At 44.7% G+C, this 57671-nt stretch carries 52 protein-coding genes, 2 pseudogenes and 1 CRISPR repeat array (2 of these 55 running past the window's edge); of the genes and pseudogenes, 31 read left to right on the top strand and 23 right to left on the bottom strand.

The window, feature by feature from the left end; all coding sequences use genetic code 11:
* The 11 genes from DW033_RS02900 to DW033_RS02850 all read right to left on the bottom strand — a co-directional run.
* Positions 1 to 621 carry the start of a beta-N-acetylglucosaminidase domain-containing protein gene (locus DW033_RS02900; RefSeq protein ID WP_048927318.1) on the bottom strand. The gene continues 1893 nt to the left of window position 1, outside the view, so the window shows 621 of its 2514 coding nt (coding positions 1-621); its start codon is at positions 619 to 621; its stop codon lies beyond the left edge, outside the window.
* Between the two features lie 102 nt (positions 622 to 723).
* Entirely contained in the window at positions 724 to 2322 is a 1599-nt protein-coding gene (locus DW033_RS02895; RefSeq protein ID WP_122382425.1) for a DUF3857 domain-containing protein, read from the bottom strand.
* 13 nt (positions 2323 to 2335) lie between these two features.
* A complete protein-coding gene (locus tag DW033_RS02890; RefSeq protein WP_057327682.1) occupies positions 2336 to 4297 on the bottom strand; it encodes a DUF3857 domain-containing protein in 1962 nt (653 codons plus the stop codon).
* A 2-nt stretch (positions 4298 to 4299) separates the two neighbouring features.
* Complete coding sequence (locus DW033_RS02885; protein WP_048927315.1) at positions 4300 to 5298, bottom strand: AMP-binding protein; 999 nt, start codon at positions 5296 to 5298, stop codon at positions 4300 to 4302.
* Positions 5299 to 5301: 3 nt separating this feature from the next.
* The gene (locus tag DW033_RS02880; protein WP_122382424.1) at positions 5302 to 6360 is read right to left on the bottom strand and encodes an o-succinylbenzoate synthase; all 1059 of its coding nucleotides are present in this window, start codon (positions 6358 to 6360) and stop codon (positions 5302 to 5304) included.
* A gap of 43 nt (positions 6361 to 6403) precedes the next feature.
* Positions 6404 to 7228, bottom strand: coding sequence for a 1,4-dihydroxy-2-naphthoyl-CoA synthase (menB, locus tag DW033_RS02875; protein ID WP_005856861.1), 825 nt, complete (start codon positions 7226 to 7228; stop codon positions 6404 to 6406).
* 3 nt (positions 7229 to 7231) lie between these two features.
* Positions 7232 to 8920, bottom strand: coding sequence for a 2-succinyl-5-enolpyruvyl-6-hydroxy-3-cyclohexene-1-carboxylic-acid synthase (menD, locus tag DW033_RS02870; RefSeq protein WP_122382423.1), 1689 nt, complete (start codon positions 8918 to 8920; stop codon positions 7232 to 7234).
* A 14-nt stretch (positions 8921 to 8934) separates the two neighbouring features.
* Positions 8935 to 10032 carry an isochorismate synthase gene (locus tag DW033_RS02865; protein ID WP_122382422.1) on the bottom strand — a complete coding sequence of 366 codons (1098 nt, stop codon included), beginning with the start codon at positions 10030 to 10032 and terminating at the stop codon, positions 8935 to 8937.
* Positions 10029 to 11261, bottom strand: coding sequence for a Cof-type HAD-IIB family hydrolase (locus DW033_RS02860; RefSeq protein ID WP_005862246.1), 1233 nt, complete (start codon positions 11259 to 11261; stop codon positions 10029 to 10031). The genes DW033_RS02865 and DW033_RS02860 overlap by 4 nt, the downstream gene beginning before the upstream one ends.
* A gap of 260 nt (positions 11262 to 11521) precedes the next feature.
* Complete coding sequence (locus DW033_RS02855; RefSeq protein WP_005862248.1) at positions 11522 to 12328, bottom strand: Cof-type HAD-IIB family hydrolase; 807 nt, start codon at positions 12326 to 12328, stop codon at positions 11522 to 11524.
* Positions 12318 to 14240 (bottom strand): AAA domain-containing protein, encoded by a 1923-nt coding sequence (locus tag DW033_RS02850; RefSeq protein WP_048927311.1) that lies wholly within the window; start codon positions 14238 to 14240, stop codon positions 12318 to 12320. Before DW033_RS02850 ends, DW033_RS02855 begins: the two co-directional genes overlap by 11 nt.
* Positions 14241 to 14425: 185 nt before the next feature.
* Here DW033_RS02850 and DW033_RS02845 point away from each other — a divergent pair, with 185 nt between their 5' ends.
* Genes DW033_RS02845 through guaD form a run of 4 tightly spaced genes read left to right on the top strand, consistent with a single transcriptional unit; the run spans position 14426 to position 18399 of the window.
* Complete coding sequence (locus tag DW033_RS02845) at positions 14426 to 14797, top strand: Hpt domain-containing protein (RefSeq protein ID WP_005856873.1); 372 nt, start codon at positions 14426 to 14428, stop codon at positions 14795 to 14797.
* A gap of 44 nt (positions 14798 to 14841) precedes the next feature.
* Positions 14842 to 16134 carry a serine dehydratase subunit alpha family protein gene (locus DW033_RS02840; RefSeq protein WP_048927310.1) on the top strand — a complete coding sequence of 431 codons (1293 nt, stop codon included), beginning with the start codon at positions 14842 to 14844 and terminating at the stop codon, positions 16132 to 16134.
* 9 nt (positions 16135 to 16143) lie between these two features.
* The gene (locus tag DW033_RS02835; RefSeq protein WP_009017469.1) at positions 16144 to 17046 is read left to right on the top strand and encodes a cation diffusion facilitator family transporter; all 903 of its coding nucleotides are present in this window, start codon (positions 16144 to 16146) and stop codon (positions 17044 to 17046) included.
* 12 nt (positions 17047 to 17058) lie between these two features.
* The gene (gene guaD / locus DW033_RS02830; protein ID WP_083434101.1) at positions 17059 to 18399 is read left to right on the top strand and encodes a guanine deaminase; all 1341 of its coding nucleotides are present in this window, start codon (positions 17059 to 17061) and stop codon (positions 18397 to 18399) included.
* Here the strand turns inward: guaD and DW033_RS02825 are convergent.
* Both DW033_RS02825 and DW033_RS02820 read right to left on the bottom strand, forming a co-directional pair.
* A complete protein-coding gene (locus tag DW033_RS02825) occupies positions 18364 to 19332 on the bottom strand; it encodes a 4Fe-4S binding protein (protein ID WP_048927308.1) in 969 nt (322 codons plus the stop codon). The two genes, guaD and DW033_RS02825, sit on opposite strands and share 36 nt — an antisense overlap.
* A 44-nt stretch (positions 19333 to 19376) precedes the next feature.
* On the bottom strand, positions 19377 to 20645 hold the full coding sequence (locus DW033_RS02820; protein ID WP_005856883.1) for a DUF5103 domain-containing protein: 1269 nt from the start codon (positions 20643 to 20645) through the stop codon (positions 19377 to 19379).
* A 132-nt stretch (positions 20646 to 20777) separates the two neighbouring features.
* Here DW033_RS02820 and DW033_RS02815 point away from each other — a divergent pair, with 132 nt between their 5' ends.
* From DW033_RS02815 to DW033_RS02780, 7 genes are all read left to right on the top strand, one after another.
* Complete coding sequence (locus DW033_RS02815; RefSeq protein ID WP_008772142.1) at positions 20778 to 22124, top strand: Na(+)-translocating NADH-quinone reductase subunit A; 1347 nt, start codon at positions 20778 to 20780, stop codon at positions 22122 to 22124.
* A 23-nt stretch (positions 22125 to 22147) separates the two neighbouring features.
* Positions 22148 to 23350, top strand: coding sequence for an NADH:ubiquinone reductase (Na(+)-transporting) subunit B (locus tag DW033_RS02810; protein WP_048927307.1), 1203 nt, complete (start codon positions 22148 to 22150; stop codon positions 23348 to 23350).
* 13 nt (positions 23351 to 23363) lie between these two features.
* Positions 23364 to 24176 (top strand): NADH:ubiquinone reductase (Na(+)-transporting) subunit C, encoded by an 813-nt coding sequence (nqrC, locus tag DW033_RS02805; RefSeq protein WP_048927306.1) that lies wholly within the window; start codon positions 23364 to 23366, stop codon positions 24174 to 24176.
* 7 nt (positions 24177 to 24183) lie between these two features.
* Positions 24184 to 24813: an NADH:ubiquinone reductase (Na(+)-transporting) subunit D gene (locus tag DW033_RS02800; protein ID WP_005856891.1), complete on the top strand. Its 630-nt coding sequence runs from the start codon at positions 24184 to 24186 to the stop codon at positions 24811 to 24813.
* Positions 24814 to 24838: 25 nt separating this feature from the next.
* The gene (nqrE, locus tag DW033_RS02795; protein ID WP_005856893.1) at positions 24839 to 25456 is read left to right on the top strand and encodes an NADH:ubiquinone reductase (Na(+)-transporting) subunit E; all 618 of its coding nucleotides are present in this window, start codon (positions 24839 to 24841) and stop codon (positions 25454 to 25456) included.
* 40 nt (positions 25457 to 25496) lie between these two features.
* The gene (gene nqrF, locus DW033_RS02790; protein WP_010182986.1) at positions 25497 to 26771 is read left to right on the top strand and encodes an NADH:ubiquinone reductase (Na(+)-transporting) subunit F; all 1275 of its coding nucleotides are present in this window, start codon (positions 25497 to 25499) and stop codon (positions 26769 to 26771) included.
* Between the two features lie 568 nt (positions 26772 to 27339).
* The gene (locus DW033_RS02780) at positions 27340 to 27591 is read left to right on the top strand and encodes a hypothetical protein (RefSeq protein WP_005862263.1); all 252 of its coding nucleotides are present in this window, start codon (positions 27340 to 27342) and stop codon (positions 27589 to 27591) included.
* 61 nt (positions 27592 to 27652) lie between these two features.
* On the opposite strand, the gene DW033_RS02775 is transcribed toward DW033_RS02780, so the two are convergent.
* The gene (locus tag DW033_RS02775; protein WP_005856901.1) at positions 27653 to 28114 is read right to left on the bottom strand and encodes a type I restriction enzyme HsdR N-terminal domain-containing protein; all 462 of its coding nucleotides are present in this window, start codon (positions 28112 to 28114) and stop codon (positions 27653 to 27655) included.
* Between the two features lie 56 nt (positions 28115 to 28170).
* Here DW033_RS02775 and DW033_RS02770 point away from each other — a divergent pair, with 56 nt between their 5' ends.
* From DW033_RS02770 to DW033_RS02750, 5 genes are all read left to right on the top strand, one after another.
* Positions 28171 to 28947, top strand: coding sequence for an AMP nucleosidase (locus DW033_RS02770; protein ID WP_005862265.1), 777 nt, complete (start codon positions 28171 to 28173; stop codon positions 28945 to 28947).
* 19 nt (positions 28948 to 28966) lie between these two features.
* Entirely contained in the window at positions 28967 to 29989 is a 1023-nt protein-coding gene (gene holA, locus DW033_RS02765) for a DNA polymerase III subunit delta (protein ID WP_122382421.1), read from the top strand.
* Positions 29990 to 30830: 841 nt separating this feature from the next.
* Complete coding sequence (locus DW033_RS02760; protein ID WP_057326311.1) at positions 30831 to 31280, top strand: helix-turn-helix domain-containing protein; 450 nt, start codon at positions 30831 to 30833, stop codon at positions 31278 to 31280.
* A gap of 65 nt (positions 31281 to 31345) precedes the next feature.
* Positions 31346 to 32131, top strand: coding sequence for a dihydroorotate dehydrogenase electron transfer subunit (locus tag DW033_RS02755; protein WP_122382420.1), 786 nt, complete (start codon positions 31346 to 31348; stop codon positions 32129 to 32131).
* A complete protein-coding gene (locus DW033_RS02750; RefSeq protein ID WP_121773187.1) occupies positions 32119 to 33036 on the top strand; it encodes a dihydroorotate dehydrogenase in 918 nt (305 codons plus the stop codon). The genes DW033_RS02755 and DW033_RS02750 overlap by 13 nt, the downstream gene beginning before the upstream one ends.
* Before the next feature lie 101 nt (positions 33037 to 33137).
* On the opposite strand, the pseudogene DW033_RS02745 reads toward DW033_RS02750, so the two are convergent.
* A pseudogene (locus tag DW033_RS02745) lies at positions 33138 to 33898 on the bottom strand (exodeoxyribonuclease III).
* Between the two features lie 152 nt (positions 33899 to 34050).
* Between DW033_RS02745 and cas1 the strand changes: the two are divergent.
* From cas1 to DW033_RS02680, 13 genes are all read left to right on the top strand, one after another.
* The gene (gene cas1 / locus DW033_RS02740) at positions 34051 to 35031 is read left to right on the top strand and encodes a CRISPR-associated endonuclease Cas1 (RefSeq protein ID WP_122382446.1); all 981 of its coding nucleotides are present in this window, start codon (positions 34051 to 34053) and stop codon (positions 35029 to 35031) included.
* A gap of 2 nt (positions 35032 to 35033) precedes the next feature.
* Positions 35034 to 36056 (top strand): CRISPR-associated primase-polymerase type B, encoded by a 1023-nt coding sequence (locus DW033_RS02735; RefSeq protein ID WP_122382419.1) that lies wholly within the window; start codon positions 35034 to 35036, stop codon positions 36054 to 36056.
* 5 nt (positions 36057 to 36061) lie between these two features.
* Positions 36062 to 36550, top strand: a complete 489-nt coding sequence (gene cas2 / locus DW033_RS02730) for a CRISPR-associated endonuclease Cas2 (protein ID WP_121735987.1) — start codon at positions 36062 to 36064, stop codon at positions 36548 to 36550.
* A gap of 608 nt (positions 36551 to 37158) precedes the next feature.
* Positions 37159 to 38578: direct repeats of the CRISPR family, unit length 37 nt; unit sequence GTCAGAGAGGTAGTTCCATTAGAATAAGGATTAAGAC.
* A 548-nt stretch (positions 38579 to 39126) separates the two neighbouring features.
* Positions 39127 to 39786: a CRISPR-associated endonuclease Cas6 gene (locus DW033_RS02725; RefSeq protein WP_122382418.1), complete on the top strand. Its 660-nt coding sequence runs from the start codon at positions 39127 to 39129 to the stop codon at positions 39784 to 39786.
* 85 nt (positions 39787 to 39871) lie between these two features.
* The gene (gene cas10 / locus DW033_RS02720) at positions 39872 to 42421 is read left to right on the top strand and encodes a type III-A CRISPR-associated protein Cas10/Csm1 (RefSeq protein ID WP_122382417.1); all 2550 of its coding nucleotides are present in this window, start codon (positions 39872 to 39874) and stop codon (positions 42419 to 42421) included.
* Positions 42422 to 42438: 17 nt separating this feature from the next.
* Positions 42439 to 42927, top strand: a complete 489-nt coding sequence (csm2, locus tag DW033_RS02715; protein ID WP_122382416.1) for a type III-A CRISPR-associated protein Csm2 — start codon at positions 42439 to 42441, stop codon at positions 42925 to 42927.
* A gap of 33 nt (positions 42928 to 42960) precedes the next feature.
* On the top strand, positions 42961 to 43614 hold the full coding sequence (csm3, locus tag DW033_RS02710; RefSeq protein ID WP_122382415.1) for a type III-A CRISPR-associated RAMP protein Csm3: 654 nt from the start codon (positions 42961 to 42963) through the stop codon (positions 43612 to 43614).
* Positions 43615 to 43616: 2 nt separating this feature from the next.
* Positions 43617 to 44606 (top strand): type III-A CRISPR-associated RAMP protein Csm4, encoded by a 990-nt coding sequence (gene csm4, locus DW033_RS02705; protein ID WP_122382414.1) that lies wholly within the window; start codon positions 43617 to 43619, stop codon positions 44604 to 44606.
* A gap of 4 nt (positions 44607 to 44610) precedes the next feature.
* A complete protein-coding gene (csm5, locus tag DW033_RS02700; protein ID WP_158595238.1) occupies positions 44611 to 45714 on the top strand; it encodes a type III-A CRISPR-associated RAMP protein Csm5 in 1104 nt (367 codons plus the stop codon).
* Between the two features lie 11 nt (positions 45715 to 45725).
* Entirely contained in the window at positions 45726 to 46838 is a 1113-nt protein-coding gene (locus tag DW033_RS02695; RefSeq protein ID WP_122382412.1) for a Card1-like endonuclease domain-containing protein, read from the top strand.
* A gap of 1 nt (position 46839) precedes the next feature.
* Positions 46840 to 47202, top strand: a complete 363-nt coding sequence (locus tag DW033_RS02690; RefSeq protein ID WP_122382411.1) for a CRISPR-associated protein — start codon at positions 46840 to 46842, stop codon at positions 47200 to 47202.
* Positions 47192 to 48631 (top strand): ATP-dependent RecD-like DNA helicase, encoded by a 1440-nt coding sequence (locus DW033_RS02685; protein WP_122382410.1) that lies wholly within the window; start codon positions 47192 to 47194, stop codon positions 48629 to 48631. Before DW033_RS02690 ends, DW033_RS02685 begins: the two co-directional genes overlap by 11 nt.
* Before the next feature lie 13 nt (positions 48632 to 48644).
* Positions 48645 to 49349: an MgtC/SapB family protein gene (locus DW033_RS02680; RefSeq protein ID WP_005856919.1), complete on the top strand. Its 705-nt coding sequence runs from the start codon at positions 48645 to 48647 to the stop codon at positions 49347 to 49349.
* A 9-nt stretch (positions 49350 to 49358) separates the two neighbouring features.
* Here the strand turns inward: DW033_RS02680 and DW033_RS02675 are convergent, their stop codons facing one another.
* From DW033_RS02675 to serB, 3 genes and pseudogenes are all read right to left on the bottom strand, one after another.
* Positions 49359 to 49829, bottom strand: a complete 471-nt coding sequence (locus tag DW033_RS02675) for a C-GCAxxG-C-C family protein (RefSeq protein ID WP_008772149.1) — start codon at positions 49827 to 49829, stop codon at positions 49359 to 49361.
* The gene (locus DW033_RS02670; protein ID WP_005856923.1) at positions 49816 to 50121 is read right to left on the bottom strand and encodes a Dabb family protein; all 306 of its coding nucleotides are present in this window, start codon (positions 50119 to 50121) and stop codon (positions 49816 to 49818) included. Before DW033_RS02670 ends, DW033_RS02675 begins: the two co-directional genes overlap by 14 nt.
* A gap of 21 nt (positions 50122 to 50142) precedes the next feature.
* Positions 50143 to 51350: pseudogene (serB, locus tag DW033_RS02665) on the bottom strand (phosphoserine phosphatase SerB).
* A 101-nt stretch (positions 51351 to 51451) separates the two neighbouring features.
* Between serB and DW033_RS02660 the strand changes: the two are divergent.
* Positions 51452 to 52045, top strand: a complete 594-nt coding sequence (locus tag DW033_RS02660) for a hypothetical protein (RefSeq protein ID WP_005862283.1) — start codon at positions 51452 to 51454, stop codon at positions 52043 to 52045.
* A 24-nt stretch (positions 52046 to 52069) separates the two neighbouring features.
* Here the strand turns inward: DW033_RS02660 and DW033_RS02655 are convergent, their stop codons facing one another.
* The 5 genes from DW033_RS02655 to DW033_RS02635 are packed head-to-tail and all read right to left on the bottom strand — an operon-like array spanning position 52070 to position 56762.
* Complete coding sequence (locus DW033_RS02655) at positions 52070 to 54379, bottom strand: outer membrane beta-barrel protein (RefSeq protein ID WP_122382409.1); 2310 nt, start codon at positions 54377 to 54379, stop codon at positions 52070 to 52072.
* A gap of 45 nt (positions 54380 to 54424) precedes the next feature.
* Positions 54425 to 54832, bottom strand: coding sequence for a hypothetical protein (locus DW033_RS02650; RefSeq protein ID WP_122145388.1), 408 nt, complete (start codon positions 54830 to 54832; stop codon positions 54425 to 54427).
* Positions 54833 to 54840: 8 nt separating this feature from the next.
* Positions 54841 to 55209 (bottom strand): GntR family transcriptional regulator, encoded by a 369-nt coding sequence (locus tag DW033_RS02645; RefSeq protein ID WP_005856933.1) that lies wholly within the window; start codon positions 55207 to 55209, stop codon positions 54841 to 54843.
* Positions 55206 to 55922 carry a hypothetical protein gene (locus tag DW033_RS02640; protein ID WP_122143813.1) on the bottom strand — a complete coding sequence of 239 codons (717 nt, stop codon included), beginning with the start codon at positions 55920 to 55922 and terminating at the stop codon, positions 55206 to 55208. The genes DW033_RS02645 and DW033_RS02640 overlap by 4 nt, the downstream gene beginning before the upstream one ends.
* Positions 55923 to 55934: 12 nt before the next feature.
* Complete coding sequence (locus DW033_RS02635) at positions 55935 to 56762, bottom strand: ATP-binding cassette domain-containing protein (RefSeq protein ID WP_009017461.1); 828 nt, start codon at positions 56760 to 56762, stop codon at positions 55935 to 55937.
* A gap of 658 nt (positions 56763 to 57420) precedes the next feature.
* Here DW033_RS02635 and DW033_RS02630 point away from each other — a divergent pair.
* A protein-coding gene (locus DW033_RS02630) for a thioredoxin family protein (RefSeq protein WP_005856939.1) crosses the window boundary here: on the top strand, positions 57421 to 57671 show its 5' portion. Its footprint extends 250 nt past the window's final position; the window shows 251 of its 501 coding nt (coding positions 1-251); its start codon is at positions 57421 to 57423; its stop codon lies beyond the right edge, outside the window.

Here is a 57671-nt window from a genome sequence, read left to right as displayed (position 1 = left end):
CTCGGCTTCCTCGGCGGGATAAGGTTTGCGCCAGTTGGGGGAGCTGTGATAAGGATCATCTTTCGGACCATAGATATAGGTGTTCAGCTTGATCCTTCCGTAAAAGCGGATTTGCTCGATACGGTCGGCGTGGCTCCAAGGCTGTCCGTAGAATCCTTCCACGGTACCCCGGAATAATACGTCCGGATAGTCTTTGATCGAGCAGAGAGGCAGGATCTTTTTACCCTCGTCATATTTAGCTAATTGCTTGAGGGTTTGGGCGGCGTAAAACAAGGAATTATCGTCTACGATCCCGATCGTGATACCTTTTTTAGTGATCGTCAGCGTATAGGCACCCGAGCGTTGCATTTCCGGAGTTTTGTCTTTTAGTTTCTTGATCTCTAAAGGGAGAGATTTGCCGGATTTAGCGAAAGGTAGCGCTTCTTTAAGTAGTTTGACCGCGTCTGCGTCCGGATTATTTATACCCCGTAGGGTATATCCATGGGGCGGTGCGTATGTTTGGCTGGAAATAGTCACCTCTTGGGGCTCGGGGAAGATTCCTAGGGATAGCTTTTGGCTATACGTTAGACTGCAAACGCCTAGAAGGAGCATGGTGACGAGTAAATACTTTAGTGTTTTCATATGCGATATGATTTAATGTTAACGTTCGTAAATGTAGGGAATAATTAGACACGAAGCACACGGAGGGCACGGATTTGTTCCGTGTGCTCCGTGTTTTAGATCTTATAGGGAGAATAGCAATACCCGGTTATCCGGATTTGTCCATTCATGGATCAAGCTACGCACGTCGCTATATTCGGCGGGAGTGAACTGCTGCTTGTTCACCTCGATCATACGTACCACCTCGATCGTATTTCCTTTCGGCGTGATCGTGCGGGTTACTTTACCAAAAGGCTTGCTTATCACTTGCTCTTTTGTGGAGGTCTGCAACTTCATGCCCTCGGCGGGAGTAACCGTGTAGGTTACCTCTTCCTTGATCAGGGAGGGGAGTTCGAATAAGTTGGAACGCTTGCTGTTCAAGGCGCTCATGCCCCAGCTATCGATACCGCCTGTTATAGCCGGAAGGGTACAGATGGCGAATCCGTTTTGTGCTTCGTTCTTGGAGACGCTGACGGCTTTATTCTCCTTGATGATCGTAGGCTCTGCCTGTAGGGCGATCGACGTGCCGTTCAACGTGAGTACCTGATCTAACTCACCCCGGGCTGTTAATGCGGAAGGGGCAAGGCTGACCGCCGAAAGGTATTTGTCTTTCCCTGCGACAGTCGCTTTTACGGCAAGATTCTTGATCGTGCTTAATCCACAAGCGTCTATATCCAGATTCCCGGGATATACGGCGACTACTTCCGATTGAATGCCGACGGCGTTCAATAAGACGTTCAGAAGCTGGGTCTTCTCGGCTAATGTACCGTAAGCGCTGCGAAGGGCCGTATCGACATTGCGGATGGAATAACCCGTACAAGCGAGGGGGATGGCGCAATATCCCATGTTGTTGACTACATGGTTCCGGATGGCGTTCACCTTCTCTTCGTCGCTAGTAGCCTTTTCCGTGATATAAGAGCCGAACGTTTTGCTCTCGTAGTTTCCGGAAGTGTTAAAACGCTTATTTAGCGTAGATAATGCCTCCTTGTTGGAACTATAGCTTGAAGCGATTAGGCGGGGAATCCCGTCTTGGTTTTGAGGAAGGAAAGCTTCCCGGGAAGAGGCCGGCAGGTTACGTAAAGTCCAGCTTACCTCTTTAGCGCCGTTTCGGGTGGCTTGGGATGCTTTTGCGTCGCTACCCAATAATTGCCAAGCGAGCGGACTGTTTTCCGGTACGGAGATAGAGACCTTGCATTCCTTCACGGGAGAAGTCTCTTGTAGTCGCTCGTTGATATCCAGAGCCGGATAGTAGCCCGGTTTTGTGATAATAGAGTAATCCAAGTAAATCGTGGCCCCAAGTTCTAGGCCAGTGTGTACCACGACCATTTCCTTAAGTTGGTTATAGGCCGGAGCGTCGGCGGCGAAACGGGGCAGGACCTCCACGAAGGCGTTATCGGGTGTCTTTACGATCGTACCGTCTTTCTGCCTCGTATAGGATGAGTGAATCTTCAGTGTTTGGAAATCGGGATTGTAGACGATAAAACTCTCGCCATACGTGCTATTCATCGCAGTGTGCGTGAAGAGCGTCAATTCCATGGAGGATCGATATTCTTGGCTACCGTCGGCATGCAAGGTCCAAGCTTTCGATACCTTCCCGTACTCAGCCTCCGATGCGGCGAATGAAGTAACCGTCATCGCTAACAAGCTTAGGAGAAGAATCAGTTTATAGGTTATCTTAATCATTGTCTTTCTGTTTTTATTTCTTGATAATCAAATAGTCACCATAACTCTTATAAGCGTTCACGGCGGAACGGAAACCTTTCCAGTCGGCTGCGTCGTAGACACGCTTCTTCAACGCTAGCTTCTGGCGCAAGACGATGTTCTGGTCGCCTTCCTGCGAAAGGGAACCTTCGAAATCGGCCGCATTGCTTTGCAGGGCGTCATTCTTCGGGGCGTTCAAGAGGGTATAGCCCTTGGGGAGGCGGATGGTCTCATCTTGTTCTACCAAACGGGAGCAAGCGTCCTTGAATCCATACGTACGGTTTTCCGGTTTCGTATCGATACGCAAGAAACTCTTCACTTGATTGTAGAGGTTATTCATGACTAGCGGCTTGATAAGCATCTGGTCTCCGGCGATGATCGCGTAATCGGGGATCTCATAAGAGAACGTGATCTTGATAGGGGTCGCTTGATAGTTCTTCGGGTCCTTACCGTAATCTACACGAAGCAGTTTGGCGTTGGGGGATACGGCCAGCAATTGCTTCTCCATCGTGTTCTGCCAGTCGGATTGCCATCCGGTGGTGAAGATGCGGCGGATATTGCTGTCGGATTGTCCCTCGGCGGTGATCGTGAATTGTCCGCGGAGCGTGCCTTTCTCGTCTAGGCGATTGTCAGCGTGGATGCGGACGTAGTGGTTCTCCGGGGCGGAGACAGGGGTTAAGCGGAGGTCGGAGCCTTCGGGCACACCCGGGAGGTAGTTCTGCTGTTGCTCGGCGCTACTCCATAATTCCCGGCAGAAAGGAACCCAAGTCGGATCGAGAGGCATATACGTACCGCTCGCCAGTTTTACCACCGCCACGCAATGGTTGAAATGGTCGGCGGGGATACTTTCTACACGGCTTCCCGCCATTGTCATCGCCGGGTAAGCCTCGAAGCCGGCCATGCGGAGGAAGGCGATCAACGTACCGGCGATATCCTTGCAGACACCGCAACGATCGGTATAATTCATTTTCAGGTTGTGAAGCGTGAAACCCTCGCCTTTACCCATCGAGATTCCGGAGTAACGGATGTTATCGGCCACCCAGTGGGTCAGCACGGCTATCTTCTCCATTTCCGTTTTCTTGCCTTTGATCAGCTCGTCTACCTTTTTCTGGGCTTCCGGGATCGCAGTAAAGCTTCCGTAATCCTCGTTAACCTTATTGAACCAAAGGGATTTATCCTCCCAGCGGGGAGTGCTGGACATCATGAGCTTCGGGGCAGCGTCGAATAGGTCTACCATGTTCGGTTCCTTGGCGAAAGGAAGGATATCGTCGGAGGCGAAGGTATATACTTTCCGTCCGTCCTCGTATCGCATCGAAGAGGTACATTCGCCTTGGTAGAACTGGAATTGCAACTCTTTCTCCATCGGCATGGATACCCGGTACACCTTGCGCACGGTAGGCTCGGTAGCCCAGAAGGGGACGATATCGTAAAACTGTCCTCGCATAGGAGGGATGAAACGCTCGTCGTCGTCACCCGCCGTCAGCAAGGCGTAGGTGAAACCTTTCTTGGCGATCTCGTACTCCACGATATCTCCCGGTTGCAAGCGGCCCACTTCCAGCATGATCTGCCGGGCGCCCCAGTAGATGGCACGTGCGGGGGCGGCGTAGTCGCAAGCTTGGGTTACGTCGAGATTGATCACGTCGCCGTTCGCACGGTAGATCGTGGCGTAACGAAACTCGGCGTGCGCCGTCAGCGGGTCGTAATCGTATTTGATGATACGGTTGGCGACGGCTCCTTTGGAAGTCTGTACCTTAAAAGCCTTGCATACGGCGAAAGCCCCCGAGCCGGTAGGTTGTACCGTTACGGCGGTGCTATCCAGCAAGGTGACGCAGTCGTATCCTGCATAGGCTTGCGATTTCTCCAAGGTAGGATCTTGCGGGTATCGGCAAGAATCCTGCCCGTACATAGGCGATAAGGCCAATAGGGAGACCGCGGTGATTGTTAGAATTCTTTTCATGTTTATAGTGTTTTTGTAATGATATTTCTCGCCAGCTCCCGGCAGGCGGCACGGTCGATCTTGCCGCTTCCGGTTTGGGGGATCTCGCTTACCTTTATGATGTGCCTCGGACGGAGGTACTTGGGCAGGCTGGCGAGAACCTCTGTTAGCATCTCACCTCGTAGGTTTGAGGCAAGCAGTAGCACGACCGCCTCTCCCAACCGAGGGTCGGGGGCGGCGGTGATGGCATAGGGGCGGTCGAGGTAGGGTCGTAGCCGCTCTTCCACCTCCTCGATCTGGATCTTGATACCTCCGCTATTGATGATATTATCTTTCCTTCCGATAATGGCGAAACTCCCGTCCGGCAGCAGGCGGGCGACATCGTTCGTCACCAGCCGCTCGTCGCAAACCAATGGGGCGTCTATCACCAAGGTATTGTCCGGTGACAAGGATAACGTCACCGAGGGGAAGGGATGGTAATAGGGCGAGGCTTCCGGCCCGTTCAGCCGGCGCAGGGCGATGTGGGACAGCGTCTCCGTCATTCCGTAGGTGGAATAAACCGTGTTTGGCATCTGCCGTATCTCCTGTTCCAAGGCCGCGTCGATCGCCCCGCCGCCGATAATCAGGATATCCGTTTGCTCCAGCCGCTTACGTTCCTCGGGTACTCGCAACGTATTGTAAACCTGCAAGGGGATCATGGCAACAAAGCGCAGGGGCGTATCCCCCCAATCCGCCAACGGGTGTCCGGAGGGTTCGCACACCTCCAGATCCAGTCCGGCGTATAGGGAGCGGACCACCATCATTTTTCCGGCTATATAGCGTAGGGGCATACATAACAAGGCCTTGTCGCCCTTCTTAAGCCCCAGATAATCGCAGGTAAGCCGGGCGCTGTTCAGCATCCGGTCCTTGCGTACTCGCATCCGCTTGGGCGTACCGGTGGAGCCAGAGGTCTGGACTTCCAGAAAAGGGGAGGGATCGTGCCATTCAGCTAAGAATGCCTGTAAATCTTCTTGTATCGGCATAGGTCAAAGGTCGTTGGTGAACCAGATGGTGTCTCCTTTTCGTTGGATCAACTTATGTTTATCGTCCTTGAAAATCTCGCCGGTTCCCAGACCTTGCGGTAGCGGGTTACCTAGCGTGGCGCACCATTGGGCGATAGCGTTCAGTCCGATTTGCGATTCCAGAGCGGAGGTGACCCACCATTTAGGTTGTTCAGGGGTACTCCCTAAGATAGTTTCCGCTAAGTGAACCCATTCCGTGCATCCGGCGATACCTCCGTGGAGGGAAGGCTTTAATATAATGTATTGGGGATGGATCGTTTCCAACAACCGCCGTTTCTCGTCCGGGGCGTTACAGCCGATCAGTTCCTCGTCGAGAGCGATGGGAAGGGGTGACTCTGCCGCAAGGCGTGCCATCTCTTCCAACTGCCCGGCACGGATAGGCTGCTCGATGGAATGCAAGTCCATCTCGGCGAGCCGCTTCAGTTTGTCCATCGCCTCCGAGGGGAGGAAAGCGCCGTTGGCATCTACCCGAAGCTCTATTTCCTTGGCAGAGAAATGCGCACGGATGTGTTTCAATAAAGAGAGTTCCCGGTCGAAATCGATAGCGCCGATCTTCAGCTTGACGCAGCGAAAGCCCTCCTTCATCTTTTCCTCTACCTGTTCCAGCATGTACTTATAATCGCCCATCCAGATCAGTCCGTTAATGGGGATACCCGCCTGCCCTCGCGAGAAGGGCGTGTCGTAATGCCGCCAACTACCCTGTTCATAATGACGCATGGCCATTTCCAATCCGAAAAGGATGGATGGGTAATGGCGCAAAGATTCGGTGTCAACATGCCCCTTCTGTTCCAGATCGAGGCAAGCCTTGGATAACGTGATCTCGTAATCCACTCCATAATCGCAACTGAGATCCGGCAGGGGGGCACATTCACCGATGCCAAAAGCCGAGGGTTCGTCTTCCTTGCGGATTCGGACCTCCCACAATTTCCGGGTCGTGTAAACACCCCGTGAGGTTCCTGCCGGTCGCTTGAAAGTCAAGCACCGGGGAACCACCTCAATCCTATATAACCTCTCCTTTACCATTCATTATTCATTCTTAACTATTCATTATTCATTCTCAATCCCCCTACGGGAATTTCGGGTAATCCTCGAAGCGTGGACGGCGTTTCTCCAAGAATGCCTTGCCGCCTTCCTGCGCCTCGTCCGTCATATAGTAAAGCATGGTAGCATCTCCGGCCAACTCTTGTATACCGGCCTGTCCGTCCAACTCGGCGTTCAAGCCCGCCTTGATCATGCGCAAGGCCAACGGGCTAAGCAACATCATCTCCTCGGCCCATTGAACGTACTCGTCCTCTAATTTATCCAAGGGGACTACCTTATTTACCAGACCCATATCCAAAGCCTCCTGCGCATTGTACTTGCGGCATAGGAACCAGATCTCACGGGCCTTTTTCTGTCCGACCACACGGGCGAGGTAAGAAGAGCCGAACCCGGCGTCGAAGCTACCCACACGAGGACCAGTCTGTCCGAAGATAGCGTTCTCGGAAGCGATCGTAAGGTCGCAAACCACGTGCAATACGTGTCCGCCGCCGATAGCGAAACCATTCACGGCCGCGATGACGGGTTTCGGGAGAGAGCGGATCTGCTTTTGTACGTCCAATACGTTCAAGCGAGGTACGCCGTCTTTACCCACGTAGCCGCCACGTCCTTTCACGTTCATATCGCCTCCCGCGCAAAAGGCCGTATCTCCGGCTCCTGTCAGAACGACTACGTTAATGTCCGGGCGTTCCCGGCAGATGTAAAAGGCGTCGCTCATCTCCGTGGTCGTAGTCGGGGTAAAAGCGTTGCGATACCGTTCCCGGTTGATCGTAATGCGGGCGATGCCGTTGTAGAAATCAAATAAGATCTCCTCATATTCCTTGATGGTTGTCCATTCTCTTTTCGTTTCCATATATTATATGTTTTGTGCTTGGGATGAATTTTTTAGTTGATGATAATATTCCTTGAGCAATCGTACGTCTTCTGCTTTGTCCGTGAAAACCTCCATGAATAGGGGATGTTCGCTCGGTTGCTCCGTTTGGGTAAAGGCGCTCATCGCCGCTGCCAACTCCTCGGCATTATGGACAGCGGAGTAGGAGAATCCCCTTTCCGTGGCCCATCCCTCCGCTGAGGTCTGGTGGGAGGCGGTAACGTAACGGTGCGTACGCTCGTTCATCTTGAATCCCGGCAAGGCTTGGAAGATCTCGCCACCTCCGTTGTTCAAGAGCAGGATGCGAAGGTTATTGTGCAAGTTACCGTTCCACAACGCGTTCATATCATAGAAGAAACTAAGATCGCCTATAACGATAAAGTTTAGTTTTTGCGAGGCCGAGGCGTATCCGATGGCCGTAGACAAGGAGCCTTCGATCCCGCTCGTACCTCGGTTACAACAAACCTCAACCGTCTCGGGTACGGTGTACAATTGCGCGTAACGTACGGTGGAGCTATTCCCCAAATGCAAGGCCGATTCAGCCGGAAGCGAGCATATCAAACCACCGATCGCCGCCATCTCGGAGTAAGCGAACTCCGGCTCCGGCAGGTTCCGGGATTTGTATTCCCAAGCCTTCGGATATTCAATCTGCCTATTCTCCAGCATATAAGCGATTTTCTCCAGAAACTCGAAAGGGTCCATCTCGATCACCGTGGTCAGGCTACCGAATAAATCCGCTACCTCTCCATCCAATGAGACATGCCAATGCTCCTTAGGCGGGTGTTTCCGCAAAAACTCTTTCAGCCGCTTGGAGACAATATGGCCACCGTAGGTGATTACGAGCTCGGGAACTAGCTTCTCTTTTTCCTCCTCCGGGGTAGCATACAGGATAGCGTCGAAATTCTTGATCGGTAATCCCGGTACGATACGGTTGCCGATGTGCTCGGAGAGCCAAGTGAAATGCTTGTATAGTAACTTGCATATTTTCTTCTCGAAGAGATAGATCAAGCTCATTTGTCCCGCTATCATCATCCGCTTGCTATATTTGTTCAAGCGCTCGATCAGGTCATCATATTTCCGGTCGTACACGTTCAAGCCTTGATAACGGGTGATTACCCGTACCTTCGGCAATTCGGGTGTCGTGAACTGAAATAAAGGCTCGGAGATCGGAACGTTGATATGCACCGGTCCTTTGCCGTGATGGTTCAGTTCCAACAACGCCTCGTTGATCAATCGATTGCAATACCATTCATCTTGATCCGTATGTATTTCCGGTAGCTGCACCGACTTCTTTACCAGCGAGCCGAACACCCCGGGTTGCGGCAAGGTCTGTCCGTCCATTTGCCCGATCCATGCGGCGGGGCGGTCGGCGGATATCACGACAAGTGGAACTTTCTGATAGAAAGCCTCCGCTACCGCCGGATGTATATTCAGCAAGGCCGTGCCCGAGGTACAGCAAACAGCCGCCGGCTTACCTCCGTGCAACGCTAGCCCTACGGCAAAGAATCCCGCGCTTCGTTCATCCGTCACGGAATGGCAATTGAAGAACGAATGGTTTGCCAATGTGTGCACAATCGGAGAGTTCCGGCTTCCCGGACATAGCACGATATTACTTACGCCGTGCTCTATCAGCAAGGCTACCAATTGAAGGATGTTCTTTTTATCGCTATACATTATATGATATAAAATTATAAATTACCCACTATTCTCCGCATCGTATCTAATTTATCCTCTGTCTCCTGCCACTCATCTTCTAGCTGCGAGGCCGCCAACAGACCGCCTCCGGCATACAGCGTAAAGGTTTGGGGGAGGATATTCATGCAACGGAGGTTTACGTACAGATCTGTTTTGCCTTTGGGATCCAGCCAACCGATGAAACCGGAGTAATAGCTACGATCGTACCCCTCATTCTCGATGATGAAATGATAAGCCTCCTCCTTGGGAAGACCGCAAACTGCTGGAGTAGGGTGTAATAGTTGAAGGACATCACCCAGCTTCTCGGGATTCGGCAAGGAGAAGAAGAAATCACTTTTCAAATGAGAAACCTCTCCGGCCCGGGCTGAATAAGGCCCCTTCTCCTCGGGAGTAATACCCAAGGTGGACAGCTGGCGGCGTATATAGGAGGCGACTAATTGCTGTTCTCTCCAATTCTTATGGTCCCAGCTTTTCGGTAATTTCCCGTCTCGTAAGGATTGGGTTCCGGCCAAAGCTACCGTTTGCCAGTCGCCTTTCTCGCCGGATAACAAGATTTCCGGTGTCCCACCCATCCAAGTTCCGGTTTCCGAGGTATGGCAAAGGTAGACATAGGAGCGGATATATCGTTCTTCCGCGGCGAAGAATGCCTTGCCGGGTGAGAAAGAGGGATCTTTCCAGATCGTTTTGCTACGGGATAGGACTAGTTTATCTTGGCTTCCTTTTAGCAAAGGGTTGGTAAACAGGGAGAAATGGTAAGCGTATCGTTCCTTCTCCTCGGATTCGGACGGGATTTCGATTTCATTCGAAGGGAATTCGTTTTTCTCTCGAGAGAAATCCCAATCGGATTCGGAGGGGATTTCAAAGCAATCCGGTTGGATTAAAACGATAGGTCGTTCCGCTGTCACCTGAAACGGAGCGATTACAAAACCGCTCCGTTCATTTAAGTCTTTTATGTCGTATAATAGGCAAGGAGAGCCGGCACTTTGCATCCTGAAATGGAGCCTATCCTCACCGGGAATACGCCAAATAGCGAAACTCCGGCCTTGCTTGATCAACGTGTCTATTATTTCGTAAGAATCTCTTGGAATCATTTCTTCTTTAGTATACTATTGATTACCCGTACAGAGGAAACCAGTTTGTCGGTAGAGGTGAATATGTCTACGTTCCACACATGGGATGAACGGCCTTTGTGGATAATCGTCCCGACGGCACGTACCGTGTCTCCCTCGTGGGCGGACGACATATGGCTGCCGCTAACTTGCATGCCGACTACCATCTCGTCCGGTTTCGCCAGAATCATGGAACCTAGTCCGGCCACGGTCTCTGCCAGAGCCAGTGTAGCGCCTCCGTGCAAGATACCGAAAGGCTGGCGGGTCCGTTCGTCTACAGGCATGGTCGCTTCCACACGATCCTCCGACGCATAGGTATATTGAATGCCTAGATTACCCATTAAAGCATGTTTGGCCCGTGCGTTTAGTTGATCTAACGGAACCTCTGTGGGTTTGATCGTGGCAAGGATCGCTTTCTCGATCGCTACCGCCACACCTTCCATATTATTGGGTAAGGTCGTGAAATCGGCACAAGCCTTTACGGAATCGCGTGCGTTACCCATCGCCACGCCGGTACCGGCTAATTGAAGCATGGATACGTCGGCCACGCCATCACCGATAGCGACAACCTCTTCGGTCGTGATATTCAGCATCTCCATCAATACCGCCAACGTATTTCCCTTATTGATGAAATGAGGAGCTACCTCCAAGAAATAGTCCTCGGAGCGGAAAGCTTCCAATACCCCGTCCAGACGTTTCTTCCAATGATTTTCGAGACCCACTAGATTGTTCTCGTCATCGCTGGTAAGAATACACTTACAGGGTGCGAAATCCACCGCTTCCGGGAAATTCTCCACACCGATGATGCGCATCTTATTGAGTTCGGCCTCCTCTTGGACATGTTTGTTTTCCGGGCTATCGGTTAGGATATAGTCCTTGTGATATGTGAAGATCGCGAAACCGTTTTCCTTCGCCTTCCGGTTTAAATAAGGAATCATGGCCGGATCGATTCGTTTCTCGAACATCAATTCTCCGGTCTGGGCATTGATGATCTGACCTCCGTTATAAGATAATATGAAACCACCGTAATGATTCAATTCAAGAGCCTCCGCCAAGGGTTGAACCCCGTTGGTGGGTCGGCCGGATGCCAATACAACATGAACTCCCATCTGCTGAGCCTTTAACAAGGCGGCATGGGTCCGGGGAGTTATCTCTTTCTTGTCGTTAAGCAACGTCCCATCTACGTCTAAGACTAATAATTTGTACTTCATGGCGTCTTATTTTTATGGTTTAGAATACAAATATACATAAAATAGTTGATAGTTAGAAGACATTTCCATGAAAGGAATTTACGTATATCGGCGCAAGCTCACGCCTATACTGGCGTAGCCCTACGGCACTACTGGTATAGGCGTATGCCGGTATAGGCATTGGCCTGTGTCGATACTGGTGTAAATGTCTCTGAAAAAACACGTACGTGTTCTCGCGAAAACATGTACATGTTTTTCGGAAAATACGTACGTGTTTTTTTTCAAAGCAATTCTTGGATGAAACGAGCCACTCCATCCTCATCGTTCGTGTATTGGGTGATGCGGTCGGCATTGGCCTTGACAGGGGGCTGGGCGTTGGCCATAGCGACTCCCAATCCGGCGAAACGGATCATGGATACATCGTTGAAACCGTCGCCGATAGCGATCACTTCCTCCTGTTTTATCCGGGTTCGCTCTAGTAAGCGGGATAACGAGGCGGCTTTGTCGATGCCTTTGGGGACAAGCTCCAGATAGAATGCCTCGGAACGATATACGTTGATACGTTTCCCTAATTCTTGGCGGAGCTTCTCTTCCAACGGTACCAACATCTCCGGTTCGCCTACCACCAAGCATTTATCGGCTGGCTGATGCAAATCCCGCAGAAAATCGTCGGTAGCCTTGATCTTCATTTTGGTTAAGAAAGATTCGTATTGTACGTATTTATTTTCCGGATGCTCGCTTAAGATATATTTACCGTTGTAGGAAAGGATAGCCAGTCCCGCTTCTTTGGAGCGGTTGTATAAAACAGGTACGATATCGGGTGGCAAAGCCTGTTCGAAAAGTACTTTGTCTGTCATCAAGTCGATCACCTTACCGCCGTTGAAGGAAAGGATAAAACCACCATATTGCTTTATGTTCAGTTCTTCGGCTAAAGGCACGATACCGTAGGTGGGCCGGCCGGAGGCTAAGACCAGATGCAATCCTTTTTCCTGCGCTTGCAGAAGGGTTTCCCTCGTAAATGGGGTGATCTCTTTTTTACTGTTTGTCAGTGTACCGTCTAAATCCAGTACCAATAATTTATAGTTCATGCTCTTGTTTCGTGTTGATCGTGATTATTTTACCTCTTTGGGAGATATAATTATAGAGTTCTTTATAAAATGCGTGCCGGGTAAGGGTGGAACCGTCTCCCAAGATCATCAGTTTCATACGGGCACGGGTGATCGCTACGTTCATGCGCCGCAAGTCGTTCAAGAAGCCTATCTTTCCATCCTCGTTGGCCCTTACCAAACTGATCAAGATGACATCGCGTTCTTGCCCTTGGAAACCGTCAACGGTGTGTACGGTGATCAGTCTGCGTAAAGGCTTGAAGAAAGCGTCTTGTTTGATCAATTTACGGATGTATTGTACCTGCGCCTTATAAGGGGAGATCAATCCGAAGTCGATATTCTCTTCCAGCACTCTCTCCTTGGATATTTTCTGTATATAGGAGCGTAATTGTTCCACGAGCAATTCCGCCTCTTGCCTGTTGACACGGCTCATGGTCTCCTCTCTCGCATTTTCCGTGAAATCGCACTCGGACGTATCGAACCATACGATGGGAGTGTCCAGTCGCAAGATTCCCCGCCCACTTACCTCGGGAGCGGATTCGAGTTCGTTATGATAGAACCATTGGGAGGAGAAGCGCATGATATCCTCGTGCATACGATATTGGATCTTCAGGAGAGAGACCGTTTCCGGTTTCGTGTGGGCTATCTTTTGCATCAAGGTACGTCCTAAGCCTTCTCGTTCCGCTTCTATACATTTAATAGTAGGGGGCAATTGGTGATGATCGCCCGCTAGTATGACCCGGTCTGCCTTGCCGATCGCTATCCAGCAAGCGGCTTCCAAGGCTTGGGCGGCCTCATCGATAAACAAGGTCGTGAAGTGCCGGTTCATCATGACCCGGTTTGCGGAGCCAACCAAGGTGCAAGCGACAACACGAGCCTCGTCGAACAGCTCTGTATCGATCTTGACTTCCAGTTCGGTCGCCCGGAATTTCAAACGGGAGAGGCGGTTTCGGATCGTATCCCGTTCCTCCCGGCTTTTCTTTCGCATATTGGATTGTATATCCCGTACCGCTTTCCGGATGCTCCATAACTCGGGATAATCCGGATGCGACTCGAAACGGCGTTCATATGTGAAAGAGAGCATCTTGTCATTGATACGAGTGGGGTTCCCGATGCGCAGGACGTTAATGCCTCTATCTACCAGTTTCTCCGAGATGCAGTCTACGGCGGTATTGCTTTGAGCGCAAACGATCACTTGATTCTCCCGGTGAAGGGTCTCGTAAATGGCTTCCACCAAGGTGGTTGTTTTCCCGGTTCCGGGAGGGCCGTGTACGATAGATACTTGTTTCGCTCCCAATACCTTATTTACGGCTTCTTCCTGAGAACGGTTCAACCAAGGGAAGCGGATCGGGAATAATTCCCGCTGTCCCGGTTTTTCCTGCCCCAGCAATACATCCCTAAGATGAGAGAGTTGGTTGTTTTTTGCCCGCATCACGTCCGAGAGAGCGGAAAACATCGTTTTATAGCTGGTCTCGTCGAAGTAGAGTTGCACGCCGAGATCATTGCTTTTTCCTTGTATATCCATCAAGGCGGAAGGAGTGGGGAGAACTACCACCATCCGGTCCTCTTGCACGTAGCTGATCGTGGCGGAGAAATCCAGATACTTAAATTTACCACTGATATCTGCCGTAAAGAAGCAAATCGGGCGCCCGTACTCAAAATTATGCTCGATCTCCCGGTCTTCTGTCCTTTCGATCTCGATCACCAATTGGTTTAAGGAGTTATAATAACTGCGTCCCGGAGTGACCGGATACCAACAGAGGCCCTGCGCCACTCGTTTTCGCAAACCCGTACGCTCGGATTGCTGTCGGTATGTTTCCTTCTCATATTCATATTCTTTCTGCAGGAGATCATATTGATGTTGCAAATCTACAAGCGGCGATGAAATTCCCATTCCTTTTTCAATTCTATTAATCGGATAAATACAGCCCGGGCGTTCTAGGTCCCGAAGTAGGCGACAAAAGTACTAAAATTATCGTTCCGTACCCAAGTTGCGGTAAGTAAAGAAAAAGAATACCGCTAACGTTGGTAGTGTCTATAAAATTCCTAATTTTGTACGAAAACTAATATCATAAAAAAATGAATGAGAACGATGCTTTTTATAACGCATTAATAGATGTAGCTGCTTGGGATAAAGAGAATACCTTAGATCGTTTTATGAATAGTGATAGCCTCTTCAAAAAGTTTCTATATAAATTTATTACTACAGACGGTTCGTATGTGAAATTACGGAGCTCTTTAGTAGAGCGGGATTTGGAGAATGCCAAGCTATATTCGCATACCTTGAAAGGGATAGCCGCTAATTTAGGTCTGGTAAATCTATTCGATGTATCGAATAATATACTATCGCTGTTGAGAGAAGGGAATCTGGAAGAAGCGTTGCGTTATGAAGATGCATTGGGAAAACAATACGATGCCTTGCGAGATATCGTTGTTGAGTTTTGTTCTTAATCTATTGTATATTAACTATCTAATTCTAAATAAAGACTATCAGTATGGATACTATCATAAAAACTCAAATTATAGATTTGATTCACAGGGAGGTAATCCCTGCTATCGGATGTACGGAACCTATTGCCGTGGCTTTGGCGGCCGCAAAAGCGGCGGAAGTGCTGGGGCGTAAGCCAGAGAAGATAGAGGTTTATCTGAGCGCCAATATCCTGAAGAATGCCATGGGAGTAGGAATCCCGGGGACTGGCATGGTGGGGTTGCCTATCGCTATCGCTTTGGGATCGATCATCGGTAAGTCCGCTTATGGGCTAGAGGTGCTGAAAGACTTGACTCCGGAGGGATTGAAAGAAGGTAAGGAAATGGTCTGCAAGAAATGTATCAGTATAGACCTAAAAGAGAATGTAGATAAACTTTATATCGAAATTATAAGTTCTGCAGGGAACGATCGTTCAAGGGTGATCATTTGCCATGAGCATACCCATATAATATATGTAGAGAAAAACGGGGAGGTATTGACTGATTTACGTACGGCAAACGCTTCTGGCGAGGAAGTATGTGAGAATAAGGATTTACGTCTTTCCTTCTCTATGGTCTATGAGTTTGCCATGGAAATGCCATTGGATGAGATTCGTTTTATTTTAGAAACGGCCGAGTTGAATAAGAAAGCTGCCCAAGCTTCCATGAAAGGCAATTACGGACATACCGTAAGCAAGACAGTCTCGGGTGCTTTCGGCCGTAAGTTCATGGGAGATTCCGCTTATACGCATATGTTGATCATGACTTCCGCCGCTTGCGACGCTCGCATGGACGGCGCTATGATCCCGGTGATGAGTAATTCGGGAAGCGGTAATCAAGGAATCGCCGCTACGCTTCCGGTTCTTTCTTTCGCCGAGGATATCCAATGCTCGGAAGAGCAACTGATCCGTGCGTTGATGTTAAGCCATTTGATGGTGATCTATATCAAGCAAAGTCTGGGACGCTTGTCCGCCCTTTGCGGTTGTGTGGTTGCCGCTACGGGAGCGAGTTGCGCTATCACCTATTTGATGGGAGGAAATAAGGCGCGGATTTCTTATGCGATCAAGAATATGATCGGTAATATTACCGGAATGATCTGTGACGGTGCCAAGCCGAGTTGCGCGATGAAAGTATCTAGTGGCGTATCTACGGCGATGCTTTCCGCTTTGATGGCCATGGAGGATAAGGTGGTGACTTCCGTGGAAGGTATCATCGATGAGGATGTGGATAAATCGATCGCGAACTTGACCGCTATCGGTTCTAAAGGAATGGAGGCGACGGATCGTCTGGTGCTGGACATCATGACCGGTAAATCTTGTTAATGGGATTCTATGGAGGAGGCACCAAAGGCGAGGAAAAAAGAGATTATGCGAGTGACACTTTTAGGGTCATTCGCTAATTTTGTTTTATTGGTATTCAAGTTCGTGGCGGGTATCTGGGGGCATAGTAGCGCTATGATCGCCGATGCGGTGCATTCGTTATCTGATTTCGTAACGGATATAATCGTACTTCTTTTTGTCAATATATCTTCCAAGCCGAAGGACGAGAGCCATGATTACGGGCATGGTAAATACGAGACTTTGGCGACTTCAATTGTCGGTATCGTCTTGCTTTGTGTAGGTTTTGGCCTTTTCTGGGAGGGAGCGAACAAGATTTATGACTTTTATTTCAAGGGGATTCCGTTGGAAAGTCCGGGAATGATCGCTTTAGTTGCTGCTCTTATCTCTATCGTGATCAAGGAATTACTGTATCATATTACGGTTTGGGTAGGAAGGAAGCAGAATAGTCAAGTCGTTATCGCTAACGCTTGGCATCATCGCTCGGATGCCTTTTCCTCGATCGGTACGGCTTTAGGTATCGGAGGGGCGATTTTGTTGGGGGATAATTGGCGTGTGCTGGACCCGTTGGCGGCTGTGATTGTCAGTTTATTTATCGTAAAAGTAGCCTTACAACTAGTGATCCCGGCGATTAATGACTTATTGGAGAAATCTTTGCCGAAGGAGGTGGAGGATGAGATCTTGGCGATCATTAGTGAGGTTCCCGAGGTAAAGAGCCCGCATAATCTACGTACCCGCCGCATCGGTAATAATTTTGCTATCGAGGCGCATATACGGGTGGACGGACAGATAACCGTGACTCGTGCCCATGACTTGACGAAAGAGATCGAACAGAATCTGCGTGATAAGTTCGGTCAGGCTACGCACATCGCTTTGCACGTGGAACCAATTAAATAAACGAATTGTTATTTGACCATGATGAAGAACTTATATAGGGGAGAAGTGTTCTATTTGATCGCTTCCCCGCTGGATCATGTGGAGGCTTACCGCTATTTTGAGGATGGGGAACTGGCTGTTGTTGATGGAAAGATTGTAGAGGCGGGGCCGTTCGAGGCGATGCGTTCCCGTTACCCGGATTTCCCGGTGACAGACTATTCCGGTAAATTGATTACACCCGGCTTTATTGATTCCCATATCCATTTCTCCCAGTCGGAGATACAGGGAATGTATGGCAAGCAACTTCTGGATTGGCTGGACGAATATACGTTTCCCGCCGAGGAAGCTTTCTCTTCCATGGAATATGCACAAGATATCGCTCGCTTTTTCGTGAAGGAACTGGTGAAGAACGGAACTACGACTTGTGCCGCTTATGCCACGGTTCATCCTGCTTCCGTAACCGCATTATTTTCCGTGGCTACGGAGTATAATATGTGTATCTTGGCTGGAAAGGTGATGATGAACCGGAACGCTCCGGATTATCTGATGGATACCACGCATCAGGGTGAGTTGGACTGCCGTAGCTTAATCGAGGATTGGGACGGGAAAGGACGGAATCACTATGTGATCACGCCCCGTTTCGCCATAACCAGTACGCCGGATCAATTAAAGTCTGCCGGTCGTTTACATGCCGAATATCCCAGTACCTATATACAGACACATCTTTCGGAGAATCTGGGAGAGATTGAATCTGTCTTATCGCTCTGTCCCGGTCATGCGGATTATCTGGAGGTCTATGAGCGTGCCGGATTGTTGACCGATCGTTCGATATTCGGGCATTGTGTCCATCTAACCGATCGGGAATATAAGCGGTTGGGAGAAACGGGAGGCATTATCGCCCATTGCCCGACCTCGAACCTTTTCCTTGGAAGCGGATTATTCGATATGAGGGAAGCGAACCGTTACGGCGTACGTACTACCTTGGCGACAGATGTCGGTGCGGGTACATCTTTCTCTATGTGGCGTACGATGGGAGAGGCTTATAAGGTACAACAGTTGAACGGTTATCCGATGACAGCTTTGGAGGCTATCTATAAATGTACGCTAGGCTCTGCACGGGCCTTATCGTTGGACGACCGAATCGGAAGTTTCCTCCCTGGCCGTGAAGCGGATTTCATAGTCGTGGATTATGCCGCTACCTCTGTCCAGAAATTGCGTATGGAGTATCTTCGTTCGAGAGATAAATGGACGATCGAGAATAAGCTGTTTGGCCTGCAAACCCTCGGCGATGACCGGAATACGGTATGTACTTATATAATGGGCAAGCAAGTATACGGCTCAGATTCGTGCGATCATCAAGAAACAAGTATGTAATACGACCGTTACGACGATCCATAGGCGCTCGGCAGTAGTCGGGCGCAATCCCGGGAAATAATATTCTATAGCCCCGTGCTTGCAAGCGGAGAGGCAATCTCCGCAATAGGTACAGGTATAGCCGATCTTTCCCTTCTCGATCTCTTCTTTATGTAGGGCATCATAACGGCAAGCGTTTGTGCAAGCCATGCAATGGCAACAATCCGTGGTCAGTCGTACCCGGAAAGGAGAGAGGTATTTGAGGAAAGACACTAAAGTCCCGATCGGACAATAACTACTGCAATGCACCATCTTCCGTCTCTTTCTGGAAAACAATAGCATGACAAGTAGGCCGATAACTCCGACCGCTATTCCAAAAGCGGTGGCTATCCTGCCGCTCGCTCCGAATATTCGGAGTAGGATGGCCCCCAACATAACCAGAAATAATATGCTGTATCGCATTTGCTTGTGATAGGGGAACCTTTTTCGTTCCAATTTTCCCCGGGCACTCCATGCGTCGAATGCCCCGAAGTAACAAAGCTGGCTACACCAAGCGGGACCGGATAGTAATAAGGTGCTGATAAAAAGTATGGGCATGAATAATCCCTCGAAGCGATAAAGCGGTCCGGCCAAGATTACCGCAGGGATCGGTAAATGCAGTTTCCCGGTCATAAGGAAAATAGGATCGGCAAAAATCCCTAGAGCAAGTTGCCCGAAAAAAACGATCGAGAATAACAACCACGCTCGTTTTCTCCATTTGGGACGTTCTTGCCGATCTTGCATCTTATAGCAGAGCCAACCACCGTATAGCATGGCAAGTATCACTTGTATCCATCCTCCATACGGAAATAACCTTTCGCCTATCAACAGTGGATTTTTAGGCATGACTTGAACGATCGAGAGAAGTCCCCCGACTAATAATACGGTACTGATAACAATACGTCTCGTTTTCATGCTCAATTATTTTATGCGTAAAAGTATGCCTTTTACGCGAATAATTATAGCACGGGCATTGTATTTCTGATACTAGTTACACCGATTAAACGATCATACCGTGCTCCCATTGGACAATAGTAGACGTAAATGCTATATTCGTTCTCCGTCTGGAAGAAATTACCCTCGATAGGGCCGGTCTGTCCTACGGTCTGTCCGTTAGGGACAAAGAGGTACTGATAGTTGTAACTGCCTTGTTTCAGTAAGACGGATTTCTCGTATTGATGCGTCTCCGGATTATAGCCCATCTTACTTTTCTCGTCCAATACATTATTATATAATTCACCGTTCAAATACACGTTTCCATCGGGAATTAAGTCCATGGCGAGGGTAAAGTGAACGATGTAATAGTCCGCTTCCGTATCCGGGTCGTTACAATTACTGCAACGGATGAAAAAACGGCCGTCTTGGTCTTGATCGTATTGATACGATAATTGGTCACGCCGATAGTCCGTCATCAACTCTACATGGTAATATGGATTATGGAACGAGATACTTTCTACGTGCATGCCATTGTATTTGTTGCTCAAAAATTCCATACGGCGATATTCGTTTCCTGCGGGAAAGATCAAGTTCTGATTGTTCGTATAAGAGATCTGGTTTTCTAAAATAGTCATAGGCTGAAGACCTGTTACGGCATTATCCCTGCGGTTATTCTGATAAACCCAGATTTTCAAGTCGGTCTGAGGATAGGTGATGGGGAAATTCTTGTTATTGATCGCAAAGCTGACTTGTTGGTGTGACTGATTGGTATCGATATCCGTATTTCCGCTCACCGTAGCGGCGACACTAACCATCGGCTCGAAAATAGAAAAGCAAGCGGTAAATACGATCTGGGAGGGATCATCCTCGTTATATACTTGCAAGGCATAATTCCCCGAGACCTTCGGTTGAACGTCATCGTTTGGGAAAAGTAATCGGTAGTTGGTGTATTGCACCGTAGTACCCATCGCATTGGCGAAATCCTCGATCGTGCTCCCTTGGAAACCATTCATATACTCAATCGGGGAAAGATTCGATTGCGTCCAATCGGCGTTGCAATGAACCAGATTATAGGCGTATCGCCCGAAGCCCGGATTAAAAGCATCGAAATTAACTTCGATACGGTTTTCACCGCCCAGTTCAATGAATGGATCGGAGAACATCTCGCCGGCAACCTTCACTTGGAGGGTCTTTATTTGCTTATCGCTAACGTTGGTGAAGTAAGTCACTTGAGCGTTCAACGGTACTAAAACCGTGATAAGCAGCAGAAATAGGATTTTAAAAACTTTCATTTTCTTATTACTTTCTTTAACGACGCAAAATTATGGAATTATTTCTCTATTTATTTGCCTTTCCCTGCTCTAAAGCATGAAAAAATGTTTACTTTTGCAGGAAAATTACATATAAACAATTTTAGTTGTATCATGGCAAATGTGATTAAGATTAAAAAGGGTTTAGACATTAATCTGAAGGGCAAAGCTTCGGATGTACTGTTAAACGGCGGCAAGAGCGAGTCTTACGCGATCGTCCCCGATTATTATAACGGTATTCTCCCCAAAGTTGTTGCGAAAGTAGGAGAAAAAGTCAAAGCCGGTTCTGTACTGATGATTGACAAGAACCGCCCCGAGATCAAGTTTGTTTCGCCGGTCAGTGGCGAGGTAACTGCCGTAAACCGAGGAGAGAAGCGTAAGGTGCTAAGCATCGTTGTGAAGCCGGATGCGCAGATCGAGTATGAGGAGTTCGGTAAGAAGAACGTAGCATCCCTACAGGGAGCAGAGGTGAAAGAGGTACTTCTGAACGCTGGTATGTGGCCGTTTATCAAGCAACGCCCATACGATATCGTTGCCGCTCCATTGGATACTCCGCGTGATATCTTCGTTTCGGCTTTTTACTCCGCTCCTTTGGCTCCAAACTTCGATTTTATCGTAAAAGGTCAGGAGGCTGATTTCCAGACTGGATTAAACGCCCTAGCTAAATTAACGAATGGAAAAGTGTATGTGGGTGTAAGAAGTGGTTCTGTCGTGAGCGGAATGAAAGGTGTGGAGATCGTGGAAGTAGAAGGTCCGCATCCCGCAGCGAACGTTGGCGTGCAGATCAATCATATCAAGCCCGTTAACAAGGGTGAGGTAGTTTGGACGGTTAATCCGGCAGACGTGATCGTTATCGGACGCTTGTTTAACAAGGGTGTCGCCGATTTCAGCCGTATGGTTGCTATTACCGGTTCCGAGACTACCGAGAGAGGCTACGTTAAAACGATTTCAGGTTGTACGATTAAGAGCTTGGTTAACGGTAAAGTGTTAGGACAGGAACATATCCGTATTATCAGCGGTAATGTTTTGACAGGTACCAAGGTGAATATGGATGGTTACCTAGGCGCTTATGATAACCAGATCACCGTGATTCCGGAAGGTGATGAGACGCATGAGTTCTTAGGTTTCGCTATGCCTCGTTTCAACCAGTTCAGCGCTAGCCATAGTTACTTTAGCTGGTTAGGTACTAGCAAGGAATATGTGATCGACGCCCGTATCAAAGGTGGTAAACGTGCCATGATCATGTCTAATGAATACGATAAGGTGTTTCCGATGGACATCTATCCGGAGTATTTGTTGAAAGCGATCATTGCGTTCGATATCGACAAGATGGAGAACTTAGGTATCTATGAGGTGGCTCCCGAGGACTTCGCTCTTTGCGAGTTCGTGGACACTTCCAAGATCGAGTTGCAAAAGATCGTTCGCGACGGATTGAACCTGTTGTATAAGGAAATGAATTAATAACATAAAAAACTTATAATACATTGAAAGCGTTAAGGAATTATCTCGACAAGATTAAGCCTAACTTTGAGGAAGGCGGAAAGCTGGCGATGTTCCGTTCTGTTTTTGACGGTTTCGAAACATTCTTATTTGTTCCGAACGAGACCTCTAAAACGGGCGTACATATTCATGACTGTATTGATTCAAAGCGTGCCATGACCGTGGTTATCATCGCTTTGTTGCCTGCTTTGCTTTTTGGTATGTATAATGTCGGTTATCAGCACAATTTAGCTGTGGGGGCTGAGCCGGGATTTTTGATGACTTTTATTTTTGGATTTTTGGCGGTATTGCCTAAGATCATTGTTTCGTATGTGGTAGGTTTGGGTATAGAGTTCGCTGTCGCCCAAGTGAAGAAGGAAGAGATTCAAGAAGGATTCTTGGTTTCCGGTATCTTGATTCCGATGATCGTTCCGGTCGATACTCCGTTATGGATGATCGCTGTAGCTACTGCTTTCGCTGTTATTTTCGCGAAAGAGGTATTTGGTGGTACGGGATATAATATATTTAATGTAGCATTGGTTACACGTGCGTTCTTATTCTTCGCTTACCCGGCAGCAATGTCTGGTGATCAAGTGTTCGTTCGTACGGCTGATACGTTTGGTATCGGGGCTGGCCAAGTAGTTGACGGTTTTTCCGGAGCTACTCCGCTAGGACAAGTCGCTATCGCTGGTAAGGAGATGATCGGTTCTTTCCAAGCTGTTGACGTATTAGGCAACCCGATCTCTACTTGGGACGCGTTTATTGGTTTGATCCCGGGCTCTATCGGTGAGACTTCCGTATTGGCTATTTTGATCGGTGCGGTTATCTTGTTGGTTACGGGTATCGCAAGTTGGAAGACAATGGTTTCCGTGTTCGTGGGTGGTGCTTTCATGTCATTGATCTTTAATATGATCGGTACTACGGTCGCTATGTGCGTATCTCCGCTGGATCACTTGTTCTTAGGTGGTTTCGCTTTTGGTGCCGTGTTCATGGCTACAGACCCTGTGACTTCCGCTCGTACGGAGACAGGTAAATATATCTATGGTTTCCTTGTAGGTGCTATGGCCATTATTATTCGTGCGTTGAACCCGGGTTATCCAGAGGGTATGATGCTCGCTATCCTGTTGATGAACGTGTTCGCTCCCCTGATCGACTATTATGTTGTGGAAGCTAATATCTCTCGCAGATTGAAACGTGTAATAAAATAAAGTAAGAAGGAATATGGCTAAATATAAATGTAAGGTATGTGGCTATGTCCACGAGGGAAATAAGGCTCCTGACACTTGCCCGGTATGTTCCGCTCCTGCTTCCGAATTTGAGGAAATCAAGGAGGAGGGCGCCGCTAAGAAAGGCATAAACCGGGATAGCAATGTTTATACGGTTGTTTATGCGGCTGTGATGGTTGTGCTAGTGGCTGTCGTATTGGCGTTTACTTCACAATCATTGAGAAGTTTTCAGAAACAGAACGAGGATAACGATAAGAGACAACAAATTCTGCGTTCTATTAACGTAAATGTTTCTTCTTCTGAGGCTGAGACCAAGTACAACGAGTTGATCAAGGAAGCTTTCTTGGTAAACGAGAATGGTGAGAAGGTTGAAGGCGACGCTTTCGCTACGGATGTAGTTAAGGCTGCCGCTGAGCATCAATATCCGGTTTTCGTCGCGAATGTAGATGGTCAACCGAAATATATCATGGCTTTGCATGGAGCAGGTCTTTGGGGTCCGTTATGGGGTTATATCTCTGTAGATAGTGATAAGAATACTATTTATGGTGCTGACTTCAGCCACCAAGGTGAAACTCCGGGTCTGGGAGCTGAGATCTCTAAACCGGCGTTCAGCAATGAGTTCAAAGGTAAGAAGATCTTCATGAGTGGAGAATTCAAGTCTGTCGCTGTTGTTAAGCCGGGTAAGAGCGTAGCGGGACAGGATTATGTAGACGGTATCTCAGGTGGTACAATTACCAGTAAAGGTGTGGATGAAATGTTATTCAACAGCTTGAGCGGTTATGTTAAATTTTTGACCTCACAAAATTAAGTAGAAGATGGGATTATTATCTGAAAAGAATAAAGAAGTTCTGTTAGGCCCGTTGAGCGCTAACAACCCGGTTGTCGTTCAGATGTTGGGTATTTGCTCTGCGTTGGCTGTAACATCAAAACTTGAGCCGGCCATCGTGATGGGTATCTCGGTGACGGCTGTCGTAGCTTTCGCTAACGTGATCATTTCATTGATGCGTAATACGATTCCGAACCGTATCCGTATTATCGTGCAATTGGTGGTAGTTGCCGCTTTGGTGACAATCGTTAGTGAGGTGTTGAAAGCTTTTGCTTATGACGTAAACAAACAGCTTTCCGTATTTGTCGGTTTGATCATTACGAACTGTATCTTGATGGGACGTCTGGAAGCGTTCGCCTTGGGTAACGGCCCATGGGAATCGTTCTTGGATGGCATTGGTAACGGTCTGGGATATGCGATTATTCTTATTATCGTAGGTTTCTTCCGTGAATTGCTGGGATCTGGTACCTTATTGGGTTTCCAAGTGATTCCGCAGGCATTCTATGATCTGGGTTACGTGAACAATGGTTTGATGATCTTGCCTCCGATGGCGTTGATCGTGATCGCTGTTATTATTTGGGTTCATCGTGCTAAGAACAAGGAACTTCAAGAAAATTAATGTTAACGATTAAACGAATAATAGAATGGAACAATTATTAAGCACATTCGTCCGCTCGATCTTCGTTGACAACATGATCTTCGCATACTATTTGGGTATGTGCTCTTTCGTGGCTGTCTCAAAGAACGTGAAGACCGCTTTAGGATTAGGTATAGCAGTGACATTCGTACTTTTCTGTACGTTGCCGATTAACTATATGCTTGAGAATTATGTATTGAAAGAAGGTGCGTTAAGTTGGTTAGGCCCGGAATATGCGGAGGTGAACCTTAGCTTCTTGGCGTTTATTATCTTTATCGCCGTTATCGCTTCTTTCGTGCAGTTGGTCGAGATGGTAGTCGAGAAATTCTCTCCGTCTTTGTATGCTTCCCTTGGTATCTTTTTGCCGCTGATCGCTGTAAACTGCGCTATCTTGGGTGGTTCTCTGTTTATGCAACAAAAAGCGTTCCCTAATGTAGGTGTCGCCACTGTTTATGGTTTAGGATCTGGTATCGGTTGGTTGCTGGCTATCGTAGGTATGGCGGCTATCCGTGAGAAATTGTCATATTCAAATGTCCCCAATGCTTTGAAAGGTTTGGGTATTACTTTCATCATCACGGGTTTGATGGGTATGGCATTCATGTGTTTCTCTGGTCTGAAGATTTAAGTATTAACGCATTAAACAAAATATAAAGATGACTTTATTAATGTCGGGCGGACTTACGATTGGTGTCAGCGCAATAGTATTCTTATTGATCACGCTGATCTTGGTCGGTTTGCTTTTGTTCGCCAAAGCAAAATTGGTGCCTTCAGGGAATGTAAGCTTGAAGGTTAACGGAGAGAAAGATATAGAGACCCCGATTGGTGGAACTTTGCTAGGTGCGCTACAGAGCGGTGGCATCTTCTTGTCTTCCGCTTGTGGTGGTGGTGGTAAATGCGGTCAGTGCCGTGCTCAAGTTATTGATGGCGGTGGCGAGATCCTACCTACTGAGAAAGGTTTCTTCTCTCGTAAACAAGTGAAAGATCATTGGCGTTTGGCTTGTCAATGCAAGGTGAAAGAGGATATGGTCGTTCAGGTACCAGACGAGGTATTTGGCGTTAAGGAATGGGAATGCGAGGTTATCAGTAATAAGAACGTCGCTACATTTATCAAGGAGTTTATCGTTGCGTTGCCTAAAGGTGAGCACATGGACTTTATTCCGGGTTCTTACGCTCAGATCAAGATCCCTACATACTCAATGGATTATAACAAGGATATCGATAAGAGCTTGATCGGCCCCGAGTATCTGCCGGCTTGGGAGAAATTCGGTTTATTCGGTTTGAAGTGTAAGAACGACTCACCGTCTATCCGTGCCTATTCTATGGCTAACTATCCTGCTGAGGGTGACCGTATCATGTTGACCGTGCGTATCGCTACGCCGCCGTTCAAACCGAAACCACAAGTTGGTTTCATGGATGTGATGCCGGGTATCGCTTCTTCTTATATCTTTACGTTGAAACCGGGTGATAAGGTGACTATGAGTGGTCCTTATGGTGATTTCCACCCAATTTTCGATTCTAAGAGAGAGATGATGTGGATTGGTGGTGGTGCTGGTATGGCTCCGTTGCGTGCCCAAATCATGCACATGACGAAGACGTTGAAGACTACGGATCGTAAGATGTCTTACTTCTATGGCGCACGTGCCTTGAACGAAGTGTTCTATTTGGAAGATTTCTTGGAAATAGAGAAAGAATTCCCAAACTTTACGTTCCACTTGGCGCTTGACCGTCCTGATCCTGCCGCTGATGCTGCGGGTGTTAAATATACGGCTGGATTCGTTCATCAAGTAATCCATGATACTTACTTGAAGGATCACGAGGCTCCGGAAGATATCGAATACTACATGTGTGGTCCGGGCCCGATGTCAAAGGCCGTGGAAAATATGCTGGATAACTTGGGTGTACCTCGTGAGATGTTGCACTTCGATGATTTCGGTGGATAAAATAGGATTTCTATATCTACAGATAGAAGGCGGGGGTTAAGATCCTCGCCTTTTTTATTTTGGCCCTGAAACTCCTCTTTACGAAGATATACTTCAAATGCTATAGGATATATACTGCATGTGTCATAGGATATATACTTCATTAACGAAATAAGTCGTACTTCTATGTCGGCACATTAAAAATGTAATTATTTTGAAATAATATGCAGCGTTTATCGTTTTATAAGCATCTAAGCTTATATAGTCATAAAAACAAGTTAGACATGAAGCCATTGATTTTATCTTTTTTTGCGGTTTTATTAGGATACTCATTCTTTTTCGATAAAGATGATGAAATAAAATTGCGTAATGTTGACCAGATATCGTTGGAATCAAATTCTACGATGCCTGAGAGGGGTGATTCTGTCACTTTGTATGCGAAAAGGCTCCCTAATACTCCGGAATATATTTTACGAATCGCAAAACCGGAGGATTATCTCTTTACGAAGTAAAATTTTCGTGTTAAAATATTTGTTTATTTGACGAATATTGCTATGTTTGTGCCCATGTAACTTTTAATGCGTGGGATATGGATTTGAAATCTACTCAATATATAGAAAAAACAGGAAGTGTCGCAAAGGCATTCCTGTTTCTTTTTCTTCTCTTTCTATCAAGCATATATAATCTGTTTAAGTTTGCCAGCCTTGAAAATGAGGAGGTAGAAGTATCAGATATGGTGCTACCTTCTAAGACTTCCGGTGATGTCGAGTATATAGAACAAGATGACTTATCTGCAAACTGTAAATTCCTAATCGATAGAACTACTCACTGGTTGGGCTGAGTAAGCCCTTATCTGATCCGTGCGAGTGCATAGAAGGATAAGGGGGACTTATTTTAGATAATTAAACGATTTTCTCCAATAGATTGTATTCCGGTATATCTTCGAGGAAAGCATACGTCTGTTTCTCATAGTCAATTTTGCAACAAAAATGACGGATGCCGTTGCTTACGGTTAAGTATTTTACGTGTAAGACCATGTTATAACGTACGATTTGATCGAATACAGCGCTTGTTATCTCGATATGTGGAGCTTTATATTCAATAATCATTAGAGGTGCTAGAAACCGATTGTATGCAACGGTATCGCATCGTTTGGATGTTCCGTTTAGTTTTACCGCTACTTCATTCGCTAAAAGTTCTTGAGGATAGTTTTTTTCCGTGACCAAATAGTTCACGAAATGTTGTCGTACCCATTCCTCTGGCGTTAATGCGACAAATTTTCGGCGTACAGGATCCCAAATAGAAGGCTTTCCTGCTTTCTCCGTAACTTTGACTGAGAATTTTGGTAGATTTAATGGGAGCATTTGCTATATTTGCTATTTATATTCTAAACTAAAATGCACCTCAAAGGTAGTTATTTATGAGAACAAAACAAGAAATCGTAGAAAATTGGCTGCCTCGTTATACCGAGCGAAAGCTAGAAGACTTCACTAAGCACATATTACTCACTAACTTTACTAAATATGTCGAGATATTTGCGGATCATTTTAATGTCCCGATTTTGGGATTGAAAAGTTCGATGCCCAATGCCTCGGCAGAAGGGATTACCATTATCAATTTTGGGATGGGAAGTGCGAACGCTGCTACAATCATGGATTTATTGTCAGCAGTCATGCCCAAAGCGGTGCTTTTCCTCGGTAAATGTGGAGGATTAAAAAGAGCGAATGTATTAGGGGATTATGTATTGCCAATAGCGGCGATCCGAGGTGAGGGAACGTCGAATGAGTATTTACCACCTGAGGTACCTTCATTGCCCGCTTTTTCAATGCTTCGTGCCATTTCTTCCGCCATACGTGATCATGGAAAAGATTATTGGACAGGTACGATTTACACGACAAATCGTAGGGTTTGGGAATACGATAATGATTTCAAGGAATATCTTCGTAGTACGCATGCCACTGGTATCGATATGGAAACCGCGACCTTGCTTACTGCCGGTTTCGCTAACCAAATACCTACGGGTGCATTGTTGATGATATCGGATAAACCGATGGAAGAAGATGGTGTAAAAACAGAAGCGAGTGACCGGAAGGTAACTCAACAATTTGTAGGAGAACAGGTAATGTTGGGAGTTGAAGCTCTTCAACAGATTTTGGATGGTAAGAAAACTATCCGTCATATCCGTTTTAGTTGGTAATAGCGAAACCTCATAATTTATGGCAAAAAAAGAAATTACTTTCGAGGAGATTTGTAGGGATATAACAGCAAGGAGGTTTCAGCCTGTTTATGTGTTAATGGGCGAAGAGCCTTTCTTCATCGATCAAATAACAGATTTATTATTAAAAAGCGTATTAGAGGAATCTGAGAGAGATTTCAATCAGATTATTCTGTACGGCGCAGATACAGATGCTATTTCTATTATCAATGCGGCACGTCGTTTTCCGATGATGTCCGAATATCAATTGATAGTTGTTCGAGAGGCTCAATTAGTGAGAGATATAGAGTTGCTGAGCAGTTATGTGAAGAATCCTTTGTCATCAACTATTTTGGTCATAAATTACAAATATAAGACTTTAGATCGCCGTCGTGCGTTAGCGGCCGCAACCGATAAAAACGGTATTTTATATGAGTCAAAAAAGATCCCGGATTATAAAATGCCGAGTTTTATCACCTCTTTGATGCAACAGCGTTCTATCGGTATCGATCCAAAAGCCGCTCAAATGCTCTCAGATTTCCTTGGAAACGATTTAAACCGTCTCAATAAGGAATTAGATAAGCTGGCAATTATCTTGGCTGAAAAGGCCTCAAAACGCATCACACCGGAATTGATCGAGCAAAATATAGGGATTAGTAAAGAATACAATAACTTTGAGCTGATAAAGGCACTTGCCATGAAGGATATATTAAAGGCTAACCGGATCGCTCAGTATTTTGAGAAAAACCCTAAAAGTAATCCGATACAGATGACACTTCCTGTATTATTTAACTATTTCTCAAACTTGCTGATTTGTTATTATTCAAAGGATCGATCGGAATCAGGATTGATGACCGCACTTGGTTTACGGGGAACTTATCAAGTAAAGGACTATCTTTTGGGGATGAAAAATTATCCAGCGATGAAAGTTTTTAATTTGATCAGCGATATCCGAACGACTGACGCAAGATCTAAGGGAGTGGAAAACTCTTCAGCGACAGATGCAGATTTACTAAAAGAATTACTTTACAAAATTTTACATTAAACAGAAATCATAGACTTAGTGCAGGCAAAAGGGCCTTTTTTCCTAGAATGATGAAAAAGTCAAACTGGAAAAAGAGGCCTTTTTGTTTATTTATCAATTAATTACGCATATTTTATCTCTCTGAGATTTTAAAATTTATTCAATCACGTACCTTCTTCCTCAAAAATTCCAAGAAATCCATACTTAAAGCTATAATCGGTATAGCCATAGATTGCCTTCATTATCCGTTAAAGGAAAAATAGACAAGTTGGCAGTAAAATAAATAGAGTAAAATTATATTGTATACAAATATAACCGAGAAATGAATGTTTACAATCATATATACAATAAAAGTATTTGAGTAGATTACAAATGTTGGTGGTTTTTGTAATCATTATATAGATGTTACAAATGTACCATGTTTACATTACTAATATAAATCATGGATTACTATATATTTCTTTATCCACGTAAGATTTGCTATAAATTATAAATAACCAGTTTTTTATATAGAAATATTGATTGTTTACATTAACTAAACATGTTTTTCTGTCTACAAACGTATAAAAACCCCCTAACTATACATCATATGTATTATTATATTTACATATAGATCAGATATATATGCTATTTTTCTAAAGTTTTTCTAAATACTCTATACCTCCTTCTTGAACACGGTTTACAGTTCTACCCATCACATATGTATCGGCGTGATACATATGTATCAATTTAGTTTTATAAAAATAAATTGCACAAATGGAAATATTGATTTATCTTTGTATCCAGTTTACTTTGTGGATATTTATCTTAGTAAACAGTCATAATGGCAGTATTCTAGTAAGAATTTAAGATATATATGAATATGAGAGATCGTATTTTAAAAATAATGGAACGTGAAGGACTTACCCCTTCTAAATTTGCCGAATCGATCGGTATACAGCGTTCGGCAATGTCACATATTATATCTGGGAGAAATAATCCGAGTTTGGATGTTCTGCTAAAAATACTGGAACGGTTCACTTATGTTGATTCTGACTGGCTATTGTTTGGCAAAGGCGAAATGGTCCGAGAACATGTGTTAACTGAACCTAATTTGTTTACAAATATGCTTGAAAATCGTCCCAATGTACAAGTTGTTGCCGAAAATCGCAAGGAAATTGGGGTTGAGATACCTGTAAACATCCAAAAACAACCTGTTGTAGAGCAAGTTATATGCCAAGAAAAGCCTTCTAAAAATGTTAGTAAAATAATGATATTTTACTCCGACAATACGTTTGATACTTTCGTCCCTGAAAAAAACAAGAAAGACTAAGGTAAACTGTTCGGTATATACGTTATATTCATGTATCTTTGCGGATAAATTGAGTAATCGTGTATATGAAGAAGTACATCTTAGACATGAAGGTAACTGAAAACTGTTACCTTCATAAAAATTATTGCCTGCTAAAGTTAACCTCGGATGGGAATCTTCCAGAGATGCTTCCCGGACAATTTGTAGAGGTTCATGTAGAAAACTCTCCTACAACATTCTTACGTCGTCCGATTTCTGTCAACTATGTAGATAAGTCTAAAAATGAGTTGTGGTTATTGATTCAACTTGTTGGTGATGGCACGAGAAAAATGGCAGAATTCCGTCCCGGTGATATTGTAAACATAATGCTACCACTGGGTAATAGTTTTACAATTCCTTCCAAGGAACAGGAGAACAAAAGACTTTTGCTGATTGGTGGTGGTGTTGGAACCGCTCCGATGTTATATCTAGGAGCTTGTTTAAAAGAAGCCGGTTTTGAGCCTACTTTTCTACTTGGGGCTCGTTCTAAGGATGATGTATTGCAATTAGATGAATTCCAGAGATTTGGTAAGGTTTATATCACAACCGAAGATGGTTCGCTAGGCGAGAAAGGGTATGTGACTAACCATACGATCCTTAAAGAGGTTCGATTTGACCAGATTTATACTTGTGGTCCTAAACCAATGATGGTGGCGGTAGCGAAATACGCAGGTGCGGAAGCTATTTCTTGCGAGGTTTCTCTTGAGAACACGATGGCTTGTGGCATAGGTGCTTGTTTGTGCTGCGTAGAGAAAAACAAGGAAGATCATAATGTGTGTGTATGTACAGAAGGTCCCGTATTTAATATTGAGAAATTGTCATGGCTGAATTAAATGTAAACATTGGGAATTTACCGTTGAAAAATCCGGTAATGACAGCATCCGGCACGTTCGGATATGGTATAGAATATGCTGATTTCATGGATATTTCACGTTTGGGGGGTATTTTCGTGAAAGGTACCACTATCCAACCTCGTGAAGGTAATGATTATCCAAGAATGGCGGAGACTCCTTCCGGAATGTTGAATGCCGTGGGGCTTCAGAATAAGGGCGCCGATTATTTCGCTGAGCATATTTATCCGGAGATCAAGGACATCGATACGAATATGATCGTAAACGTGAGTGGATCTTCGATTGAAACGTATGTCGAGTGTGCGGAAAAGATCGCAGAGTTAGATAGGATTCCCGCTATCGAACTGAACATTTCTTGTCCGAACGTAAAGCAAGGTGGTATGGCTTTCGGCGTTACTACGTGTGGTGCGGGGGAGGTTGTAAAGGCTGTTCGTAGGGTTTATCCAAAGACACTTATTGTAAAACTTTCTCCTAATGTAACTGATATTACAGAGATCGCTAAAGCTGTTGAAGCGGAGGGTGCGGATTCTGTTTCGTTAATTAATACGATGCTTGGAATGGCCATCGACGCAGAGAAACGTAAACCTATATTATCTACAATAACTGGAGGTCTTTCCGGGCCTTGCGTAAAACCTGTAGCTCTACGTATGGTATGGCAAACGTATCATGCGGTAAAGATTCCAATTATAGGTTTGGGAGGTATTTCAAATTGGAAAGATGCCGTGGAGTTCATGTTAGCTGGGGCTAGTGCTATCCAGATCGGAACTTATAACTTTGTAGATCCAACTGTTTCTATCAAGGTTATTGATGGATTGAATGACTATTGTGACCGACATGGTTTTAAATCAGTAAAAGAGTTGATCGGAGCATTGGATATTCAGAGATAATCTAAGTTCATTTATAGACTTTATTTCCATTTTTTCAATAATAAAAAAGGATGTGTTCGCTTACGCAAAAAGAACACATCCTTTCTTTTTATTATGAAAGATTATTCGATCTCTAATACGGCCGGACAATGATCAGAATGTACGGCATCATTTAATATATAAGCGGCTTTAACTTTCGGCTTCATATTGTCGCTAACCATACAATAATCAATACGCCATCCTTTATTTTTAGATCTGGAATTGAAGCGATAACTCCACCATGTATATTCTTGCTTATCCGGGTTCAAGAAGCGAAATGTATCCGTAAAACCTGCGGATAAGAAGCGAGTCATCCATTCCCGTTCTTCCGGAAGGAAACCACTGTTCTTTGCGTTCCTGATCGGATCATGAATATCTATCGGCTCGTGGCAAATGTTGTAATCGCCACAGAGAATTAAGTTCGGACGGGATTTCTGTAACTCAACGACATATTTCTGGAAATCTTCCAACCATATCATCTTAAAATCCTGCCGTTCATCCCTACTAGTCCCGGAAGGATGATAGACACTTACGATCGATACATCCCCGAAATCAGCACGGAGGAAACGTCCCTCATTATCATACTTCTCGATCCCATTCCATACTCGATATGATCCGGTTCCTGTTTCGTAAGAATGGCCACGCCACTATATCCCTTCTTTTGGGCACTAAACAAATAAGACTTATATCCTAAAGCCTCGAATGTTTCCGACGGAAACTGGTCTGGTTGTAACTTTGTCTCTTGGATACATAACACGTCTGGCTGTTCTTGAGCCAACCATTCGGGCAAGCCTTTGCCTACGGCAGCCCTTAATCCATTTGTATTGTACGTTATTATTTTCAATTCGCTTTGATTTTAAATAGTATGTATACATATTTGACCTTAAAGGTATGAATTTTAGAAATAAAAACAAAATAATATGTATATTTGCGATAAACCATGTTTTATCGTGTGAGTTGTTTTGTCCGCATGATAAAAGATAAAATCAAATGAGTATGGAATTAGTGTTGAACACATTCGGGACATCACTCAGTCGTGATAACGAAGGCTTTGTTATCCTTTCGAAAGATGGGAAACAGCGGATTCCGGCAATCGGTATCACTTCGATCCAGATCAGTTGCGGCGCACAGATAACGAGCGATGCCGTACTGCTTGCCATAGAGAGGGAGATCGAAGTCTTGTTCATGGACCGGAGCGGACATCCGATAGGACGGATTTGGAGTCCGAAGTATGGATCCGTATCAACGATCCGGAAAGGGCAATTGAGCTTTACCTTTACTAAAGATGCCGTCTCATGGATCAAGGAGATTATCTCAAGGAAGATAGAGAACCAGCAAGCCTTATTGTTGCTTATGACTCCCCGATCGGCCGAGATGGAGAAGAAAGTGCGTAAATCCATTGATCGCTTGGAGGATTATCGGGCAAAGATAAGGAGTGTCGAGGGAGAGATCGTGACCGATGTGGCCCCTTCTTTGCGGGGCTGGGAAGGACTTTCCTCGAGGATCTATTTTGAGACCTTGAATTTGTTCCTGCCAGAGGAGTACCATTTCGTGGGTAGAAGCCAACATACTGCGACAGATATAGCCAATGCTTTGCTGAACTATGGTTACGGGCTGCTATACGGAAAGATCGAGGGAGCTTTGATCAAGGCAGGCATTGATCCTTATATCGGGGTGATGCACAGAGATGACTACAATCGTCCAGTCTTGGTCTACGATGTAATAGAGCTGTATCGGATATGGGTGGATTATGTTGTTTGCCTCTTGTTGATGCAGCGAGTGGTAACCGATGAGTATTACTCGGTAAGGGAAGACGGCTCCTATTGGCTAGAAGCATTGGGACGCCGTGTGCTGATCCAGTCCTTGAATGACTACTTGGACGAGGTAGTAGTAGTCAAGGGTGTTTCGAGAAGCCGATTGAATCAAATAACGCTTTATGCGCAAGAGCTTGCGCAACAATGGAAAAAATATAATTGATCATGATTTCCGCTGGTATAAACATTATTGCGAACGCGGATCAGCTGCACAAGGTGCCCGTTAAATCCGTGTATGATTCGTTGCGTAATCCTCGTCCGAACATCGTCTCGGCAATCCGGCAATTGCGGATTGTCAGGGAGATCGACGAGAAACAATACGGTGCGTTGAAACGTCAACTCCCTTACTTGGTATGTGGGATGTTCAATCCCCCTTATCGCAAGACGGAGAACTTCGCCTATGCGGAGTATTTCATGATCGACATCGATCATTTGTCCGGTAAGGGGCTGTCTGTACAAGAGACTCGCAGGCGGATAGAGGAAGACTCTAGAGTGGTCTTGGCCTTTGTTTCTCCGGGTGAGGACGGGTTGAAGGTCTTGTTCAAGCTGAGCGAACGTTGCTTTGATAGTGGGGTGTATTCCCTGTTCTATAAATCATTCTTGATGAGCTTTAGCGAGCAGTACGCCTTGCAACAGGTGGCCGATAAGCGGACGAGCGACGTGACGAGGGCTTGCTTCATCAGCATGGATCCGGATGCCTACTATAATCCGGATGCAGATTTGGTAAATATGAGAGCGTTCTTGGACGTAGATAGCCCTAGCGCATTGTTTGAGTTGAAGAGAAAGCAGGAACAAATGCTCAAGGAGAATGCCGCTTCTTCTCCTAAGCGGGATGAAGGGATCGGTTCTTCGGATCCGGACAAGGAGGCGATGGATCGGATCAAGCAATTGCTCAATCCGAAAGCTCCTAATAAGGAGAAAGCACCAATCTTCGTGCCGAAAGAACTGGATGAGATCATGTTGAAGCTGAAACCATACGTGGAAGAGACCGGGGTGGTTATCTCGGAAGTGATCAACATTCAGTATGGAAAGAAGATTCGTTTCGTGATGGGACTGAAACAGGCCGAGGTAAATCTGTTTTTCGGGAAAAAAGGTTTTTCGGTCGTTCGTTCTCCCCGTTCTGGAACAAATGCGGAGCTGAATGAATTGATGACGGATTTGGTTCGCAACTTTATTAGCAACTATTGAGATCTATGGCTAGAAAGAAAGAAGGAAAGCCTCCGCTTTCATTTGCGGAGGTAATGCGCAAATTGGTTCATGCGGGAATTTCCGGCTCATCAGTTCCCAATCGACAGCCAAATGAGCTGGAGGAGATATCCACGTTGGATGAGCGGATAGCAATGGTATTAGGAATCGTAAACCGGGCTGACAGGCCCTCTTCGAATATGTTGTTTTTTGTGATGTATGACATAGAGAGTAATAAGGTCCGCTATCAAGTGGCCAAATACTTGCTGCGCAAAAGCTGTATACGGATACAGCGTTCTATCTTCTTGGCGGATTTGGGAGTGGAGGAATATGATCATATCCGTAGTGATTTGGCGGAAGTCCAAGCGGCTTACGAGAACAAGGATAGCATCTTGATCGTCCCCATCTCTCCGGATTATCTTCGCTCGATGAAGATAATCGGCCAAAAGATAGCGTTGGATATCATCATGCGCAATAAGAATACGTTGTTCTTTTGAATCTTTAGTTCTAGGGCAACTGCAACAAAATTATGTTTACAGCATATATGGAGTAGCGATTTATCCGTTGCTTATCGCCTCTTCAAGTGAACAACTTACGGCTTGCCAAAGGAATAACTTACGGTTTGTCAAGTGAACAACTTGCGAGTTCCTCTAGCCACTAACTTATGGCTTGGAAAGCTATTTACAGATGGCTTCAAACTATCATTTTGATCGCTTTGATGGTTCTTTATATCGTTGTTTATTATGCGGTTAGATAAAAAATGGAGGATTTGTGAATTGTTTTCTTGAATGCACGTGACTCGCCCTCCGGCAAGGGATTCCGGTTCTTTTTGACGGTCGGCAAGTAACTTAACTTCATCGACCAAGTATCTTAGTTGTGTTGGCAAAGTATCTTAAGATACTTGGTCGATGAAGTTAAGTTACTTTGCCAACTAGGGAATTTTGGTGCGGTTGCCCTAATTTAGCTCAAATCGCTCTTTAACTTATTGAAAAAATCACTACCTTCGCAGTCTCTTAAAAACAGGTTAATATTTGTGAATTAAAGAGTGGAAGTATATGAATTTCTAAGGTATAGATTTGGAATATATAGGTTTAAGAATTTTGCCGTCAGAGAGGTAGTTCCATTAGAATAAGGATTAAGACTAGCGCGACGGGAACGCATAGGTGTGCTACCATAACGTCAGAGAGGTAGTTCCATTAGAATAAGGATTAAGACTCAACTGATTAAACTGTCGCCTCGTCATCTGATAGTCAGAGAGGTAGTTCCATTAGAATAAGGATTAAGACAACGTCTTTAGTCTTGATAACCAAATCCATGACATGTCAGAGAGGTAGTTCCATTAGAATAAGGATTAAGACCCAGCTGATTGAGCACCAGCAAATGCATCTGCTCGTCAGAGAGGTAGTTCCATTAGAATAAGGATTAAGACTTCTAGACTCATGATCGTACACTTCATAGTCGTCTCGTCAGAGAGGTAGTTCCATTAGAATAAGGATTAAGACGCTTCATCTCTTTAAGTTTCTTGAATTTGTATACGCGTCAGAGAGGTAGTTCCATTAGAATAAGGATTAAGACTGTTTGGTTCCTGTTCACGTGGAGAGGAGACGAAGGGTCAGAGAGGTAGTTCCATTAGAATAAGGATTAAGACTTACGAACAAAGTCAGGAAAGCCTGTTACTTCAAGTCAGAGAGGTAGTTCCATTAGAATAAGGATTAAGACTTATCCTTGATAGACAAATCCATAGCATTTTACGGTGTCAGAGAGGTAGTTCCATTAGAATAAGGATTAAGACACCGCACCTGTTAGCGTTTTCTCACTTGCTTTCTTGTCAGAGAGGTAGTTCCATTAGAATAAGGATTAAGACTGTAATAAACGCTTTCATATCAATTTTGTTTAAATTAAGTCAGAGAGGTAGTTCCATTAGAATAAGGATTAAGACCCAACTAGGATAACCTTACGTCCTAGCGCATCTGTTAGTCAGAGAGGTAGTTCCATTAGAATAAGGATTAAGACCTTTTCCGTAACATACGAAATCTCTTTACTTAATATCGTCAGAGAGGTAGTTCCATTAGAATAAGGATTAAGACACCTCTTTACCGCTTTTAAATAGCTGACACCACGCGTCAGAGAGGTAGTTCCATTAGAATAAGGATTAAGACTTTCCGGATTTAAATAGTTGACACCACGCTTTAACCGGTCAGAGAGGTAGTTCCATTAGAATAAGGATTAAGACTCCATAGAAAGTGGCGTATCTTTGTGAAAAAGTTTGTCAGAGAGGTAGTTCCATTAGAATAAGGATTAAGACCTTGCAGGTGTACCATCAGGTAATGTACGTATTACGGTCAGAGAGATAGTTCCATTAGAATAAGGATTAAGACTCAGACAATTTTAACTCTGCTTTTATTTTTATTTTCGTCAGAGAGGTAGTTCCATTAGAATAAGGATTAAGACTTATCCGTTGCCGCTGGTTCTATTGTTATTTTGATATGTCAGAGAGGTAATTCCATTATAACAAGGATTATAACAAATTCACCAAAATCTCGACTTTCCCAAAGAATTGACAATTTGACAATTTGTTATCCAAACCCTTTGAGAATCGAATATTTCGGGGTAAAGTACATCTCGCTTCCAAATTCGCAAGAAAAAAATAGCAATGTACTGTTTATTAACTAGATGTTGAAAAAGCAGTCTTTCATTTGAGCGAAAATAATTCACCTTAATTCCTATCACGGCAGTTGTTTGGACGTTTTTTAGGATCACGGCTGGGTTGTAACAAGGTTAGAATGCCTATTCAAGACTGCTGATAACCCTATTCTTGGCTACTTTCGATGCCCAACGACAGTACTGGCGTGTCCCGAAACGACTACCGGAACACGCTCAAACCACTACTTGTGCACATGAGCCATGCTATTTCTACCCAAAAACGAGCCTTTCGTCTCTCTATTCTCCCTTATTTTATCAATTTGCCACAAAACACTTGTCACAAAACACATCTTTTGGAGAACAAAATGACAATAAATGTTGTAGGATTCGTTTCTTATCCCTATTTTTGGTGTTAAACCAAATAGAAATCATGAGAAAGATTAGAATACTTTGTGTCCGATTCCATAACGAGCTTCAGAACAACGAGATCGAGATGTTTCGCGGAGCCGTATTGAGCAAATTGCCGGAAGCCTCGGTCTTGTTCCATAATCATATGAACGATAACTTTCGCTATTCTTATCCATTGATCCAATACAAACGCCTCTTTGGCAAAGCGGCCCTTGTCTGTTTGGAAGAGGGAACGGAGGCTATCGGGGAACTATTCTCGGCCGGTGATTTTTGTTTTCGGATAGGCGATCGGGCGGTAAGGATGGAGATTGAGTCAATCCACCCCCAACAGGTAGTGATCCAACCATGGGAGTCTTCTTTCACCTATCGCTTGCATCGCTGGTTACCTTTCAATGAGGATAATTACCGGATCTATCAGCGATTGGAAGGACTTGCCGAACGTTATGACTTTTTGGAGAAGAAGTTGATCGGCAATATCCTCTCGTTCGCCAAGGGGTTGGGTATCTATTTTGATACTCGGTTGACGTGTAAGATATTGGAAGTGGAGAATCCCTATTGGATCACCTACAAAGGGGTACGGATGATGGCGTTCAACGTTCGTTTCAAAACCAATGTCTCCCTACCTGACAACATCGGCTTAGGCAAGGGGGTGAGCTTGGGAAATGGGACAATATACGGTTAAACTCCTCTTTCCGAGCGAGAATTTTGAACCTTCATTTTATTATCCTTATTTTTGAGAAATAAATATCCTTAATCTGATCGAAGACATGGAAAATATAAGAGAACGGATCTATTTGGCGGCATTGTTGCACGATATCGGAAAATTCTATCAACGTGCGGATCAAGGTAGCGTCCGGACAAGTAAACATTTGAAAGAACATTGTAAGGACGAAAGCTCATTTTGTCCTGTGCATGCTGGGAAATATACCCATAAGCACGTGTTATGGACCGCACAATTTATCGAAGATTTCGTACCCGTGTTCAAGAACCTGTTGCATGATGAGAAAGAAGCATTGTTCTCTTCACGGGATAGTCTGCAAGGATTAGCTGCGGGGCATCATTTGGCGATGGAGCAATTATCGGAATGGGGACGTATCATCAAAGAGGCAGATTGCCTTTCTTCCGGTATGGACAGAAGTTCGACCGAAGCGTTGAGAGATGCGATGGACGAGACAGAGACCACATGGGATGCTTTCAAGCGAAAACGTATGATCTCGGTGCTAGAGACGATCAATCCCAAACAAGTGCGAACATATGTGGAAAAGAAGGATTGGTCGCATCTTCCCGTTCATAAGATGGAATTATCGAAGACTTGTTTCCCCGGTTCGAATTTTGAGACATCTCCGGATTATGAGACTTTGTGGAAAGATTTCAAGGGAGAATTCAAGTTTATCCAATCCAATACATATCGTGCCTTTTCCGAGACTCTTTTGAGCTTATTACTGAAATATACGAGTTGCATCCCGGCCAGCACGATCCATTTTCCGGATGTTTCTTTATATGATCACTTGAAGACAACTGCGGCACTGGCTGTTTGCCTTTATGATTACCAAGCAGAAGGTGGAGAAGGCAAAAATCCTTTCCTTTTGATCGGAGCGGATTTCAGTGGTATCCAATCCTATATTTATCAAATCGTATCTAAATATGCAGGTAAGAACCTAAAAGGACGATCGTTCTACTTGCGTATCTTATCGGATGCGGTCGTGCGCTACTTGTTGAAGGAGCTGTGTCTGTTTCAAGCGAACGTGATTTATAATTCCGGTGGAGGTTTTTATTTGTTGGCTCCCAACACGGAATTCGTAAGGAGGCAATTGCGGAAAGCCATCCAAACGATCGAGAAGCGTTTTTTCGAGACGCATGGTACGACCCTGTTTGTGGCGATCGACAGCATCGAGTTGTCGAAAGAGGCTTTGATGCACAAAGGGAACGAGAGTCTGGGACAGGTCTGGGGAAAACTGTTCGTGAAACGAGATCGGAAGAAGTCTACCAAGTTCGCCTCTTTAATCGAAACAGAATATGCCTCTTTCTTCGAACCCCTCATGCAAGGAGGGGATACCCGGCGGGATAGTATCACCGGAGAAGAGTTTTTACCGGGTGAACCGATAATCGAAAAAGAAGACTTGAGCTTGAAGACGATTACGAATGGACAGATCGAAATAGGTCGTAAACTGAGAGAGACGAACTTGATAGTCGTGAAAGAGGGAGAACCTTTGCCTTATTGGAAAAACGAGATGCAGATATCTCCCGCACAGTTGGGATTCACCTATTATTTCTTGAACAATGCCGACTTAGAGAAGATGAAAGATCAATTGCGAGCCTCGGCAGACAAGGTATCGGTAATTACTTTAAACGGGAAAAATGGAAATTGTGACTTCTTGCGTACGATAGATGGTATCAATAACATTTATGGGCTTGAGTTTTACGGAGGGAACGAGACGGATATGCGGAATGTACCTACCTTCGAGGAGATGTGCAAGAATGACAACTTCTCTAGAATGGGAGTGCTGCGGATGGACGTGGATAATCTAGGGAATATTTTCCAAAATGGGATCGCTCCGGAGCGGGCCACGTTATCTCGCTTCGCTGCGTTGAGTCGTTCTTTTGATTTCTTTTTCTCCGGTTATCTGAATACGGTTTGGAGGGAGACGGAGCCGGATCGATCCTTTATCGTTTATAGTGGTGGCGATGACGTGTTTATCGTCGCAAGCTGGGATGTAGCGATCAAGCTGGCGGAAAGGATAAAAGAGGATTTCAAGTTGTTCACTTGCAAGAATCCGGCGTTCTCCTTATCCGGAGGAATTGCGATCATTCCTTCTAAGTTTCCGATCATGAAAGGAGCCGAGGAGAGCGCAGAGGAGGAAAAGCTAGCAAAATCACATATAATATATAATGTACGTGATGAGTGCGGATGCGAGAAAAACGCTATCTCGTTCATGGATATGCCCTTGAATTGGGAGTGGGAGTATATTGCGGTGAAACATCTGAAAGAAAGGTTGTGCGATCTGTTGAAGGCCGACAAATTACCCAAGTCTTTTTTGTCAAAACTTATGAATCATTACGCAAATGCAGGAATCGTCAAGCATATGATAACAAGACCTAAAACCTATTGGATGCTAACGTATGACTTGAGCCGCATGAAAGAGCGTAGTAGCGATGAGAGCGTCAAGAAGCTGATCGTTTGTTGCATCCATGAGGTGTGCGACCGGGATAAAGGGACTTTGGGCGGTGAGCCTTTGCGAACCGATTATCATGCGCTTGAATTGTGGAGTTTCGCGGCACGATGGGCGGAACTGGAATATAGGAAAGATAAAGAATAACTTAAAACATAAAAGCGATGTACGACAATAATTTTAATAGGGGTGGAAATTCCCGCTCACGTATGGGTGGACAAAATGTGGGCAATAGAAGATTTCAAGATCGGGGAAACGAAAAAGAAACCGTAGAACAAGTTTTCGGCCGATTGAATTATGAAAAAGAGTGGATCACTTGCGAAGCCTCCGCTAGCTTGGTAGAATATGCGGAACAAGCGGGTAAGTTCATGGCAGAAAACGAATTGACCAATTCTAAGATCCGTAGTATATATGGAGAGATCAAACGGATTCAAATGGGAACCTTTGAAAATGAGAAATCGTCTTTCTTCTTATTGAAACCCAAGGTGGCTTATGCGCTAGGGCGTGACAATAAGAATGAGGGGCTGAAATTGTTTAAGAAGATCTTTGACAAGGCCGCTTCGGATGTCTCAGATCAAAAAAGCTATCATAATTTCTGTGGGCTCATTGAGGCTATACTTGCTTATCATAAGGCTTATGGGGGAAAAGATTAATAAGTTTGTTTCATTTAGAAAAACGAAAGAGTTATGGCTACAATAAAATTGATAAAGAAGATTATTTATACAGGCACAATTACCTTGAAGACCGGTTTGCATATCGGAGGAACCAATGCGGCGTTGAATATCGGTGGTCCGGATAAATTTGTGGTTCGCAATCCTATTAATAACGTTCCCTATATTCCGGGAAGCTCTTTGAAAGGGAAGATGAGAGCGTTAGTCGAGATATCGAAAGGTTGTGCGTCTGTCAATAATAAAGGGGAAGCGAGAGCCAGCGAGGATCCGGATTCCATTTCCGGACGATTGTTTGGGGTAGCTACTGGAAAAAATAATAACAGGCCCTCCCGCTTGATCGTCAGGGATGCGGAGTTGGATCTTAGTGAACCGGAGTTGTTTGCCAATACGGATCTTCCTTATACGGAAAGCAAGACGGAAGTGGCTATCGATCGGGTTACGGCGAAAGCGAATCCTCGCACCTTCGAGCGTGTTCCCGCGGGGGCGAAGTTCAAGCTAAACATGGTATTGAATATTTTTGAGGGTGAGGATGAAAAGCAATTGAAGGAAACGCTGAATTTGGCTCTTTGTTTGTTGCGAGACGACTATCTGGGAGGACATGGATCACGGGGATATGGACAAGTGTCCATTGAATTAGATAATCCGGAGGGTGAACCGAAAACCTATTGATTATGGCGATCTACACCCTTGTCAAATTAAAGAGTATGGCTCCTTTGCATATAGGAACGGGGAAAGAGAATTATGATTTCTCCGCTTTGGATTTGCAAAGTGACACTTTATCCGCGGCTTTGGCAGCCATGAAAGCTCAGAATGGAGAAAGTGGGGATCTGGAAGAATTCTTGAATTCGTTTACCCTAAGCTCCGCTTTCCCGTTTGTCGGAGATCGCTATTTTCTTCCGAGACCTCAAGGGAAGATGAGCGTTACTATCTCGGATGGCGAGGAGTATGTGTCGAGGAAAAAGCTGAAGAAGATAAAATATATCGAGGTGGATTTATGGAGCGAGTTGGCCGCCGGGAAAGAGGTATCAGTAAAGGAACGGCAGCTGCAAGACCAATTCTTGTTATCATCCATAAGGAATGAGGACTTTAGAAGGCCTTATAAATCAAAGGTGAACCAACGGGTTACGATACCCCGTGAAGAAGGGATCTATGCGGATCCGTTTTTCTTTGAGTGGGTTTATTTTCATTTGGATGCAGGGTTGTATTGCTTACTGGATACGCCGAATAGCCAACGAGACGATCTGATCCGATTGTTCAAGCAATTGGGGGAGTTTGGTATTGGAACCGATAAGAATATTGGAGGGGGAAAATTTGATGTAGAGATAAGGAACTTGTCTTTGCCAGAGATCGACGCTCCCGACTCTCAATTATTATTGTCTCTTTTCATTCCGGCAAAAGAGGATGTAGAGTTGTTGAACCTACATGATTCTTGCTATGATTTGCTGCACCGAGGTGGATATATAGCCGGGAGCCAAGAGATGGATTTCAGGCATTTGCGTAAGAAATCCGTGTATATGTTCAATGTTGGTTCCGTGTTTAAGACAACCAGTCGTTTAAGCGGGAAGGTCGTCAATCTTCGACCTCACTGGGACGATGAGCGATTGCACCCTGTTTTTCGAAGCGGAAAGCCTTTTATTGTTCCTGTTAAATTTAAACTGTAAGGATATGAGCAAGGTGAAAATAGAAACACTCACGCCTATACATATAGGAAATGGAAATTTCTTGCAAAGGAATGCCGATTTTGTTCTATCCTCGCAAGGCGGTGATTCATTTATTCATGTGATTGATCCTAAGAAAATCTTGGACTTTATAGGAGTGGAACACATTGATGATTGGGTGCTTTCGATTGAGAAGAAAGAGGAAAGTATACGAGATTTTGTTCGTCGCTATAGAAAGAATGCGTATCCGGATGATTATTCCCAACGTATCATTACGAACTGTGCGGGTGCGATCAAGGCAACCGATACCTTGAAAGAATGTTTACACGATGGAATGGGTTTGCCTTATATCCCGGGCAGTTCGATCAAAGGAGCCATACGGACCGCTATCTTAGCGACAGTAGCGAAGGATCGTCCTTTGGAAAAAGAGATCAGGATTTCCCGGGAAAAAATGGGAGCCAGACGGGTAGAGATAGAACTATTCGGAAGAGATCCAAATAACGATATATTTCGTTTTCTTCAAGTCGGCGATGCCTACTTCGAGAGAGAATGTGAGATCGCCATGCGTATGATAAACTTGAATGTTACACAAAAAACGAATCTGCAAGATCGTTCTAAATCGCAAGTAGTGGAAGCGATCGGGGCTGGTTGCGATTCCATTTTTCAGTTGAAACTTGCCGAGAATACTTATTCATGGTGTAAAGCAAGATCCCAAAACATAGGCGATCTCCCTAAAGAGATGGAATCGGAACCTTCATTGTTTGTGTCACTTAATAGGCATACCAAGGATTTGGTCTCTGATGAGATAGCTTATTGGAGTGATATAAGTAGTAATAAAGAGGGAGCAGAAGATTATATTGCAAGTATGCGGCATATTCTTGATGAAACTAAAAATTGTCAAGAGAGCAAAGAGTGTGTATTACGCATAGGGCATGGATCCGGTTGGCGGTTCATTACGGGTGCTTGGTGTGAGGCCTTAAATAATTTTGACGAGGTAATCGCTGTTTCTCGTCCAAATAACGGACGATACCAAGAATATGATTTTCCGAAGTCCCGCAGGATAGATGAGGATAGTGATATCTTAGGATTTGTTAAATTGTCGTTGATTTAAAGAGTAGTGTCATGAATAGAGTCATAGTAAATATTATATCAGAGCAAACAATTCCAAACTATTTGTTTATCAAGGAAATGTTTCAAATTGGAGATAAACTGTTGTTCATTTCTTCCCAAAAATTTGCGGAAAGGATAGAATGGATCAAGCAATCATTAGGTTATGTGAATTGTACCATTGAATCCATTCTTTTTCAAGATGGAGAAGAAGAACGTTGGAAAGATATGGAGTCAAAATTACAGGTTCAAATATCTTCAGAGTGTTCTTATATTGTTAATTTGACAGGTGGAACAAAATATATGAGTTTGCTTGTCCAAAATGTATTTGAGAGATATAACAGTCAATTCTTTTACATTCCATTTCCGAAAAATGAGTTGCTGAAACTTTCTGAGAATGATTCTATAGCGTTGGATTACCGATTGACTGTTAAAGAATATTTTTCCAATTACAATGTGACATTTACAGAGAAGAAACTTGTAAAGGGTGAGGCATATTGTGATTATTTCTTCAATCGGTTTGTGGATGGAACATTGAATTTTAAAGCGATTGATTTATTGAGATCGTATCGGAATATTAAGAAAAAAATGGCAGTGTATAGCCTTGAAACTTGTATGTCAACAGAAAAGAAGCCACGTATAGATGGCTTAAATGATTTCTTGAGTAACATAGATTTCCCTATGGAAGAATCGGGCTATTTAAATCGTGGTGAAATAGAATATTTGACAGGAGGATGGTTTGAGGAATATCTTTATTACAAGATTAAGAAGTACATAAGTCCTCAAGACATAAAATTAGGTGTTCTAATCAAACGAACTGAGAATACAAATCAAAATGATTTGGATGTTGTGTTTATCTCCGGCAATAAATTGTTTGTGATAGAGTGTAAGACCGGCATATTGGGAGAGAAAATGTTTAATGAAACGGTCTATAAGGCAACTGCTATCAAAGAGGCCGTTTTGGGATTATCTGCTAATACCTTTATCGTCTCGCTTGCTCCTAAAGATGATAAGCTGAAAAATACAGCTAAGAATATGGGTATACAGTATAAGTGTAGAGAGGATATTGAGGACTCTCAGCTTTTTGAGAATTTTATAATGCAGATAAAAAAGACCGCAAAAGATTGATATGTTCATAAATCTATCCAACCACCCCTCCACCAATTGGTCAGAGAAGCAATTGGCAGACGCACGTCAATACGGAGATATAGTGGAGTATCCTTTTCCTGATATTCCGGCAACGGAAGGCGAGGGGTATGTCGCCTCCTTATCGATGGAGTATGCTCATGAGATCATCGAGCGATATGATCCGTCCGAAGATGTGGTGCATATTATGGGTGAAATGTGTTTCTCGTTTGCTTTGGTTCGTTTGTTACGGAAGTTCGGATTTGTCTGTGTCGCCTCTACTTCTGAAAGGATCGTGAAAGAGGATCGCCCGGGGCATAAAGAGGTCTTTTTTAATTTTATTCGGTTTAGACAATATGGATTCTAAGAAAAAGAAATTGGTATTGACTGCCAATCAACAGCAGGTCTTGGAGGACTTGGTTGGTTTTATCCGGAATAAGGCGGCAAAGGTTTTTATTCTATGCGGATATGCGGGTACGGGTAAAACAACCTTGATGAAGGTTCTCATAGAGGAATTGGAGAAGAGGAATTATTCATTCTCTCTATTAGCTTCGACGGGGAGAGCGGCCAAGATCTTGTCGAATACGACTAGGTATTCGGCTTCTACGGTGCATAGCTTGATTTATAAGTTTGACGACTTGAATCAGGATATGGATAAATTGATTGCACAAAGAGAGAAAACGGGAGTGGATAAGTTTGGTCAACTTTTACTTAGTTTCTCTTTGGTACCAATTGAGAAATATGAGGAGGATGCCAGATATTATATTGTTGATGAGTCCTCCATGATTTCGGATGAGATTGACAAGAATGCTACCCAAGCTAATTTTGGCAGTGGGAAACTATTGGCGGATTTATTGGCATTCGATCCTAAAGGAAAGTTTGTCTTTGTGGGAGATGTTTGTCAGTTACCTCCGGTCTTGCAAGACTTTTCACCAGCTCTCTCGGCGGACTATGTAAAACAATATTATACATTACCTACACAAAAGGTAGAGCTTACGGAGATCGTTCGTCAAGGCATTGGCAATGATTTGGTTTTGTCTGCGCAAAGAATGAGAAATCTTCATCAAAACCCTCCGGTATGTTTATGGGGAAAATTCCCTTTACGAGGATATGAGCATATCCGTTTGTATTCTTCGCGAGAAGAGTTGTTGAATCAGTACATCGAGAAGGTAAAGAAAAAAGGATATAATGAGTTGACAATGATCACGCAATCCAATAAAGGATGCGTGGAGTTGACAAATTCGATAAGACCTGCTTTGGGATTTACGTCACCAAGAATTGAGATTGGGGATTTGCTGTTGGTCACTCAAAATAACTATATATCCGGTTTGATGAATGGCGATATGGTTGTGATCAACAAGATTGGGATAAAAAAAGAGCGAGCCGGACTTACGTTTGTCTATGTGGAAGTGAAGGAATTGTTCACGGAAAAGGTATATTCCTTGCTGATGATCGAAAATATCGTGTATAGCACAGCGATCAACTTGACGCAATCGCAACAAAAAGAGTTGTTCATTGACTTTTTTATGCGAATGAGAGAAAAAGGAATTAAACAAAAAACAGAGGCTTTCCATAGGGCGATGATGACAGATCCTTATTTGAATGCTTTACGTGCGGTATATGGCTATGCTTTAACATGCCATAAAGCGCAAGGAGGAGAGTGGGAAGAGGTCTATTTAGATATACCGAGAAGAATATCGCGAGAACCGAAAGCCTCCACTTATCAATGGCTATATACGGCAATGACTCGTGCGAAGGGGTATTTACACATTGTAGATGATTTTTATGTAAGGTAAAAATATTATAGTTATGCTGGAACATTTGAACGATATTTTAGAGAATACTCAGATAACGGCCTCGACCGCCGCCGTACGATTAGCTATCAGCTTCGTGCTTGGCGCTATTATCGGTGTAGAAAGACAATTTCGCCGCAGGGACGCTGGTATGCGAACCTTTACCTTGATCTGTATGGGATCTGCCGCCGCCATGTTGATATCTATCTGGATACCACAAACCTATCCGAATTTCTTGAATGGAGATCCGGGGCGTATCGCCGCCCAAGTCCTTACAGGTATTGGTTTCTTGGGAGCAGGAGCTATTATTCAAAGTCATGGAAGCGTGCATGGACTCACTACGGCGGCTTGTATTTGGGTAATGGCTGTAGTAGGTTTGGCCGCTGGTGCCGGCATGTTCTTAGCTGCCTCGATCACTACGGCATTTACCTTGTTCGTATTGGTTTCTTTAGAAAGGCTGGAGCGACGTATGTATTTGGATGGTGTTAATAAAATACTTACGATAAATTGCTCAACCTCGACTCCCGATCTTAAAGGTATCCGGAAAATCTTGGAAAATAGGAGCATATTTATCGTAAGTCTTTCTTATGAGCATAATTACGACAAGAATACGTCGACAATTACCTATAAAGTCAATGTGAAATCCAAGTCCTCTTACAGTGAGTTATTCACTGAGATTCGAAAACTTGGTTACATTTCACAAATACGTCTTCTAGCTTGACAATGCCGTTTATTCAAGTTCACCCTTTAGCATATGCCCGGCGATACGAGCCGCTTCCTCAACGTATTTACCGCAAGGACGTTTGGCATAATACTGTTGTGTGCGTGCGGAAGGAGCGGGATTCGTCGATGTCTCTTCCGGAGGAAGAAGGCTACGGCAAATGATCGTCCCATGTTTCTCCTTGAATAAAGCCGCCATTTTTTGTACCATGCCATAGTTGCGGGCACGCGCCTCTTGATCTAGCGGATCAAATACCGGATACTTAAATCCGGCTAACATCGCCATTGCGTTTACGGTACCACAAACCTCACGCATGCGTCCGACACCTCCTCCAAAAGATACAGACATCTTTTTCGCCAGCTCTAAATCCAACTCGAAGACATCCGAATAAGCGAGGAATACAGATTGAGCGCAATTATATCCGGACTCGAAGTTGTGGACCGCTTGGTTCACACGTTCCTCTATATCAAAGGATTTCATAGTCAACACAAGCTCTGTCCGCCTTTACCGGGCCAATAATTCCTTTAGCGACCGCTACATGTTCCGGATGATTAGCGTACGTATTTACATCTTCCAAGGTAGGTAATTCAGTAGTTAAAATAATATCCCAAGTCTCCGCCGGATTACAATTAAAATCTACACGGATCATTTTCAATACGTCTATCTTATTGATTAAGGCTTCCAGTTTATCCTTAATTTCTTGCATTTTGGCTTGCTTCTCAGCCGGAGTTTGAAACTCCTTCAACTTAAACATTACAATATGTCTGATCATAATCGCTATACGTTAATTATATTACATCTGTTCATCCAAATACGAATCCTTGTATCCAAGGAAATATAAGATACCATCGAGGCCAATCGTAGAGATAGATTGCTTGGCGGTCGCCTTAACCTTCGGTTTGGCATGGAAGGCGATACCTAGACCGGCGATACTAATCATCGGCAAGTCGTTCGCCCCGTCGCCAACCGCTACGGTCTGGCGAATATCCACGTTCTCCACTTGCGCGATCAGGCGTAATAACTCCGCTTTACGCTTCCCATCTACGATATCACCCACATGATTACCCGTTAGCTTGCCATTCTCGATTTCAAGCTCGTTGGCGTATACATAGTCGATATTATATTTTTGTTTAAGGAAATTACCGAAATAAGTGAAACCTCCGGAAAGGATAGCGATCTTGAAGCCCACCTTTTTCAAGATACGCATCAAGCGGTCTACACCTTCTGTGATCGGTAGATTCTCGGCGATCTCCTGCATCACGGATACGTCCAACCCCTTTAATAAGGCACAACGCTGGCGGAAGCTCTCGCAGAAATCGATCTCTCCACGCATGGCTGCCTCTGTAATCGCTTTTACTTGATCGCCAACTCGTCGATAACCTCCGTCTCTATCAAGGTAGAGTCCATATCGAAACAAATCAGACGGCGCATACGGCGATACATGCTATCCTCTTGGAAAGAGATATCCATCTCAAGCTCCGTGGAAAGTTTCATGAACTCCGCTTTCATGCACTCCTTGTTTTTCGGGGTACCACGTACGGAAAACTCCACGCTCGCCTTAGGAGTACGGGCATTCTCGTCCAACGGGATACGTCCCGTGAGCCGCTTGATATCATCAATATTCATATCTTGCTCCGCTACGATCCGGGAAACACCCGCGATTTGCTTGGCCGTAAGCTTACGGCTTAATATCGTGATGATATACCGGTTCTTGCCCTGCATACCTACCCATTTACTATATTCTTGCTCTGTAATGGGATTGAAACGGATATTGACATCTAATTCGTAACTCTTGAACAGTAGTTCTTTCAATATATCGCCGGAATTTCCTTCCGTGCTTTGAAACAAGATACCCAATGATAAATGGTTATGGATATCCGCTTGACCGATATCGAGGATAACAGCGTTGTTCTTGGCTAGAATCTCCGTAAGAGCCGCCGTTACACCCGGACGATCCGCTCCATTGATATTTATCAGTATTATTTCGTCGTTTTGTGCCATATTTGTCATTCTATTAGGCAAAAGTACGTAAGAATTATCGAAAAAGAGTACATTATATTGAACATTTTTGCTTATATTTGTTTTATCGTATTAACGACAAAATGTTTAATGAGAACCTGGCAACCTTAAAAAGTCCTGACCGGCAGGCGAAATGTATGAGAATCCAATTTGAAATCAAGGAAAAGTTGCCCGACATTATTTCTGAAATACTTCATTCAGATAAGTGGTTGACTTTAGTGAGAGATGAGAATCATGGATTGCGACGTGTGACGATTAAAGATCCCTACTTTGATTCAGAGGCATGCGTCGATATCTGGGAGCATGAGATTCATGTAACGACAGCTTGGTCTAACTACACCTATCGAATCTATCAAAAAGGTAATTCTGTTTGGTGCGAATACATTGGCGCTTATAGAGGATTGTTGGAACAAAACCTTTTGCCGACAATGACTCCGAAAGAAAACATTCTGGATTCGGAAGTATTGAACAGTTCTTTGTTTGGTGACAGAAAGGAGACCTTGAGAAATTACAGCGCGGAAAACCTTAAGCTGAAGAATTTTAGGCGGGATAATTTCGCCGCGGAATATCAACTGGCTTCTCCGCAAGACCATCCTAAGATCGTATATGATGAGTTTATTAAAGAAGGGGTTCCAATTCCCCCTCCTGAAGATAGAAAAGAAAAGTCCGGTAATTAATACCGGACTTTTTTTATTTGAGGATCATCGCATGATACCCGAATCCTCGTCACTATTCCAAAGTTTCTTGTTGGTCTCCTTGAACTTGCGGCCGAAGTCAAAATTCCAAGAGAAGGTTAGCATCAACATTCGGCTGAAGTCGTTCGCGTACATGTTCGTACGGCTGGGAGCGTAAGCGTTCCGATTTTCCTCTACCCGTTTGTACTGGCTGGAGAAAGGCATCATCAATCCGGCTCCAACGGCGAATTTTCCTTGATTGTACCGGAACATAAACATATGGATATTCTCGCCACCATGCAATAATTCGCCGACAAACGTATTATAGCTACTTTGTATCTGGAACATAGCCATGAATTTCTTGTACATAGCCATGACGGAAGCCCGGTAATACCAATTGTTATAGGTATGCGAATAACTATTTCCTTCGCTGATATAACGATTGACTCCACCTGTCACGGATAGGCTTATGATCCGCTTGATGATAGGGCCGACACGTAATGTCAAGTCACCGCTTAGTTTCTGCCATCCTTTTTGGTTATCGGTAATGCGAATGAACTTATTGTTTTCCCGTATCACTTCCTCCATGATCCGGTCCGGGCTATTACTGTAATAAAAGTTTAAGTCTCCGGTGAATATTCCTTTTTTATATAGATAATTGGCTTGCATGTCATAACTCTTATAGGGTTTCAGATAAGGATTTCCCCGGCGTATCTGTAGCGTATCGATATATTGCTCGATGGCGCTTAGTTCCGATAGGCTAGGTGAGACATTATTTACGCTACCGTTTACCCGGAAATACATATTATCCGTAAAGTTATATTGTAAGGAGACCTTTGGGCGGAACGTATAATATTGATAATCTTCCTCGCCTTCTTGCTTGAGCCATGAGCGGGAGACACCTATTCCGGCGGTATAATTCAACTTCTTGACACGTCCGCTGAATTCCGTATAGAGATACGTCTCCGACTGTTTCATCTTGGTTCGTCCTCCAACCGTTCCGCTGTAGGTGTTATCCGTCCACGATTGGGTGTGTTTCAATCCTCCTCCCAATCGACCGGCCTCGAATTGCCGTTCGTAGATTCCCTCGCCGATGATGGAATATTTGTCTCCGTCCACGTTCGACAAGATATCCGATAAGAGGATATCGTTTTTCCATTCTTGATACATTTGGTTTGCGTTCGTATGTATGTACGTACCTACCATATTAAGTATCAATGTCTGCTTATGTGGTAAGGAGCGTTGGTAATAAAGGTCGAGGGAAGGACGTTTGGTAGAGTTGCTATTTGGATTCCAAGCGTATGTCTTATCCTCGGGATTATTGTTGGTATACAGGTTCTTGCCGCCACCTTTATCCTCGTCTGATAAGAAATAGCGTAGCGTGGCATTGAAATAATAATGGTCGTTATCTACCAGATTATAATTAAGAGAGAGGTTATGAGAGGTCTCGGACATTCCTCTTGGCAGACCTTCCGAGGTACGTTCCATCGTCTCGCCACTCTCAAAGCGGAAGGTCTCGACTCCTTCCGTCCAGATATGATACGGATTCCGGTAGCGGACGGCGTATTGCAATCCGAACTCCGATTTCTTATGATTGAACTTCGTCGATACCTGATCGTCTCCAAAAGAGGTGGTCGGCGAATTACTAAGATCCAGATTGACAGAACCTCCGCTAGTTTCCCTCTGGACAATGTAGTCGAGTACGACAGAGGCGTTACCGTAACGTAAGCCCGGATTATCATGATATTCTATCCGGATTACCTCCTGTGGCGATAAACCCCGGATATCGGACAGCTCTACCTTGATACCGTTGATACAGAATTGAATCGTCCCTTCATTCGATAGCGATACGCTATTCCGGATCGGGTCCACTTCCAAACGGGGAAGCATCAAGGCGTTCAATAGATTGATGCCATTGCTGGAGGCCGCTTTTTGCTCGGAGGTAGGGAATGCGATCTTACGGTCCGCCGTATTACGGATAGCGGAAGCGTTGACCGTGACTTCATCTAAGGATATAGAAGCGGATGCCAATGAGATCGTACCGAGATCTATATTCTGGGAAAGTCCCAGCACGGAGACTACCGAAGTCTTGTAACCTATGGAGGAAACAGATACTTGATAATCTCCGGCCTTGACTTTCTCGATCCGGAAAAGTCCTTTACTATCCGTCGTCGTCCCTGTGATGAATGCGGAATCGGCTGTTTGAAGCGTGATATTCGCGAACTCAAGAGGAGACTTGTCGGATAGATCGATGACTTTCCCCCGGATCTGTAATTGTTGTGCCCGAATACCCCAAGAAAAGGATATAAGAAGGGCTGCCATAATGATTTGTTTCATTATAGTACGATTTAATGATTAAGAAATAATGTGTGTATGTGCTTGTTACTTAGTCCAAATCTCTTCTCCGTTCAGACGGATCTTCTGGATATTGTTGATACGGATATGCAACGTGAGATTTTTATCTTGCCCGGCGTCCCTCGCCCCGCTAACCAATAATAGAGAATCGTGGCGGCTGACTTCCGGCAAATACCGTTTCATTCCCTCGTAATAGAGTAACGACCGGTCCTTTGCTTCCAGTATTTGCCCCCGGGGAAATTTGGAGGCGGTTCTCGTATCGACTTTTATGTTTTCCGCTTTCAACTCCGGATTATCTATCTGGATAATCTGAAACTTTTGCGTGAAACCTGTAAGGCATTTTTCCGACGTAAACTGGGCAACGCCGAAAGTGAGGACTGGGACGATATATAATGTCGCTATCAGGGCGATAAATACGCGATTACTTTTTTTCATGATTGTCTTCATTTAATGGTAGATATATATAATGTATAGGCTTTCGTAAGCTCGTCGATACCTACATCTAGCAGGTGCATCTCCTTGAAGACGGCGGGAAGTACCTCTTCCACGAACTGGTTATGGCGCATCTCACGGATTTTCTGCTCGGCGTCGGAAGCGACGAAGTAGCCGATCCCACGCTTGTTGTAAATAATATCGTTGGCTTGCAGGCGCTCGAAGGAACGCATGACCGTATTTGGATTTACCTCCATCTCTACCGCCAGTTCCCGTACGGACGGGATACGGCTATCGGCTTTGTAATTACCACTCAATACCCGGTCGCAAATCCGCTCGGCTATCTGGATAAATATGGATTGATTCGTATTGTAGTTCATCTTAGTTCCTTTTCTTTAAGTTTTAGATAAGCGACGTATAAGACCACGAGGGTCGCGATGAGAAATGCGGGTGTAAAGGCAAAGCTCAGCCAATACACGGCGGTATAAAACGGTGAAGATTCATAACAAAAACTATTCATACCCGGCTGGATATTCAAGATGTTTATACATAGATAGACAATCCCTATGATAGAGGCTGCTATCAATATATATCCGCCACAAGCGATTCCTAAGGCATACTTCCGGAACGTGACATAAGAGAGAAACATCAAGGAGCCGGCAAACGCCAGCATGGTGAAATCTTGCAAGGTCATGATAATGTCCTTGAATGCTACAGGCTGTATATGAATGAGCATTGAGGCTATTCCCGTCCCAGTCCAGAACGTGACTTGGTATGTTAAGAATACCACGATGCCTTCGATCAAGATAGCGGCAAATTTCTCTTGGTTGCTCGCGGGAAGCGTTAAGAACAATCCTCTAGGGCGGTGTATCATTAAGTTTACGTAGCTACAGAAAGCGATAAAAGTCCCCAATGATCCCAATACATATAATGTAAGGGTACGGAATCTCGTATCCCATAAAATGGAGGATAATAGGAAAAAGAAGAGGACTCCGAGGATGACCAACACCCCATAAGCTAATTTCTTCTTATTCTCTATCCAATCTTTGCGAAGTAAAAGATTGATGCGTTGTATACTAAAATCTGTTTTCATATCTATGTGTATTTAGGAGTTCATGATTCTTTGGATCTCTTTGGGATACGTTATCGCCGCGTTAAAGAGCAACTCTAAGGATACGGCCGTCTCTTCCTTGCCATCCCTTGCGGTGACGCCTATTGTCCCTTGCGGGGTAGGCTCGGAATAAAGAGCTTTCTCTTCCGGCAGGAGTGGTCCGAAATAAAGTTTCTCGCCGATCTCGTTCAACGTCTTATTCAATAGGATTTGCCTTTGGTCTAAGATCAATACCGTGTCGATCAAGCTTTCCAGATCCCTGACCTGATGCGTGGAGATAATAACCGTCTGATTGTCATCTATCAAAGAGGCTACCAGTCTGCGGAATGTCGCTTTCGAGGGAATGTCCAGCCCATTTGTTGGTTCATCCATTAGAAGCAGGGGCGTATGAGCGGCCAGCGCCAAGGTTATCGCCACCTTTTTCCGTTGTCCTTGAGACATTTTCGACAGGCGATCGGATAGATTGATCTCAAACGATTCTACGCAAGCCTTGCAGATATCGTCTCTAAATGTCGGATAAAAAGGCGCGTACATCTTTATATATTCTATGGCGGTGACCTCCGGCATGGAGATTTCCTCCGGCAATAAGAATATCTGTTGCAAGAAACGAGCGTTTCTCTCGGAAGGAATTTCCTCCAATACGAGGCAAGAGCCTTGATCCGGAAAGATCTGTCCGCTTAGAAGGTTTAGAAGCGTAGTCTTTCCTTCGCCGTTCTTTCCCAATAAGCCACAGATGTGTCCCGATCCAACCTCAAGATTGATACGATCAAGTACCTCTTTTTTGCGGCTATAGCTGAATGAGAGTTCTTTTAATGTAATCATATGTTTTGCTGCTTTAGTGTATTAGTTTAATAGTACACTGCAAATGTAGTGGAAGTTTTTGAATAAACAAGAGGGAAGGGTATTTTTTTCCTTTTATTTTTCAAGATGGCAGTACAAGGTGATTAAAGGGAATCTCTTAATGCTATTAGCCTCTTTTCCAAGAAGGATTAGCGGTTTGCTCTTGAAGCATTGCTAATTTTTCAGTTGGTGCATGATCATCTAACGGCTGTTGGAAGATCATGCACCAACTGTTAGATGATTATGCAACAGTTGTTGGATAATCTATACTTAAAGATGAAATCGCTAAGGATTCCCTGTTATCGGTCTAAAGGTAGGGGAGCGGGAAGCTAATGATTCTTGATGATTTTGCGGTTCTCTCGGGGAGAAAAAGGTACTCTACTTCTAAATTTATGTTGCAAAACAGTTAATTTTTTTATCGATGTGTGCGCTAAAACATATAAAAAAGCTTGCTAATTTGCAGAAAATCGCTATATAATTTGGTGGAAAGAAGTATTTGGTTTTATATTTGCACCCGTTAAAGACAAGTAAGTGTCTCTTTAGCGAAAGAAACATGCTTGTTTACGATCCTGAAAATCAGGAGTCGGGAGTTTGTCCCCCGGGAGATTCCCCCGATTAAGTTTAACGTAAAATTGAAAATATGAAGGTAAGAGCTTATGTTCTCATCGCATCGGTAGCGTTATTAGGAATGTCTGCCGGTTCGAAAAAGGCGAAACTTACCGAGGGTGTGAACCCCGGTGATCTAGCTCCGAGAATAGAGTTTTTGGGAAACGACGCTAAAGCCAGTTTCCACAACCAATTAGGACGTTATACATTGCTCAACTTTTGGGCGGCTTACGATGCGGAATCGCGGGCTCGTAACGTGCAATTGGCGAATGAGGTTAACAAGTT

The organism is Parabacteroides sp. AF39-10AC, from assembly GCF_003635405.1.
GTDB lineage: Bacteria > Bacteroidota > Bacteroidia > Bacteroidales > Tannerellaceae > Parabacteroides > Parabacteroides distasonis.
This window is presented reverse-complemented; position numbering and strand designations above follow the sequence as displayed.

Excerpts from the sequence above, each read along its gene's own strand:
- DW033_RS02895 (WP_122382425.1), bottom strand. The coding sequence starts at position 2,322 with ATGATTAAGATAACCTATAAACTGATTCTTCTCCTAAGCTTGTTAGCG.
- DW033_RS02890 (WP_057327682.1), bottom strand. The coding sequence starts at position 4,297 with ATGAAAAGAATTCTAACAATCACCGCGGTCTCCCTATTGGCCTTATCG.
- DW033_RS02885 (WP_048927315.1), bottom strand. The coding sequence starts at position 5,298 with ATGCCGATACAAGAAGATTTACAGGCATTCTTAGCTGAATGGCACGAT.
- DW033_RS02880 (WP_122382424.1), bottom strand. The coding sequence starts at position 6,360 with ATGGTAAAGGAGAGGTTATATAGGATTGAGGTGGTTCCCCGGTGCTTG.
- menB (WP_005856861.1), bottom strand. The coding sequence starts at position 7,228 with ATGGAAACGAAAAGAGAATGGACAACCATCAAGGAATATGAGGAGATC.
- menD (WP_122382423.1), bottom strand. The coding sequence starts at position 8,920 with ATGTATAGCGATAAAAAGAACATCCTTCAATTGGTAGCCTTGCTGATA.
- DW033_RS02865 (WP_122382422.1), bottom strand. The coding sequence starts at position 10,032 with ATGATTCCAAGAGATTCTTACGAAATAATAGACACGTTGATCAAGCAA.
- DW033_RS02860 (WP_005862246.1), bottom strand. The coding sequence starts at position 11,261 with ATGAAGTACAAATTATTAGTCTTAGACGTAGATGGGACGTTGCTTAAC.
- DW033_RS02855 (WP_005862248.1), bottom strand. The coding sequence starts at position 12,328 with ATGAACTATAAATTATTGGTACTGGATTTAGACGGTACACTGACAAAC.
- DW033_RS02850 (WP_048927311.1), bottom strand. The coding sequence starts at position 14,240 with ATGGGAATTTCATCGCCGCTTGTAGATTTGCAACATCAATATGATCTC.
- DW033_RS02845 (WP_005856873.1), top strand. The coding sequence starts at position 14,426 with ATGAATGAGAACGATGCTTTTTATAACGCATTAATAGATGTAGCTGCT.
- DW033_RS02840 (WP_048927310.1), top strand. The coding sequence starts at position 14,842 with ATGGATACTATCATAAAAACTCAAATTATAGATTTGATTCACAGGGAG.
- DW033_RS02835 (WP_009017469.1), top strand. The coding sequence starts at position 16,144 with ATGGAGGAGGCACCAAAGGCGAGGAAAAAAGAGATTATGCGAGTGACA.
- DW033_RS02825 (WP_048927308.1), bottom strand. The coding sequence starts at position 19,332 with ATGAAAACGAGACGTATTGTTATCAGTACCGTATTATTAGTCGGGGGA.
- DW033_RS02820 (WP_005856883.1), bottom strand. The coding sequence starts at position 20,645 with ATGAAAGTTTTTAAAATCCTATTTCTGCTGCTTATCACGGTTTTAGTA.
- DW033_RS02815 (WP_008772142.1), top strand. The coding sequence starts at position 20,778 with ATGGCAAATGTGATTAAGATTAAAAAGGGTTTAGACATTAATCTGAAG.
- nqrC (WP_048927306.1), top strand. The coding sequence starts at position 23,364 with ATGGCTAAATATAAATGTAAGGTATGTGGCTATGTCCACGAGGGAAAT.
- DW033_RS02800 (WP_005856891.1), top strand. The coding sequence starts at position 24,184 with ATGGGATTATTATCTGAAAAGAATAAAGAAGTTCTGTTAGGCCCGTTG.
- nqrE (WP_005856893.1), top strand. The coding sequence starts at position 24,839 with ATGGAACAATTATTAAGCACATTCGTCCGCTCGATCTTCGTTGACAAC.
- nqrF (WP_010182986.1), top strand. The coding sequence starts at position 25,497 with ATGTCGGGCGGACTTACGATTGGTGTCAGCGCAATAGTATTCTTATTG.
- DW033_RS02780 (WP_005862263.1), top strand. The coding sequence starts at position 27,340 with ATGGATTTGAAATCTACTCAATATATAGAAAAAACAGGAAGTGTCGCA.
- DW033_RS02775 (WP_005856901.1), bottom strand. The coding sequence starts at position 28,114 with ATGCTCCCATTAAATCTACCAAAATTCTCAGTCAAAGTTACGGAGAAA.
- DW033_RS02770 (WP_005862265.1), top strand. The coding sequence starts at position 28,171 with ATGAGAACAAAACAAGAAATCGTAGAAAATTGGCTGCCTCGTTATACC.
- holA (WP_122382421.1), top strand. The coding sequence starts at position 28,967 with ATGGCAAAAAAAGAAATTACTTTCGAGGAGATTTGTAGGGATATAACA.
- DW033_RS02760 (WP_057326311.1), top strand. The coding sequence starts at position 30,831 with ATGAGAGATCGTATTTTAAAAATAATGGAACGTGAAGGACTTACCCCT.
- DW033_RS02755 (WP_122382420.1), top strand. The coding sequence starts at position 31,346 with ATGAAGAAGTACATCTTAGACATGAAGGTAACTGAAAACTGTTACCTT.
- DW033_RS02750 (WP_121773187.1), top strand. The coding sequence starts at position 32,119 with ATGGCTGAATTAAATGTAAACATTGGGAATTTACCGTTGAAAAATCCG.
- cas1 (WP_122382446.1), top strand. The coding sequence starts at position 34,051 with ATGGAATTAGTGTTGAACACATTCGGGACATCACTCAGTCGTGATAAC.
- DW033_RS02735 (WP_122382419.1), top strand. The coding sequence starts at position 35,034 with ATGATTTCCGCTGGTATAAACATTATTGCGAACGCGGATCAGCTGCAC.
- cas2 (WP_121735987.1), top strand. The coding sequence starts at position 36,062 with ATGGCTAGAAAGAAAGAAGGAAAGCCTCCGCTTTCATTTGCGGAGGTA.
- DW033_RS02725 (WP_122382418.1), top strand. The coding sequence starts at position 39,127 with ATGAGAAAGATTAGAATACTTTGTGTCCGATTCCATAACGAGCTTCAG.
- cas10 (WP_122382417.1), top strand. The coding sequence starts at position 39,872 with ATGGAAAATATAAGAGAACGGATCTATTTGGCGGCATTGTTGCACGAT.
- csm2 (WP_122382416.1), top strand. The coding sequence starts at position 42,439 with ATGTACGACAATAATTTTAATAGGGGTGGAAATTCCCGCTCACGTATG.
- csm3 (WP_122382415.1), top strand. The coding sequence starts at position 42,961 with ATGGCTACAATAAAATTGATAAAGAAGATTATTTATACAGGCACAATT.
- csm4 (WP_122382414.1), top strand. The coding sequence starts at position 43,617 with ATGGCGATCTACACCCTTGTCAAATTAAAGAGTATGGCTCCTTTGCAT.
- csm5 (WP_158595238.1), top strand. The coding sequence starts at position 44,611 with ATGAGCAAGGTGAAAATAGAAACACTCACGCCTATACATATAGGAAAT.
- DW033_RS02695 (WP_122382412.1), top strand. The coding sequence starts at position 45,726 with ATGAATAGAGTCATAGTAAATATTATATCAGAGCAAACAATTCCAAAC.
- DW033_RS02690 (WP_122382411.1), top strand. The coding sequence starts at position 46,840 with ATGTTCATAAATCTATCCAACCACCCCTCCACCAATTGGTCAGAGAAG.
- DW033_RS02685 (WP_122382410.1), top strand. The coding sequence starts at position 47,192 with ATGGATTCTAAGAAAAAGAAATTGGTATTGACTGCCAATCAACAGCAG.
- DW033_RS02680 (WP_005856919.1), top strand. The coding sequence starts at position 48,645 with ATGCTGGAACATTTGAACGATATTTTAGAGAATACTCAGATAACGGCC.
- DW033_RS02675 (WP_008772149.1), bottom strand. The coding sequence starts at position 49,829 with ATGAAATCCTTTGATATAGAGGAACGTGTGAACCAAGCGGTCCACAAC.
- DW033_RS02670 (WP_005856923.1), bottom strand. The coding sequence starts at position 50,121 with ATGATCAGACATATTGTAATGTTTAAGTTGAAGGAGTTTCAAACTCCG.
- DW033_RS02660 (WP_005862283.1), top strand. The coding sequence starts at position 51,452 with ATGTTTAATGAGAACCTGGCAACCTTAAAAAGTCCTGACCGGCAGGCG.
- DW033_RS02655 (WP_122382409.1), bottom strand. The coding sequence starts at position 54,379 with ATGAAACAAATCATTATGGCAGCCCTTCTTATATCCTTTTCTTGGGGT.
- DW033_RS02650 (WP_122145388.1), bottom strand. The coding sequence starts at position 54,832 with ATGAAAAAAAGTAATCGCGTATTTATCGCCCTGATAGCGACATTATAT.
- DW033_RS02645 (WP_005856933.1), bottom strand. The coding sequence starts at position 55,209 with ATGAACTACAATACGAATCAATCCATATTTATCCAGATAGCCGAGCGG.
- DW033_RS02640 (WP_122143813.1), bottom strand. The coding sequence starts at position 55,922 with ATGAAAACAGATTTTAGTATACAACGCATCAATCTTTTACTTCGCAAA.
- DW033_RS02635 (WP_009017461.1), bottom strand. The coding sequence starts at position 56,762 with ATGATTACATTAAAAGAACTCTCATTCAGCTATAGCCGCAAAAAAGAG.